The sequence below is a fragment of the Devosia indica genome (genome assembly GCF_003056405.1).
GTDB lineage: Bacteria > Pseudomonadota > Alphaproteobacteria > Rhizobiales > Devosiaceae > Devosia > Devosia indica.
In genome coordinates, this window is sequence record NZ_PYVZ01000005.1 from 110,625 (window position 1) to 166,342 (window position 55,718).

Below are 55,718 nucleotides of genomic sequence, written 5' to 3' on the forward strand. Positions count from 1 at the left end.
TCCCCATCCCTCCGGGTGACTTCTCTATATCGATAAAGCGCTCGTGTTGTTTCGTTCAAAAGCTGATGCGGCATGTAATTTATGTAGGTAAAATACAATACCGGAGCGACGATCACCGCGACGATAGCTAAGAGAAAGAGTTTGGCCAATTTCTGAAACACGTCGCTGCGCCCCAAACGTTTGCTCAAGTGGCTGGTCGAGGATTGATACTTCAACGAGATTCCTGTTGCATAGAGTTTCAGTGGGCTGACCGTCTGCTTAGTGCCCTGTGGGCACCGTCGTCGAATGACCGACTTGGGGTCGGCTCTTGCCGCCACCAAAAAGTAATCCCCGCACCCAAAAACCTTCCCCATAATACACCCATCACTCCCGCGCGGACGGACTGCAGCGAACTTTTGCGGGGGGAGCCGGTTGGGCACTGGGTCGCTCCAGGGCCTGCCTGCCAGTCGGGTCACCTTGCGACGAGCGATCAATAGGGGCCACGACGGCAGGAGAAACCCGCTTCGATCTGTCCCGACAGGGCAAATCTCTCCGGTGGAGAGATTTGAAGTGAGAAGGCCATGAGAGCTACGCTCGAATGGCGAGAGGCGGCGACGTCTCTATTTATTCTAGTTTACTGAGACGCACGCGCCTCGGAACACGTCCATTTTCAAACCCGGAGGCGGAAACGCGGTCCGGCGCTTGGTCATGCATCCTTTGTCTCGCCACCGCGTATTAACCCCATCGCGACAATATGACTGGACGGGAAGGCCGGAACAGCACAGGTCTTGCCCTTGTAACGCCCCATTGAGGGTCTTACATTCGCCCCAATACTGGCGCGCCCCGTGCGCCGGCCTCTCCGGGACAGGATTTGATGAACGGAAACTTCCGCAACTTTGCCATCTGGCTGGTCATTCTCTTCATGCTGATGGGCCTGTTCCAGGTCTTCCAGTCGTCCACGCGCACCATGTCCGTGGCCGAAAAGAGCTACAGCCAGTTTGTAACCGACATCGATGCGGGACGTGTTTCCACCGTCACCATCACCAACAACGTGGTGTCCGGCCAGCTCAATGACGGCACCCGTTTCGAAACCATCATTCCCGATGGCGCCGATGTGATCACCAAGCTGGAAAACCGCGATGTGAGCATCACCGCCCGCGAGCCGGAATCGAGCCCCTTCTGGTCCATCCTGCTCTCGAGCTGGTTGCCGTTCCTCGTCATCATCGGCGTGTGGTTCTTTTTCATCCGCCAGATGCAGGGCGGCGGTCGCGGTGGCGCCATGGGCTTTGGCAAGTCGCGCGCCAAGCTGCTCACCGAAACCCAGGGCAAGGTGACCTTCGAGGACGTCGCCGGCGTCGACGAGGCCAAGCAGGACCTTGAGGAAATCGTCGAGTTCCTGCGTGATCCCGGCAAGTTCCAGCGCCTGGGCGGCCGTATTCCGCGCGGCGTGCTGCTGGTTGGCCCGCCGGGTACCGGTAAGACACTGCTGGCCCGTTCGGTCGCCGGCGAAGCCAATGTGCCCTTCTTCACCATTTCCGGTTCCGACTTCGTGGAAATGTTCGTCGGTGTCGGCGCGTCTCGCGTCCGCGACATGTTCGAGCAGGCCAAGAAGAACGCACCCTGCATCATCTTCATCGACGAAATCGACGCCGTCGGCCGCCAGCGTGGCGCGGGCCTCGGCGGCGGCAACGACGAACGCGAGCAGACGCTGAACCAGCTTCTGGTCGAGATGGACGGTTTTGAGGCCAATGAGGGCATTATCCTGATTGCGGCCACCAACCGCCCCGACGTGCTCGATCCCGCCCTGCTCCGTCCCGGCCGTTTCGACCGCCAGGTCGTGGTGCCCAACCCCGACGTTTCGGGCCGTGAAAAGGTCCTCAAGGTTCACGTCCGCAAGGTGCCGCTGGCCCCTGATGTGGACCTCAAGGTTCTCGCCCGCGGCACGCCCGGTTTCTCCGGTGCGGACCTGATGAACCTGGTCAACGAGGCGGCCCTGATGGCGGCGCGCAAGAACAAGCGCTTCGTTACCCATCAGGAGTTCGAGGACGCCAAGGACAAGATCATGATGGGCGCCGAGCGCCGCACCATGGCCATGACCGATGACGAGAAGAAGCTGACCGCTTATCACGAGGCCGGGCATGCCATCATCGCGTTGAAAGTTGCCGGCATTGATCCGATCCACAAGGCTACCATCATCCCGCGCGGCCGCGCGCTGGGCATGGTGATGACCCTGCCCGAGAACGACAGCTATTCCTTCTCCCGCGAGAAGGCACTGGCCCGGCTGACCATGCTGTTCGGCGGCCGCGAGGCCGAGATCATCAAGTTCGGTCCGGAAAAGGTCACCTCGGGCGCCTCGGGCGATATCCAGATGGCCACCAGCCTGGCCCGCTCCATGGTGATGGAATGGGGCATGAGCGAAAAGCTGGGGCGCGTGCGCTACAAGTCGAACGACCAGGAAGTGTTCCTGGGCCATTCGGTGACGCAGTCCCAGCACATGTCGGATGACACGGCGCGCATCATCGATCAGGAAGTGCGCAAGCTGATCGAGGATGGCGAAGCCTCCGCCCGCCATATCCTGACCACCTATCACGACCAGTGGGAGGCCATTGCCCAGGCCCTGCTCGAGTTCGAGACCCTGACCGGCGACGAATTGCGCGCGCTGATGGATGGCAAGCAGCCCGAGCGTCCGGACGATAGCGGTCCGGCTGCGCCCAAGGCCAGCGGTGTGCCCTCGGCCGGCAAGACCAACAAGAAGCGCCCCGACTCCCCGCCGGAACCGGGCATGGAGCCGCAGCCCGAAAGCTGAGGCAATTCGGCATCACTATTAAGGGTCGCCGCAGGCGGCCCTTTTTTCTTGTCAAACACTCCGCTATTTCCAAGCCGAAGTGGTATTATCCACTCAACACCACTGAATCGGGGGACGAACCCATGGCCCGCAAATATTTCGGCACCGACGGCATTCGGGGCCTCGCCAATGGCACCAAACTGACCCCGGAACTGGCGCTCAAGGTGGGCATGGCCGCCGGCACGAAATTCGTCCGCGGCGACCACCGCAATCGCGTCGTCATCGGCAAGGATACAAGGCGCTCCGGCTATATGATCGAGCAGGCCCTGACCGCCGGCTTCACGGCGGTGGGCATGGACGTCTACCTGCTTGGCCCCATGCCGACCCCGGCCGTGGCCATGCTGACGCGCTCGCTGCGCGCAGATCTGGGCGTGATGATCTCGGCTTCGCACAATCCCTATGACGACAACGGCATCAAGCTGTTCCGGCCGGACGGATACAAGCTCAGCGATCAGATCGAGCTCGAGATCGAAAAGCTGATCGACAGCGATATGACGCGCTATCTCGCCAAGGGCCGCGATATCGGACGGGCCCATCGCGACGAGGAAGCCCGCACCCGCTACATCGAATATGCCAAGCGTACCCTGCCCCGGAACATCGACCTGTCGGGCCTGCGCGTCGTGCTCGACTGTGCCAATGGCGCCGCCTACAAGGTCGCCCCGATCGCGCTTTGGGAGCTGGGCGCCGAAGTCTTCACCATCGGCGCTGAACCAGACGGTTTCAACATCAACTACAAGGTCGGCTCGACCGCCCCCGAGGCGGTAGCCGCCAAGGTCAAGGAAGTCCGCGCCGACATTGGAATCGCGCTCGACGGCGATGCCGATCGGGTCATCATCGTCGACGAGAAGGGTCATGTGGTCGATGGTGACCAGTTCATGGCCGTCATCGCGGAAAGCTGGCTGGAACGGCAAATGCTCACCGGTGGCGGCATCGTGGCGACCGTGATGTCCAATCTGGGCCTGGAGCGGCACCTGACCAAGCTCGGCCTGACCCTGGAGCGCACCCAGGTCGGCGACCGCTATGTGCTCGAAGCCATGCGCTCGAAAGGCTTCAATGTCGGTGGCGAACAGTCCGGCCATATCATCCTGTCCGACTTCACCACCACGGGCGACGGCCTTGTCGCGGCGCTGCAATTGCTGGCCGTGCTCAAGCAGATGAACCGTCCGATTTCCGAAATCTGCGCCCGCTTTGAAAAAGTGCCGCAATTGTTGCGCAGCGTGACGTTCAAGGCCGGCAAGCCGCTTGAGCACAAGCAGGTCATTCAGGCCATTGCCGATGGCCAGGCCATGCTTGGGACCGGAGGGCGCCTGGTGGTTCGCGCCTCAGGCACCGAACCGGTGATCCGGGTCATGGGCGAGGCGGACGATGCCATGCTGGTGGAAACCGTTGTCGGCCAGATCGAGGCCGCCATCCGCCAGGTGGCCTGACACCCCGCCAAATATTGCCAAAGCAATAACGCGCAAGGGCGCGCGTAATACTTCGTAAACGATCAAATTTTGCCTGAGGTTAGGGTTAAATCTTTAGGTTAAGTGGGCCTTAAGAAGTTTGCCGGATATTGGTCGCAATCGACTTGGTGTCGTGGCAACCAAAGGACCTTCGTTATGCGTAACCTATCCGCCGCAGTACTGGTCGCAGGAGCGACCATGATTGCAGGGCAAGCTGTAGCTGCCGATCTGCCCTACTATCCCCCTGTCATCGAAATTCCCGATGTCGACCATGGCTATTCCGGCTCGTTCTACCTGCGCGGCAGCGCCGGGTTGAACCTGATGTGGGCGCACCGGGTCAACCACCCGACGGCAACCCCCTCGACCTACAGCATTACCGAATTCGGCTATGGCTACTCGATCGGTGCCGGTGCCGGTTTTGAGACGGGTACGGGCCTGCGCTTCGACGCAACCTATGACTATCTGAGCAATAACGGCATGACTGCCGCCATCGACGATGGCGCCGGTCCCCTGGTCGAGGGCAATCATAGCCTTTCGCTGCGTTCCAGCGTGCTCCTGGCCAATGCCTATTATGACTTCAGCTTCAACGATAGCGGCTACGGCGCCGCCGGCGGGGCCTTCGGCTATGTTGGTGCAGGTGCCGGTGTGGCTTTCAACAACGCCACCGTCACCGATCCGAATGGCGCAAACTCGCACAGCGAGAACACCAGCCTTGCCGCCGCCGGCATGGTCGGTGTGGGTTATGATTTCGGCCAGGTGGTTGCCGATGTCGGCTACCGCGCGCTCTATATCAACCGCATCCAGAACACCACGGCAACCTACCCGTTCTCGGTCGACGACAATTGGGTCCACGAAGTGCGCGGCACGGTCCGCTACCGCTTCAACTAAGCGGCTTGTGGCGGACCGCCACCTCCGCCCTGGCAATTTCGGGCCGGTGTCAGAAGACGCCGGCCTTTTCCTTGCGCCACTGGACCTTCCACGCCGGTCAATGCTCAATAGCGGGTGGAGGAATTTTGACGATGCATGTTCTGATTATTGGTGCCGCCGGCATGGTTGGCCGCAAGCTCACTTCGGCCCTGCTGGCAGCAGGCGGAGTTGGCGATGCCCCCATCGAAAAGGTCACGCTGGCCGATGTTGTGGCGCCCAACAGCCCCGATACCACCATTCCCTGCGATACTCTGGCCGCCGACCTCTCGGCGCCCGGAACAGCCGAAAAACTGGTCACCGACAGGCCAGACCTGATCTTTCACCTGGCAGCGATTGTGTCGGGGGAGGCCGAGGCCGATTTCGAAAAGGGCTATGCAATCAATCTCGATGGCACGCGGTTCCTGCTTGAGGCCATCCGCCATCAAGGCACAAAGCAACCCTATTGCCCGCGCCTTGTGTTCACCTCGTCCATCGCGGTTTTTGGCGAGCCCCTACCCGCAGCCATTCCGGATGACATGGCCCATACGCCCCTGACCAGCTATGGCACGCAAAAGGCCATTTGCGAGCTATTGCTGGCCGATTATTCGCGCCGTGGCTTTGTGGACGGCATCGGCATTCGTCTGCCCACCATCGTCGTGCGCCCCGGCAAGCCCAACAAGGCTGCCTCGGGCTTTTTCTCCGGCATTATCCGTGAACCGCTCAATGGCGTGGAAGCCGTGCTTCCGGTTGACGACACTGTCCGGCACTGGTTCGCCAGCCCCCGTGCAGCCATCGGCTTCCTGATCCATGCCGCAACGCTCGACACGGCCCCGCTCGGCCAGCGCCGCACCCTCACCATGCCGGGCCTGTCGGCAACCATTGCCGAGGAGATCGCCGCTCTTGAACGCTTTGGCGGCCCTGCCGCCAGCCGGCTGATCCGCCGTGAACCCGATGAAACCATTGCCCGCATCGTGGCTGGCTGGCCGCAGAATTTCGACGCCAGGCGCGCGTTGGAACTGGGCTTTGCCGCCGAGGCCAGCTTTGACGATATCGTCCGCGCCCATATCGAGGACGAGATGGGCGGGGTGACGGCCCGGACCTGATCGAAACGCTGTGCACCAACAAAAAAAAACGCCGCGGATGACCGCGGCGTTCTCGCATTGATGGGCCCGACGATCAGGCGCCGGTCACGCGCCAGATGACATCGCCCACATCGTCGGCCATCAACACCGACCCATCGCTGGCCAGCGCAACGCCGACCGGGCGGCCATAGGAATATTTCTCGTCGGGCGAGAGGAAATTGCCCAGGATTTCGCGCGGCATGCCGACCGGCTTGCCATTCTGGAATTCAACAAAGGCCAGTTTGTAGCCGGAAAGCTTGGACCGGTTCCATGAGCCATGCTGGCCAATGGCCATACCGGCAGGAAAGCCGGGCAGCGTGCCCTCGGGCAGCCAGCACAGACCCAGCGATGCGGTGTGACCGCCCAGCGCGTAATCGGGCTGCTTGGCGCTCGCAACCTTGGCCGCATCTTGCGGCACACGGTCGTCGACAACGCGGTTCCAATAGCAATAGGGCCAGCCATAGAAACCGCCATCGACCACCGAAGTCAGGTAATCCGGCGGGGTCTCGTCGCCCAGACCATCGCGCTCATTGACCACCGTCCAGAGATGTCCGCCCTCGGGTTCCCAGGCCATGCCGACCGGGTTGCGCAGGCCGGAACCGAAGATGCGCGACTTCCCTGTCGCCAGATCCAGCTCGTGGATGCAGGCCCGGTTTTCTTCCGCCGCCATGCCATGATCGCCGATATTGCTCAGCGAACCGACAGCGACATAGAGCTTGGAGCCGTCCTTGGAGGCAATCAGATTACGCGTCCAGTGTCCGCCCGGGATCAGGTCCATGATCTTCTTGCCGGGCGTCGTGATTTTGGTTTCACCGGCCACATAGGGATAGGCCAGGACCGCGTCGGAGGCGCCGACATAAAGCGTGTCGCCAATCAGGGCAATACCGAAGGGCTGGCGGACATTCTCGATATAGGCATGGCGCTCCTCGGCCACGCCGTCACCATCCGCATCGCGCAAGAGCGTGACACGGTTGGGGCTTTTGCCCGCCGCCCGCGCCCGTTTCATGGTCGCATGCATGGCATGGTCAAAAATGGAGCGTGGGCCTGAACCCTCTTCGCCCATGGATTCGGCCACCAGCACATCGCCATTGGGCAGCACATGCATATTGCGCGGATGCACCAGGTCACGCGCAAAGGCATTGACCTTGAGCCCGGCAGCCGGGGTCGGCATGTGGTTGCCTTCCCAGCCCTTGGCCGTCGGCATTTTCAGCGTCGGAATCTTGCCCTGTGGCTTGGGGTCCGGAATGGACGGCGTTGTCCCGAAGGCATGTGGCTTCGGGCCGTCGCCCGCATGGCGGATGGCAACGGCGGCGCCGCCGACAAGGGCTACGAAGCGGGCGAATAGGGTAGGCTCAGCCATGGATCGTCTCGATTGTAGGGGTTGAATCTGGAAGGTGCCGCCAAGCTAATGGCTTTGCCCGCCAAGAACCAGACATTGGTATGATTTATTTGACAGCTTCGACAAATTCGACGCCTCCGCCACAACAAAAGGCGGGGCCTTGCCCTAAGGCACAGGGTCTGTCGCCTCGTCTTGCGCGGTGATGGGTTCCTCGATGACCAGATCGCTGAGATGGATGGCCTCGTCGTCCGCCACGACGGAAACCGCCGCACTGGTACCAAGATCGAAGTTTTGCTTTTCCTCCTCGGGCAGGCCCTCGCGGCGCGCCAGCCGCACGGTCACGAACCCCACCAGGATGGCGAACACCAGCCCATTGGTAACAAAGATCCCGGCCGGGCCAAGAAGCTCGAAACTGAGCGAGGACACCAGGGGGCCGATGGTCGAGCCAATACCGTTGATCAGCAACAAGCCCGCAGACACTTCGACATAATCCGCCCGGTCCGCAAAGTCGAAGATATGAGCGGCTGCAATAGCATAGCAGGGCAGTAGCCCGGCCCCGAAGGCAAAGCCGATGGCCAGCCAGGGCCAGGTGGCATAGGGCAGGACAACCAGCGCCCCGCCGGCAACAATCGAGAACAGCGCCAGCCCGATCAGCACCTGGCGGCGGTCCATGGAGTCGGAGATCTTGCCGGCCGGCCATTGCAGCACCGCCCCGCCGAGCACGGCGGCACTCATGAACAGAGCTGCTTCGCGGATACTGCCGCTGGCCGCGCTGGCATAGGCGGGCCCCAGCGACCAGAACGACCCCGTCGCCATGCCGATCAGAAAGATGGAAACCGTGCCGGTCGGTGACAGTCGGAACATGCGCACCGGCCGAAACCGCACAATGGTGATGGGTGCTGGCTGGCTCGAGCGGGTCATCACGATGGGCACGGCCGCCAGCGACACCAGCACCGAGGCGATGGAAAACAGCACGAAGCTGTCGGGCTGGAACAGCGTAACCAGCATCTGCCCCAGGGTGATGACGGTGAAATTAACCGTGACATAGATCGAAATCAGCGCGCCGCGGGTTTCATTGGTCGCCTGATCGTTGAGCCAGCTTTCCACCACCAGGTAAAGTCCAGCCAGGCAGAAGCCGGTGATCATGCGCAGGACGATCCAGACCATCGAGTCCACCCCGATGGGATAGCCAAGCGCCGCCGCCGAGGCGATTGAAACCAGCGCGGCAAAGGTTCGGATATGCCCTGCCCGCATGATCAGGCGCGGCGTCAGGACGCACCCCACCACGAAGCCAAGAAAATAGCCCGAACCCAACAGGCCCACCTCAAGGGCGGAAAACCCCTCCAGCCCGCCTCGGATAGGCAGCAGCATGACCTGCAGGCCATTGCCCATGATCAGCAGCGCCACGCTGAGCAGGATGGCGCCCGCGGCCAGCATTGGAGAAAGGATCGTGCTACCGGGCATGTTTGCCTGCCTTTGTCCGCCCGCTCAATTTGCCCCTGTGTTCCGGCCGGGCGATGCACCAGCACAGGTTCTTTGCATTTTGATAATGCCTGTTTCGGGCCGATGCACCAAATCTGGCCCGAAACCAGCTTTGGCGGCAGCGTTTCATGCTTTGAAGTCAACGATTTGACATTGCACGCAAAAGCGGCGGCCCGCTTCGTCCTGCAGGAGAAACAGCTCAATGTGGCGAGAATCCATTTGACGTCGAACGGAGCCGGGCGTATTTGCGGCCTCAGGACATCTCGCCCTAACGCGAGACAATAGGCCTGGGAGGGCCGCTAGATATGGCTGATACGCCCCAAACCGCACCGGCGGTCAAACCGGCTAATCCCAATTTCTCGTCGGGTCCGTGCTCCAAGCGTCCAGGTTGGACGATTGATGCGCTTGCCGCTGCGCTCACCGGCCGCTCGCACCGCGCCAAGCCCGCCAAGGCGCGCATCCAGCAGGCCATCGACCTGACCCGCGAACTGCTCGAAGTCCCCGCCGACTATCGCATCGGCATTGTCCCCGCCTCCGATACCGGTGCGGTGGAGATGTTCCTCTGGAGTGCCCTGGGCGCCCGGGGCGTCGACATGCTCGCCTGGGAAAGCTTTGGCGCCGGCTGGGTCACCGATGTGCAAAAGCAATTGAAGCTCGAGGACGTCCGCGTGCTCGACGCGCCCTATGGTGAATTGCCGGACCTGACCCAGGTCGATTTCACCCGCGACGTGGTCTTTACCTGGAACGGCACCACGTCGGGCGTCCGCGTGCCCAATGCCGACTGGATCCCGGCGGATCGTGAAGGCCTGACCATCTGCGACGCCACGTCGGCGGCCTTCGCGCAGAACCTCGATTTTGCCAAGCTCGATGTGGTCACCTTCTCCTGGCAGAAGGCGCTCGGTGGTGAAGCGGCCCATGGCGTGCTGATCCTCTCGCCCCGCGCTGTCGAACGGCTCGAAAGCTACAAGCCCGACCGTCCGCTGCCCAAGATCTTCCGCATGACCAAGGGCGGCAAACTGATCGAGGGCATCTTCAAGGCCGAAACCATCAATACCGTGTCGATGATCTGCATCGAGGACGCAGTGGATGCCATGCAATGGGGTATCGAGATCGGCGGTTTGCAGGCCATGCAGGCCCGTGCCGATGCCAATGCCAAGGTGCTGGCCGATTGGGTGGCCCGGACCGACTGGGTGGATTTCCTCGCCAAGAACGAGAGCGAGCGCTCCAATACCTCGGTCTGCCTGGTCATCTCCGATCCGGACATCAACGCGCTCGACGCCGACGCCCAGGCCGCCTTTGCCAAGGCCATCGTGTCGCGGCTCGACAAGGAAGGTGTGGCCTATGACATCGGCGGCTATCGCGACGCCCCGACCGGCCTCCGCATCTGGACCGGCTCGACGGTCGAAGCATCCGACCTCGAAAAGCTGACCCCGTGGCTGGACTGGGCCTTCGCCCAGGAAAAGGCCGCACTCAAGGCCGCCGCCTAACACAATACCCCCACCCTTGATCCCTCCCCACAAGGGGGAGGGAAACGATGAACTCGGAGCGCCGTGCTTGCGCATCCCTCCCCTCGATTGGGAGGGCCGAGGGTGGGATGATCCCGCAACGCACGTAAAATTCCAAGGATTGCCCAAATGCCCAAGGTTCTCGTTTCTGACAAGCTGAGCCCCACCGCCGTCCAGATCTTCAAGGACAATGGCGTCGAGGTCGACTATTTGCCCGATCTGGGCAAGGACAAGGACAAGCTGTTCGAAGTCATCGGCCAGTATGATGGCCTGGCCATCCGCTCGGCCACCAAGGTGACCGAAAAGATCCTGTCGGCCGCCACCAATCTCAAGGTCATCGGCCGCGCCGGCATCGGCGTCGACAATGTCGATATTCCGGCCGCGACCAAGAAGGGCATCATCGTGATGAACACGCCCTTCGGCAATTCCATCACCACCGCCGAGCACGCCATTGCCATGATGATGGCCCTGGCCCGCCAGCTTCCCGAGGCCGACGCCTCGACCCGCGCCTCCAAGTGGGAAAAGAACCGCTTCATGGGCGTGGAAGTCACCCACAAGACGCTGGGCCTGATCGGCGCGGGCAATATCGGCTCGATCGTGGCCGACCGCGCCCAGGGCCTCAAGATGAAGGTCATTGCCTATGACCCGTTCCTGACCCCCGAGCGCGCCGTGGAACTGGGTGTGGAAAAGGTGGAGCTCAATGACCTGCTCGCCCGCGCAGACTTCATCACTCTCCACACCCCGCTGATCGACGCCACCCGCAATATTCTCAATGCCGAGACCCTCAGCAAGACCAAGAAGGGTGTGCGCATCATCAACTGTGCCCGTGGCGGCCTGATCGATGAAACAGCGCTTTATGAGGCCCTCAAGTCTGGCCAGGTCGCCGGTGCGGCCCTCGACGTGTTCCTCGAGGAGCCGGCCCAGAACAACCCGCTGTTCGAGCTGCCCAACGTGATCTGCACGCCGCACCTTGGCGCGGCCACGACCGAAGCGCAGGAAAACGTCGCCCTGCAGGTGGCCGAGCAGATTTCGGCCTATCTGATGACTGGCGAGATCACCAATGCGCTCAACTTCCCGTCCATTTCGGCCGAGGAAGCCCCGATCATCACCCCCTGGGTCAAGCTTGCCGAGGCCCTGGGGTCCTTTGCCGGCCAGCTTACCGAAACCGCCATTTCCGGCATCAAGCTCGAGTTTGAGGGCACTCCGGCAGGCCTCAACACCCGCCCCATGGTGGCCGCTGCGATCAATGGCGTCTTGAAGCCCTCGCTGGGCGACATCAACATGGTCTCGGCCCCCCAGATCGCCAAGGATCGCGGCATTGTGGTGGAAACCACCAATCGCGACCAGCAGGGCGCCTATGAAGGCTATATCCGCCTGACCGTGACCACCGAGCGCCAGACCCGTGGCGTTGCCGGCACGCTGTTCGCCAATGGCAAGCCGCGCATCATCCAGGTCAAGGACATTAACATGGAAGCGGAAGTCACCCCGCATATGCTCTATGTCACCAATGAGGACAAGCCGGGGCATATCGGGCGCCTGGGCACCATTCTGGGCACGCTCGGGATCAACATCGCCAACTTCAACCTCGGCCGCGCCGAAGTGGGTGGCGACGCCATTGCGCTGGTCTCCATCGACGGCACTCTGGACGACGCCCAGCTCGACCAGATCGCCAAGCTCGAAGGCGTCAAGCAGGCCAAAGCACTCAAGTTCTAAGCTGCGGCGGCCTCTTAAAGTACACCTATTGGGCGTCCCGCCATTCATATCGCGGGGCGTCCAACTTATCCTTGTAGTTATTACGAACGCGCCGCGCCTCGTCGAGGACCTCTACTGGCTGCTGCACCTTGGCCTCTTCACCGTCAAAGACGACTCCCCCGGTTACCCGCGCATAGCTGCCTGCCGCCGCAAGGACCGAAATGAGCTCTCGAAAATCCCCACCAAAATAGAAGGACATGGCGTACTGCCAGGGGCCCCCAACATCCCAACCTTGCTCGCTGAGTTCGCTGACAAGGGCGGCACAATCTTCGTGGTAGACTTCAAATCCTGTTCCCGCCCCATCCAGTCGAACAGGGAGGAAACCACTCAACTCCTCGAAAACCGCTGATTGGTGGAGCAGCAGATCAAAGCCGTCCTCTTCAAGTCCAGCCTGCCACTCGCGCATGGACGCGGTCCGATTGGAAAACACAATCATCATCATCGACATGAGCATCTCCTTCGAACAAAGAAGGAACACAGAGACAGGCCATTGGCAATTACGGAGATCTGCTTAGAGAGCCGCGCCGCGCCGCCCATTCGGCCAGCAGGATGCCGCTGACGATGATGGCGGCGGCGATGAAGTGGTAGGCCTGCAGGGTCTCGCCCAGAATGATCACCGAGCCCAATGTCCCGAACACCGGGATGAGGTTATGGCTCGGCGCCGCGCGATTGGCGCCGACCAGTTCGACCCCGCGCGCATAGGCCACCTGGCTGAACATCGATGGGAAGATCGCCACATAGGCAATGACCGCCCAGACCACCGGCGGTGCCGATGTGAGCGTGGCCACCTGCCCCAGCCCGCCCGGGGAAAACGCCAGCATGACGACGGAGGTGATTGCCGCGCCCGAAAAGCTGACGGCCATGAAGCTCAGAATGTGCATTTTCGGGCGGAAGCGCAGCGCCAGCGTGTAGCTGGTATAGGCCAGGCAGGCCAGCATCACGAAGCCGTCGCCCGCATTGATGTCGAGCCTCAGGATGCGCCCCAGATCGCCATGGGTGGCCGTCAACACCACCCCGGTGATGGCCAGCAACACCCCCAGGATCTGGATGAACTGCGCCCGCACCCGGAAAATGATGAAATTGGCCCCCAGGATCAGCATGGGCAGCGAGCCCTGCTCGATCGCCGAATTGACCGCCGTGGTGGTCTGCAGTCCGAGATAGAGAAAGCCGTTGAACAGCGCATAACCGACCGTGCCATAGGCCATCAGCACCGGCCATTGCCGGCGCACCACGCCCCAGTCGCCCTTGAGGTGCGGCCAGGCAAAGGGCAGGATGAAACTGGTGGCCAGGACACAACGGCTGGCCAGCAGCAGGAACGGGTCGATTTGCCCCACTGTCAGCTTGGCCGCCACCACATTGCCTCCCCAAAACAGGGGGGCCAGGACCAGGAGCAGATAGGGTTGTTCCAGAATGCGGGCGAAAAAGCCGCTACTTTGCTGTGGTTGCGGCTTTGTCATCGTCGCCCGGGTGATGTATGGACAATCGGACTTATCAGTTATTCGGCCATAATCAAACCCGACAAAGGTGGCCGGGGGGACGTCACGTCCAATCATCGTGGGGGCCGGCGCTCAAGCTGCGGTCCCGTTTGTGTGCCTGCTTTGGGGAAGACTGAAATATGGCGAATGTGGTTGTCGTCGGCTCGCAATGGGGCGACGAGGGCAAGGGCAAGATCGTGGACTGGCTTTCGGAGCGCGCCGATGTCGTGGTGCGCTTCCATGGTGGCCACAATGCCGGCCATACGCTGGTCATTGACGGGGTCAGCTACAAGCTGGCGCTGCTGCCCTCTGGCCTGGTGCAGGGCAAGCTGTCGGTCATCGGCAATGGCGTGGTGGTGGACCCGCACCACTTTGTCGAGGAAATGGCCAAGCTGCGCGCCCAGGGCGTCAACATCACCCCAGAAGTGCTGCGCGTGGCCGACAATGCCCCGTTGATTCTCTCGCTGCACCGCGAGCTCGACGGCATTCGCGAAGACGCCAATTCCGGCCTCAAGATCGGCACCACCCGCCGCGGCATCGGACCGGCCTATGAGGACAAGGTGGGCCGCCGCGCCATTCGCCTGATCGACCTTTCCGAGCCTGAAACGCTCATGCCCAAGATCGAGCGCTTGCTGACCCACCACAATGCGCTCCGGCGCGGCATGGGGCTGACGGAGATTTCGGCCGAGACCATCCACCACGAACTGACCACCATCGCTGCCGAAATCCTGCCCTTCATGGACCAGGTCTGGCGCGTGCTGGACCAAAAGCGCCGCGAGGGGGCACGTATCCTGTTCGAAGGCGCGCAGGGCGCCCTGCTCGACAATGACCACGGCACCTACCCCTTCGTCACCTCGTCCAATACCGTTGCCGGGCAGGCCGCGGCCGGATCTGGCCTGGGTCCTACGGCCATTGACTATGTGCTGGGGATCACCAAGGCCTATACCACCCGCGTGGGTGAAGGCCCCTTCCCGTGCGAACTCGATGATGAAATCGGTAAGCACCTGGCCGTGGTCGGGCGGGAAGTCGGCGTCAATACCGGGCGACCGCGCCGCTGCGGCTGGTTCGACGCGGTTCTTGTGCGCCAGACCGTCAAGACCTCGGGAATCACCGGCATTGCCCTGACCAAGCTCGACGTGCTTGACGGCCTCAAGGAGATCAAGGTCTGCGTCGGCTATGAGCTCGATGGTTCACGCATTGATTATTTGCCTGCCTCAATGGGGGCACAGGCGCGGGTTAAGCCGATCTATGAGACGCTCGAAGGTTGGTCCGAAACCACAGCGGGTGCGCGAAGCTGGGCCGAACTGCCCGCCCAGGCGGTCAAATATGTCCGCTATATCGAGGAACTGATCGGTGCCCCTGTCGCCCTGTTATCCACCAGTCCGGAACGTGCAGACACCATCCTGGTCGTTGACCCATTCCAAGACTGACAAATTTTGCTAAAAGACTGCGCTGTCAGAGTGAGTACCAAGTAGCCAATGGCGGATTACAAGGAGCTGTTGCGTCGGGCCATCTCGGCGCTGCCGGAGAATAACGGGGCCGCGCGTCGCGCGGTCTATGAAAAGGCGCGTTCGGCCCTTGTCGGGCAATTGCGCGCCATTCAGCCACCCCTTCCGGCACGCGATATCACCCAGCATCGCCTGCAGCTTGAGGATTGCATTCGCCAGGTCGAGCAGGAAGCCAGCGAGGCGGTCATCAGCCTTGGGCGCGATGGCCCTCTGGCGACGCGCCCGGCCGCACCCCAACCGCGCACGGCAGCCGCCGCGCCGGTTGAACCCGAGGTCGAGGCGGAGGACGAGCCCGAAGCTGAGCCCGAGCCGGAAGCCCAGGCCGCATTCACACCGGAAGCCGAGCCGCTGGAGCCCGAGGAGGCCGACGCGCCATCGCTCGAAGATGACGCGGCTGATCTGGATGCCGATGAACCCATTGCCGGCTCCGCGCCGGAGCCCGTTTCCAGTGTGGCCCAGGAACCGCCGTCCGCCCCGGCACCTGCGGCAGATCCCATGCCTGAACCGGCATCGGCCAAGCCCCCATCTATCGAGGATATCATCGCCCAGGCCGCTGAAACCGGCGGCGTAACCGTTTCGCGTGACCCGGACACCGGGCGCGACGACAAGGCGCCGGCGGCCGAGACGCCGCAAGGGCCCGTCGAACCGGAACGGCTTGGCAAGACCTTTTCCTTCTCCCGCCGCGACGCTGTCACCAGCGAGGCTGCAGGCAAGAGCAGCACGATCACGCCGTCCTCGCTCGCGCCGCGCATCGAACCCGTCATGGGCAGCACTGCGCTCGCCAGCCAGCCGGCCAGCGCCGAACCGGTGCTGATTGACCCGCCTCTGCCCGTTGACCCGGCGCTCTCCAGCGTGCGCGAAGTCGAGGTGGAACAGGATGATGCCCGCGCCGCCGAGGGAGCCATCGAGCGGGCCATAGAAACCCTGGATCGTGAAGCACGCGGCGAAGCAACGCCGTCCCAGCCGCATCAGGCAGAAACAAGTCTGCCTGCCGAGGAGCCAGGCCCGGATAGCGATTCCAGCTTTGCCCCGGCGGATGCGGAGCGGCGCACCGGGACCGGGCTGACCATTTTCCTGATTGTCTTCGCCTTGCTGCTGGCCGGTGTCGGCGGAGCCGGGTTCTGGGCATGGCGCGAAGGCTATGTCGATCTCGACCAGATGTTCGGGCGCACCCAGACAGCGGCTGTGCAGCCCGAAACCACCGAGCAGCCCACCGGCCTGACCATGGACAACACGCCCACCGAGCCGGCAAACACGGAAGAAAGCGCGTCGGGGCCGGGCAATACGGCAACCACTTCTGCCACCGAGCCGACGAGCGCGCTCGAGGCCGGGGACGAAGAGCGGCTCGAGCCGACGCCAGAACCGGTCACCCCGACCGGCGATGAAACCGTGCTGCCATCGCTTGGCAGCGGCGAGGTCAAGACCGAAGAGCGCCTCTCGGGCGAAGACACCACGATCGCCGCGCCGGAAGATCCGGCAGCCAGCGTTGATCCCGCCGAACTGGCAGGCAATCAGTCGCTCCTGCTCGAAGCATCAACTGGCGGACAGGCCAGCACGGTTCCCTTCTCGGGCACGGTGGAGTGGACCCAGGGCACGGACGAGATCGGCCAGCCCACGCTTGTGGCCGAAGCCAGCATCCCGGCGCGCAACATGAGCGTCTCCATCCTTATTCGCAAGAATATCGATCCCAGCCTGCCTGCCAGCCACCTGATGGAAATCAGCTTCGACATCCCCGACACCTTCATTGGCGGGTCGATCGCCACGCTGGCAGGTGTTCTGCTCAAGGATGAGGAACTGGTGCCGGGCACAGCGCTGGCCGGCGCTGCAGCGCGCATTGTGGGCAATACGTTCCTGTTCGCCCTCAGCGCCGCGCCGGACGATCTGACCGCCAATACGGGCCTGCTCGACACGCAGCGCTGGATGGATCTGGCAATTGTCTATGGCACGGGCCGCAACGCTATCCTCACCCTGGAAAAGGATGAGGAGGCGCAGGCCCTGTTCGACACCGTTCTCGCCGCCTGGAAAGAGTAGACTGCGCTAGACGCGCTCCAGCCGGCCCGCGACGATCCGGTAATGTACGCTGGCGAGCGCCGCAATGTCGTCGGCATGGTGGCTGACCAGAACGGTGTGCCATTTGTGCCGGCGCGTCAGGTCGCCAACCAGTTCCCGCGTGGTCCGGCGCGTGTCGTCGTCCAGCGCCGAAAACGGTTCATCGAGCAGAAGGACAGGCCGATTGCGCAGCAGCGTCCGCGCCAGGGCAACCCGCTGCTTTTGTCCGCCCGACAGATTTGCGACTTGCTTGGCTTCGAAGCCGGCCAGGCCGACCTCGGCCAGGGCTTCCGCGACCTGCTGTAGACCGGTTGCCTTTGGCGTGCCGCGCGGCAGGCCCAGCGCCGCATTGTCCTGGGCGCTGAGATGTTCAAACAGATTGTCCGCCTGCAGCAACAGGGATACGGGACGCGCTTCGGGTGGGAACGACAACAGGTCTTCCCCATCCAGCGTCAGCGTGCCGCTCACCGGCGCAATGAAGCCGGCCAGGAGATCGAGCAGCGTCGACTTGCCCGAACCACTGGCACCGGAAATCGCGGTAACCTCGCCCGGCCTGGCCTCCAGGCTGAAGTGATAGGATTTCTGCTGCCCGGGATGGGCAAAGACCAGGTCATCGGCGCGGAGCATGGGAAATCCTTTCGATCAGGCGCGGCAGGCCGACAAAGGCGAGGATGGTGAAGATCAACAGCAAAGCTGCGATCGCCGCCGCATCATTGGATCTGTACGACCCAAGCGCCCGATACATCATCAGCGGCAAGGTCTGGAAATCCTGGGTGCCGAACAAGGCAATCACCCCCAGATCGCCCAGCGAGAAACAGAAGGCCAGCGCCAGCATCAGCCCGATATCGCGCCCGAGCAGCGGATATTCGATGCTGACGAACTGCCTCCAGCCCGACAGGCCCAGCGAGCGGATCAGCTTGCCCCGCGTCCGTATGATCGCATCAAGCGGCGGACCGAGCGTAGCAATCGCGAAGGGCAGGGACAGCAGGCTATTGGCAATGACCACCACAATCGGTGCGGCTGTACCCACCGGCACGCCCATCGTGCGGACCAGCAGGAAGAACCCCAGCGACAGCACCACCGCGGGCACCGCCAGATAGGCAAAGGCCGGAATGCCAAGCAGGACACGCGCGCCCTGCCGATGCGCCGCGCTGCGGCCAAGGGCCAGCATGAGGGCCAGGGCGAGCGTCAACAGAGCCGAACTGGCCCCGATGATGATACTGGTCGCGGTCGCACGCCAGAAACTGGCCTGGCCCAGCACCCGCAGCAAGCCGCTCGCCAGCCCGTCATAGAGCACCGACAGCAATGGCAGCGCAAAGCCGATGGCCCCCAATACCAGCACGGCCCATTGCAGCACGCGCACCCCGGCGCTGTCGCGCCAGCGCGGCTGGGTGGAACGGCTGAGGGCCGAGGGCACCGGGGTGAAGGCCGATGCCAGAAGAATAACAAGTGAACAAACGCCAATCTGCGTCAGCGCCAGGCGCACCGCCCCAACCAGATCGAAATCGAGCCGCACGGCCGTGTAGATGGCGACTTCCAGCGTCTGGTTCGCCGGCCCGCCACCGAGCAGCAACACGATGGGAAAGCTGGTAAAGGCCAGAAGGAAGATGATGGCACCCAGCCCCGGCAGGCTGCCCCGCAGCGCGGGCCAGTCGATCAAGGCAAAGCGTTGCCAGGCCGACAGGCCCAGCGACTGCCCCATCTTGAGCCGGCTTTGCGGAATGGCGTCGAGCCGGGCCAGCAGGATGCGTCCGGCAAAGGCCCCATCGAGAATGACATGGGCCAGCAGGATGCCCGAAAGACCATAGGCCGGGCTTTCAAAGCCAATGCCGAACAGGGCCTCGCTTGCCTGGTTGATCCAGCCGTTTCGCCCCCAGATCGAGAGCAGGCCGAACGCCACCACCATGCCCGGCGTGACAATGGCGGCCGCAAACAGACCCACCACCAGATCCCGCCCGGCAAAGCGCAGCCGGTTGAGCGCCCAGGCCAGCGCCGTGCCCACCAGCAGCGACAGCACCATGGTCAGTCCCGCCTGCAGCGCCGTCATGCGCAACAGGTGCGCAATATCCACGCGCGATCCGCCCGACGCATCCGTGGCGGCATCCAGAATGGCCCAGAGCACGGCGGCGATGAGCGCCGCAATGATGAGGGTCAGTGTCGCTGCTGCGGCAACACGGAACGGGCGGCGGGGAAGGGTCAGCATCGTCCAGAGCCCAGGTCTGCCACCGGATCACCCCCACCCTTGATCCCTCCCCACAAGGGGGAGGGAGACGATGAACGCAAGCGCCACAGCCCTGCGCCTCCCTCCCCTCGACGGGGAGGGAAAGAGGATGGGGTGACGCTCGGCATACGGGGCATTCTACTGCACTGCCGCCAGCATCTCGTCGATCCAGGCCGCCGAATTGGCCGTGATCTCGGCTTCATCCAGCACCAGGGTCTTGTCGGGCTGCGTCAGCCCCTGGAAGGCCGGGTCGAGTTCGCCCCCCAGGTCCACCACCGGGAACATCCAGTTGGTGGTCGGGATATTGGCCTGTCCCTCGGCCGAGGTCAGGAAGGCCAGGAAATCACGCGCCAGATCCTGCTGGTCGGAGGACTTCAGGATCCCGGCCACCTCGATCTGCGGGAAATGTCCTTCCTCAAACAAGGCCGCCTTGATGGTGTGATCGCCCTCATCGAAGATGTGATAGGCGGGCGAGGTGGTATAGGAGAGCACCATGTCCGCCTCCCCGTCGAGGAACAGCGCGTAGCTCTCGCTCCACTCGCGGGTGATGGTCAGGATATGCGGAGCAAGCCCTTCCCAGATTTCCGGCGCCCTGTCGCCATAGGCGGCCTTGACCCAGAGCAGCAGGCCCAGGCCCGGCGTGGCCGAACGCGGATCCTGAATGGCGATCTTGATATCGTCGTCGAGTGCGATCAGCTCCTCGAACGAGGCCGGTGGCGCGTCCATGGTGTCGGTGTCCCACATGAACGCGAAATGCGAATAATCGAATGGCACGAATTGCGCATCGGTCCATTCACCGGGCAGGTCGAGATGGGTCATGTCGAGCCCGTGATCGGCAAACAGCCCGGTTTCCCGCGCTTCTCCGGCAATGGCGGTATCGAGCCCGAGGATCATGTCGGCCTCGGTGCTTTCACCTTCAAGCTGCACCTTGCGCAGCGTACCGATCGAAGAGTCGGCGGCCACCCAGTTGACGATGCATTCGCAGGTGGCTTCAAAGCCGTCCTTCAAGGGGACACCCGGCCCCCATTCCGAGGCAAAACCGTCATAGGTGTAGATGGTGAGGACAGGCTTGTCCTGTGCGTGTGCCGTGCCGGACAATCCGGCAAGAAGGACCGCAAGCGCCAGTGAGCAGGATTTGACCATATCGGTCTCCCTTCAAGTGGTGTGCGGCCATGGGTGAAGGGATGTGTCAATGGTCAAGGACGCGCGAAGGCACCCCTTGCCATCTCGAACTTCCTCCGCCAGCATGACCTGGTTCAGGTTCTATGGGTAACTCTCAGCTCCGGCAGCAACCGGAACACCCCAGCGAGACGATGCGGACCTTATTGAGAGTGAACCCAGAGTGCAATCCCCCATCCCATCAACCGAAAAAACCCTGCTCAAATTTGACCGCCCGCTTGCCATTGTCGGCGGCGGCACCGTGGATGCAGGGCTGTTGCACGACCTCGTGGCGCGCAATGTCGCCCTGATTGGTGCCGATGGCGGCGGCAATACCATTGGCGCGGCCGGCCTGGTTCCCGAGGCCATTCTGGGCGATCTCGATTCGCTCGAGGATCGCGCCGTGTGGGAAAAACGAACGCGCGTCATCCATATCCCCGAGCAGATCACCACCGATTTCCAGAAGGCACTTTATTCCACAAGCGCACCGGTCACCCTGGCCCTGGGCATGACCGGCAAACGCCTCGATCACACCCTGGCGGCCCTTGCCGCCCTGCTCGAAGTCGCACCCCATCGCCATGTGCTGCTGGTCGATGAAACCGATGTGGCCCTGGCCATTTCGGGCCCCTTTTCATTCGAAGCCGCGGCCAAGGAGCGGATTTCGGTACATCCACTTGTGCCGATTGTCTTCGAGCGGACCCAGGGCCTCTATTACCCGATGGATGATTTGTTGCTCGATCCCGCCGGCCGGCTGGGCACCTCCAACCAAGGCACCGGCGGGCGCGTCGAGATCGTGCCCAAGGACAACACGCCCTGGCTGCTGATCCTGGGCCGGGAACGCCTGTGGGATCTGGTGGAGGCCTGCCTGAGGGCGGACTAGACGGCTTCGCCCAGACGGAACTGCAGCTTGGCCAGTTCGGCGTAGCGGCCGCCCTTGGCCACCAGCTCGTCATGTGTGCCCTGGTCGATTATCCTGCCGCCATCGAGCACCAGGATCGTGTCCGCATCCCGGATGGTGGCGAGGCGATGGGCGATGACCAGCGTGGTGCGCCCTGCCATCAGATGCTCCAGCGCCACTTGCACCAATTGCTCGGATCGCGCATCCAGCGCCGATGTTGCCTCGTCCAGCAGCAGGATGGGCGCGTTTTTGAGTATGGCGCGGGCAATGGCGAGACGCTGCTTCTGCCCGCCCGAGAGCATGACGCCGCGCTCGCCCACCACCGTCTCATAGCCCTTTGGCAGGTCCGCCACGAAATCGTCCACCAGCGCCGCCTTGGCTGCCGCCGTCACCTCATCCATGCTGGCATCGGGTTTGCCGAACAGGATGTTCTCGGCAATCGTACCGGCAAAAATGATCGGCTCCTGCTCGACATAAGCGAAGCGTTGCCGCAGTTCAGCCAGCCGCACATCGCGAATATCGACCCCGTCGACGGCAATCGTTCCGCCGGTCACGTCATAGAAGCGCTGCAACAGGGACAGCATGGTCGACTTGCCCGAGCCCGAGGCACCGACCAGCGCCACTGTGCGGCCCTTGCCTACGGCAAAGCTGACATCGTCGAGGACCTTCTCGCCGGTCGCGCCGTCATAGGAAAAACTCACCCTGTCGAAGGTGACTGTGCCAAGGGCCGGATCGGGCAGCGCGACGGGGTGAACCGGATCGATGATTTCCGCCTTGGTATCGAGAATTTCCACCAGCCGTTCGGTCGAGCCGGCGACCGTCTGCAACGAGCCCAGCACTTCCGAGACATTGGTCAGCGCGCCCGACGCCATCAGGGCATAGACCAGGAACTGGGCCAATTGCCCCGCCGAGACCGAACCTTCGAACACCGCGCGGGCGCCCCACCACACCAGGCCCACCAGTGCCGCCGTGCCCAGAAAGATCACCATGCCCACAAGGAAGGCCCGGGCACTGAGCCGCCGGACCTCCGCCCGATAGCTCGCCTCGCTGCGCGCATCATAATGCGCGGCCTGTCCGGCTTCCTGGGTAAAGGATTTGACGGTGCGGTTGGCCCCCAGCATCTCGGTCGCCATGGCCGAAAGGTCGGCCAGTGCATCCTGGGTTATGCGCGACATGCCGCGCAGCCGGCGCGAATAGATCATCACCGGAGTGAGGATCAGGGGAAGCGCCACCACCACGGCCAGCGTCAGAACCGGACTGGTCAGGATCATCATGATCAGCGCGCCGGCAATGGTCACCAGGGAACGCAGGGCCAGCGACAAGTTGGACCCCACAGCGCTGCGGATCACGCTGACATCGCCATTGAGACGGCTGGTCAACTCCCCCACCCGATGAGTGTCGAAGTAGCGGGACTCCAGCGTGAGCAATTGCGCAAAGACCGCTTGCCGCAGGTCGGCGACCACGCGCTCGCCAATCAGCGAGATGAAATAATAGCGGGCGCCGCTGGCCACCGCCATGATCGCGGCAATGCCGATAATCAGCCAGCCATAGCGCCCCACCATGTCCAGGTTCTGGGTGATGAAGCCCTCGTCGATCGCCCCGCCCAGCACGGCCGGAATGGCGAGCGAGGAAATGGCAGATACCAGAAGAAACAGCACGGTCAGGCCCAGGCGCACCGGGTACCGCAGCAGAAACGGCAGCAGCCGGCGCAGTGGCTTGAGTTGACGCGGCGCCGCCTTCACCTCTGAGACGAGCTTTTCGGGGTCTGTCTCTGAGGAAATGGCCTGGTCTGTCATGGCTGAAACGCGCCGTTCTTGCTATTGGATCGGCCAGCGCCGAAGACCGCCCCCATATAAGGGCTGGTCTGACAGCCCGCAACCGCGCCGGGCAAAGCCATAGTGCCGCGCCGCATGTGTCGAACAACCGATTCTGTGGTCTTGCAGAACCCGCGCTTCTGCGCTAGGAAGCCGCCCAACACCAGTTTGATGCTCTCCGGGCGCTGCGGCGCCCGTTTGATTTGAGGCAAGGCCATGAAGACCGATATCCACCCCGACTACCACACCATCAACGTGGTCATGACCGACGGCACCACCTACCAGACCCGCTCGACCTGGGGCAAGGAAGGCGACACGCTGCAGCTCGACATCGACCCCAAGACCCATCCAGCCTGGACCGGTGGTTCGGGTCAGCTCATGGACCGTGGCGGTCGCGTTTCGCGCTTCAAGGAGCGCTTCAAGGGCCTTGGCATCTAAGCCAGTCCGAACCGTTTTTCCGCAGAGCCCGGCCATCGTGCCGGGCTTTGTGCTGTCTGGAGCCACGCCATGTTCATATTGTCACTGACCTATACGGCCCCATTGAGCGAGGTGGACGCCCATATCGAGCCGCACCTGGCCTGGGTCGCCGGGGGCTATGACAGCGGCACTTTCCTCGCGTCAGGCCGCAAGGAGCCGCGCACCGGCGGGGTCATCCTGGCACGAGGTGAGCGCAGCCAGCTCGAAGCCTTCGTCGCGACCGACCCTTTCGTTCTCGCCGACGTGGCCGACTATGAGATAACCCAGGTGCAACTGAGCCGGACGGTCCCGGGTCTGGAAGGGCTCCAGGGGTAATTTCGGAGGTGGCTGACCATGGCCTTCCTGCTGTTTTTCGGCGCCGCCGTATTTGAAATCGGCGGCTGCTACCTGATCTGGCTGGCCATGCGCAATGGCCAGCCTTGGCTCTGGGTGCCGGCATTGTTGGCATTGGGCCTGTTCGGCTATCTGCTCTCACTGGCCGGCACAGACAGTGCGGGACGCGTCTTCGCCATTTATGGCGGCATCTATATCGTGGCGTCAGTGGCCTTCATGTCGGGATTTGAAGGGATCCGTCCGGACCGCTGGGATCTGCTCGGCGTAGCCCTGGCCCTGGCGGGGGCCTCGGTCATCTTTTTCGCGCCGCGCGGCTGAACCGGTCAGTCCGGCCGTCCAAAGGCAGCCTTGAGGCGAGAGAGCTGATCGGCCACGCCATTGATCAGGCCCGGCGTCGTCTCGGGAAGATCGCCCTTTTCCAGCGCATCGAGCTGCATCACGCGATCAAACAGCCGATCACCCTTGTCGATGAAATCGCGCAGAGCCTGGGGCAATTCGTCATAACCCGGCCCGCCGCGCTCTGACGGCGTTGCGGAGAATTTGACCTTTTCCTTTTCCGAGCGCGCGTTCTCGCGGGAGATTTCCCCCTCGTTGACGGCGCGTTGCAGCAAGAGCCAGGAGGCGAGCTGCATCAGGCGGGTGGTCAGGCGCATGGATTCTGTGGCGTAGAGAAACCCGGCCTCACGCGGCAGCACCCGGCTTTCGATCCGGCCCTCGGCGTCGAGATAGGCGGCGACGTCCTCGATCAGCCCCATGCCCTCGCGATAGAGCGCATCGAACCCGCCCGACGCCACAATGCGCGGACCGATTGCTACTGCCTGCCTGGTCTCACCGCTTTCGGCCACGCAAATTCCTCCGTTGGGACATGCTACTCCCAAGCCTGTTTCGGGTCACCCATACGGTCGCAGTATTGTTAATTTTGTGGTTGAAGCGTGACGCGCCAAACCAAAGCCTGAAAAGAAAAAAGAGCCGCAGTGTGCAGCTCTCGAAGTTAACAGGGAGGCGTCAAACAGAGGGAGAAACCACTCTGAAAAATCCAGAACAAATCTGAATAATGAGACGTTACCGCCCAAAACTTAATTTGCGCTTAACAGGGAGCGATTTCTTAACCCTGCGCTTTGACCTTACCGCAACCCTGTTGGCGGGTGGTCAAGCAAGGTCCGTCCGGTCAGCGTGATGATCGGCTGGTCCCCGGCCAGCTCCACCCAGCCCTTGGCGCAGAGTGGCGCCATATCGCTGCCCTTCGCCACCGGCTCACCGCGCGCCAGCGCACTGAGCGAGGCCAGTTCCACTGCCTTGACGCCTTCCAAGATCATGTCGTCCTGTCGCACCATTCTTCCAGCTCCTCCGTGGATGGCTGCGAAATGAAGACTAGAACCCGACTTTGTCCATTGGCCAAAGGTTGGATCGACGATGCCGCGCCAACTGCAATTGACGCATGAACACCTGTAGCGGCTCGGCAAGCCAGGCCCGCTCCAAAGCTGTCCGTGCCGGCTTTAGTGCCCGCACTGTTATTGTCTGCTCTGACGCCCGGACACGTTCGGTCTCCAGAAAATAGAGCCCGCTCAGGGTCAAAAGCAGGGCAACGCCCAAAACATTCCAGTCCATTCCGCAAATCCTTTCGTGCCAGACCAACCTGCCCGACCCCGAAAGGCGACGAAACCATAACCCTTTGTTAAGACTAACAAGGGCTCGGATCATAACGGCATCAGTCCCGAAATGGTGCCATCACGAATTGCCCCGGTTCAGATTTTGAACGCAGCCTCTGCGGCCCGCCGCGAATCGCTTTTGGCCGCGATCGCCTGCTTGATCCGCGCGATCTCCCCCTCCAGCAGAGCTATCCGGTCCTGCAGTTCCTCGACGGAAAGCACATCAAGCACCATGCCAACTTCATGGCTGCTGGGCCGCTTGCGGTCTTCTTCTTCCATTGCACGGCACTCCCACCAAATATGTTGCCATGAGTTTAGCCCAGCCATCTTGCCGGGCAAGCCGGCTTGCGCCAGCATTGGGCCATGAATTTGCCAGAGCACATGACTGCTGTCTGCATTGCTGAACCCGGTGGGCCGGAGGCGCTGACGCCCTGCACCAGTCCGGTCCCCCAACCGGGCCCGACCGAGGTGTTGGTCCGGGTCGCCGCCGCCGGCATCAATGGCCCCGACCTGGCCCAAAGGCGCGGTCTCTATGCCCCGCCCCCCGGCGCATCGCCCCTGCCGGGGCTGGAAGTTGCCGGCGAGATCGTGGCGATGGGCGAAGCGGTGACGGGCTTTGCCCTGGGCGACAAGGTCATGGCGCTGACCAATGGCGGCGGTTACGCAGAATATGTCGCCGTGCCCTTTGGCCAGGTCCTGCCGGTGCCAAATAACTGGAGCCTTGCCGAAGCTGCGGCCCTCCCGGAAACCTGGTTCACCATTACCCAGACCCTGGTGATGCGGGCAGGTCTCGAACCGGGCATGCATGTGCTGGTCCATGGCGGTGCCGGCGGCATTGGCGGCGCCGCGATCCAGATCTGTTCCATTATCGGCGCCAACGCCATTGCCGTGGTCTCGGACACGGACAAGGCCAGCTATTGCGATCGCCTTGGCGCCATCGCCACGATCGACCGCACCAGGGAGAACATTGTTGATCGCGTCATGGCCCTGACCGATGGACATGGCGCCGACCGCGTGGTCGATCTGATTGGCGGCGCCCTGGCTGCGGTCAATATCGCCGCATCGGCCCGTGGTGGCCACATCGTCCAGGTCTCGACCCTGGAAGGCGCCACGGCCAATGTACCCCTGCGCACCATGATGGCCAGGGACCTGACCCTTTCCGGCTCGACATTGCGGCCGCAGACCGCCGCGACCAAGGCCGCCATCGCCGCCCATATCCGCGACAACTTTCTTTTGCCCTTGTCCGCTCCCGGCTGGATCAAGCCCGCAATCACCACCTATCCGCTGGCCGAGGCTGCGCGCGCCCACGCGGAAATGGAAAGCCGGCGCCATCGCGGCAAACTGATCCTGCTCACGCCATTCGGGGCTGCAGAACCGGCCAGTTAGCCGTTGCGATCAGGCGGCATTTTCCCTATATTGGCACGCAGTTCCCCTCAGCATTTGGCCAAGAGGCGGAGCGGCCCGGAGGAAGACCGGCCGCGCCAGCAGGAGAAGTTTAACCATGTCCCAGTCCCTTCTGATGCCCAAGGCGACCGCCGTGTGGCTCGTGGACAATACCGCCCTCTCGTTCGAACAGATTGCCGCCTTCTGCACGCTGCATCCGCTCGAGGTCCAGGGCATTGCCGATGGCGATGTTGCCAGCGGCATCATGGGCGTGAACCCGGTGCAGAACGGCCAGTTGACCCGCGAAGAGATCGAAAAGGCAGAGGCCGATCCGAACTATCGCATGAAGGTTTCCGAGCCCAAGGTTCGCGTCGCAGCCGTCAAGCGCAAGGGTCCGCGCTATACCCCCATTTCGCGTCGCAACGAGCGTCCCAACGCCATCAAATGGCTGGTGCGCAATCACCCCGAGCTCAAGGACGCGCAGATCATGCGTTTGGTTGGCACCACCAAGTCGACCATCGAATCGGTGCGCGAGAATACCCACTGGAATGCGGCCAATCTGACCGCCATGGACCCGGTGACGCTGGGCCTGTGCAGCCAGATCGACCTCGACCTCGAGGTCAAGCGCGCCTCCAAGGATGCCCCGGTCCAGGCCGAGCTCAATGAGGGCACGACCCTGCTGACCGCCGAGGAAGCGCTGGCTCGCGCCACGGCCCGCCAGTCGAGCGATGGTGAAGGCGGCTTTGAGGGCGATCACTCCGGGCATTCCGCGCCCCAGCACGAGGAAGAGCTGGACGCCGATTCAGTCTTTGCCAAGCTCAAGTCGATCAAATCCGACAACGACGAATAGAAAAGAAAGGCCAGCAGGGTGGAAGACAATATTCTGCTGGCCATCTTTGCCCTGCTCGCCGCCAGCGCCGCCTTGGTGCCGCTGGCCAAGGCGTCCGGCCTGGGCACCGTTCTGGGCTATCTGGCCGCCGGTATCCTGATCGGCCCCTATGGCCTGGGCCTGCTCACCGACACCGACACCATCCGTCACATCTCCGAATTCGGCATCGTCCTGATGCTGTTCCTGATCGGGCTCGACCTGCAGCCCCGTGAGGTCTGGCGCATGCGCAACAAGGTGCTCGGCCTTGGCCTGCCGCAAATGCTGCTGACCGCTATTGTTGTGACGCTGATCGTTCAGCTCTTCGGCTTTGCCCTCAACACGGCGATCATCGTGGGCATGGCCTTTGCCATGAGTTCCACCGCCATTGCCATGCAGACCGCTGAACAGCGCGACATTACCCGCACCGATGCCGGGCGGGCCAGCCTTGCCGTCCTGCTGGTGCAGGACGTGGCGGTCATCCCTATTCTCGCCATCGTACCGATCCTGGCCCTCACCGGCGCCAGCACCAGCCTTGAAGCGGAAGTCACCGAAGCGATTTCCGAGGTTGAAAACCCCGTCTTCTGGCAGACCTCGGCCCTGCTGCTGGCGACCTTTGCTGCCGCCATCATTGGCGGCCGCTATGTGGTGCGCCCGCTTCTCGCCTTTGTTGCGCGCACCGCCGTGCGCGAGGCGTTCACCGCGCTCGCCCTGGCCCTGGTGATTGGCGCAGCGCTCGCCACCCAGGCGCTCGGACTGTCGCCGGCGCTCGGCGCTTTTATTGGCGGCGTTCTGCTGGCCGACAGCGAATATCGCCATGAACTGGAAAGCAATCTGCAGCCCTTCAAGGGCCTGCTGCTCGGCCTGTTCTTCGTCTCGGTGGGCATGTCGATCGCCTTTGTCGAATTCCTCGAAACCCCATGGCTGATCGCCGCGCTCGTCCTGATCGTCATCGCGGTCAAATTCACCATTCTCTTTGGCCTCTGCACGCTGTTCCGGATGACCCGGGCCGACCGTCTGCTGGTGGCAATCCTGCTCAGCCAGGCGGGCGAATTCGCCTTCGTCGTGCTGCAGTTTGCCAGCAATCGCGGTGCGCTGGCCGAAGATGCCTATGCGCTCTTCACCGTTGTGGTTGCGCTTTCCATGGCCACCACGCCTCTCTTGCTGCTGGGCTTTGACAAGCTGATCGCGCCCCGCCTCGACGCCCGCAACCAGAGCAGCGAACGCAACCCCGATACCGTCGAGGAACATCGCCGTATCGTCGTGCTCGGCTATGGGCGTTTTGGCCAGATCATCACCCGCATGCTGCGCCGTCACGGCTATGACATGACGCTGATCGACGACGATGCCGCCCAGATCGAGCTGGTCCGCCGCTTCGGCATAAAGGTTTATTATGGCGATGCTTCACGCACCGACCTGCTCCACTCCGCCGGTGTCGGCCACGCCGATCTGGTCATCATCGCCGTCGGCGGCGCCGACCGCATCCTGCAGATTGCCCGCAATGTGCGCCGCCACTTCCCTGATGTGGCCATTGCCGCCCGCGCCACGGACCGGGAACATGCCCACGCCCTGATGGATCTGGGGGTTACCCTGTTCGAGCGCGAGACCTTTCATTCTGCGCTCCATCTGGGCCGCCGGGTCCTGGTTCACCTCGGCCATGATGAGGACGAAGCAGAGCAATTGGCGCGCGAGTTTCACGCCCGCGACCAGGACCTGCTCGAACGCGCCTTCGCCTTGCGCGACGACCGCGAGGCCTATTGGGGCATGACCCGCCAATCCATGACCCTGCTCGACGAAGCCATGCAGGCCGACACGCCCCAGACCACGCCGGAACAGAAAAAGCCCGGCAAGGTTGACAAATCACGGCTGCCAAGGTCGGGTTAGGCCGATTTCCCGCCGGACCAATAATTTCCCATGATCGATCCAGTTTTTGTCACGATCGCCGTGATCGCGGTGCTTGTCGTTGGCCTGTCCAAGGCCGGCCTGCTCGGCGGACTTGGCGTTGTCGGCGTGCCGCTCCTCACCCTGGTCATGGCCCCGCGCGAAGCCGCCGGTATGATGCTGCCGGTGCTGCTTTGCATGGATGCGGTCGCCATCTGGATGTATCGCAAGGAATGCGACTGGATCCTGATCAGGATCATGCTGCCCGGTGCCGCCATCGGCACATTGTTGGGCTGGGCGCTCTGGGCCGTGGTCAGCGATGCGGTTGTGCTGCTGATGGTGGGTGTGGTTACCCTGCTCTTCGTGCTCGACGCCATCTTGCCGCTGCGCAAGAAGCTGGAAGGCCTGCCACCCTCAAAGCCCTGGGGCGTGTTCTGGGGCGGTGTTGCCGGCTTTACCAGCTTCATTTCCCATACCGGTGGCCCGCCATTTCAGATCTACACCCTGCCGCGCCGCCTGCCCCCGGCCGTCTATGCCGGTACCACCGCCTTCTTCTTCGCCATCGTCAACACCGCCAAGCTGGTGCCCTATTATTTTCTGGGCCAGCTCAACGTGCAGAACCTGACCTTGTCCGCAGCCCTGGCCCCGATTGGTGTGCTGGGCGTATTCATCGGCATCTACCTGGTGCGCCGCATCGACGCCAAGCTGTTCTACCGCATTGCCTATTGGTTGGTGTTCCTGCTGGCCCTGAAACTGGTCTGGGATGGCACCTCCGGGCTAATGGCGGGCTAGGTCACGCATTCAACTCTGGTACTGTCATTCTTTTCCCCTCGGGCAGAGCTGGGTGAGGGGGTGCTGCGAGAGGCAGGACAGCCCGCTCGCAACCACACGGCCTTCACACGCCGACTCCTGCTCGCTAAGGTCCGCCCCGTAACAGTTTTCCGGAGTCGTCCATGTCCACTGCCGCTCAAAAGGGCCACAACCAGTTCGGCAACCTGCCCGTCTGGGACCTCAACGATCTCTATCCCGGCAAGGACAGCCCCGAATTCAAGGCCGCAATGGACCAGGCCAAGGCCCTCGCCACCGAATTCGAGGCCAAATACAAGGGCAAGCTGGCCGAACTGACCAAGTCCGGCCGTCTGATCGAGGCGATTAAGGACAGCGAGACGCTGGGCGATCTCACCGGCCGCATCGGCTCGTTTGCCTTCCTGCAATATGCGCAGAAATCGACCGATCCGGACCGCGCCAAGTTCATGGGCGACACCAATGAAGCGCTGACCAATCTTTCGACGCGCGTGCTGTTCTTCGAGCTTGAGCTTAACCGCATTGCCGATGCCGATCTGGACGCCGCGCTCGAAATGAATGCGGAACTGGCCCGCTACAGGACCTGGTTCGCCGATCTGCGCAAGGCCAAGCCCTATCAGCTCGACGACAAGCTCGAGGAGCTGTTCCACGACAAGTCTGTCACTGCCTATTCAGCCTGGAACCGCCTGTTTGACGAAACGCTGTCGAGCCTTGAATTCGCGGTGGACGGGGAAACGCTCAATCTCGAATCAACCCTGCATCTGCTCTCCGAAAAGGACGAGAACAAGCGCGAGGCCGCCTTCAAGGCACTGGCCACCACGTTCAAGGCCAATGGCCGGCTGTTCACCCACATCACCAATGTTTTGGCCAAGGACAAGGAGATCTCCGACCGCTGGCGCGGCTACAAGGATATTGCCGATAGCCGCCATATGGCCAATTCGGTCGAACGCGAAGTGGTCGATGCGCTGCAGGCCGCCGTCGAGGACGCCTATCCGCGTCTTTCGCACCGCTATTACAAGATGAAGGCCAAGTGGTTCGGCAAGGACAAGCTCAATGCCTGGGACCGCAATGCGCCCCTGCCCACCAGCGACGAGCGCATCTGGGATTGGGACAGTGCGGTCACCACCGTGCTCGACGCCTATGGTCGTTTTTCCCCTGAGCTGGCCGACGTCGCCAAGCCCTTCTTCGATTCAGGCTGGATCGACGCGCCCACTGGCAATGGCAAGCTCTCGGGCGCCTTTGCGCACCCGACCGTCCCCAGCGCCCACCCCTATCTGATGCTGAACTATCTCGGGCGCACCCGCGATATCATGACGCTGGCCCACGAACTGGGCCACGGCGTGCACCAGCGCCTGGCGGCGGAACAGGGCCCGATCCTGGCCAATACACCCCTGACCCTGGCCGAAACCGCCTCGGTCTTTGGCGAAATGCTGACCTTCCGCGCCCTGCTCGATAAGACCACCGATCCGAAGCAGCGCTTTGCCCTTCTCTCGGGCAAGGTCGAGGACATGCTCAACACCGTCGTGCGGCAGATCGCCTTTTATGCCTTTGAACGCAAGGTGCACACCGCCCGCCGCCAGGGCGAATTGCGCACCGAGGAGATCAACGCGCTCTGGCTCGAAGTTCAGGCCGAGTCCCTCGGTGACGGCATTATTGCCAATGAGGGCTACGAGACCTTCTGGGCCTATATCCCCCATTTCATTCACTCGCCCTTCTATGTCTACGCCTATGCCTTTGGCGACTGCCTTGTGAAGTCGCTTTACGCACAGTATGAGAAGGCCAGTGATGGCTTTGCGGAGCGCTATTTCGCGCTGCTCAAGGCCGGGGGGAGCAAGCATCATTCCGAACTTCTCGCGCCGTTCGGGCTCGATGCCAAAGATCCCCAATTCTGGTCGCTCGGCCTGTCCATGATCGAGCGGTTGATTGACGAGCTGGAAGCCACCGCACCCTGAGTGGGACTTTCGGCGTAACACGAATAGACGACTATACTTTCGAGGACCCAATGGCCAAAACGCGCCCCGAACACCACCCCGAGCCGGTACTGGAATCTGGTATGGACTACGCCGAACACGAGAAGACCTATAATGGCTTCATCACCGGCGTGAAGTGGTCGGTCTATGCCACCGCGGTGCTGATGATCATCCTCTATTTCGTGATCAATCCCTGATCGCAGCATAATCCGCAGGCACACGAAACGCGCCTGCCCCCGGGCAGGTGGGCAGGAGAGTTTCCATGAAGATTGCCGTCTTGCGCGAACGGTTCGAAGGTGAAAGCCGCGTCGCGGCGACACCCGAAACCGTCGCCAAATATATTGCACTGGGCGCAGAGATCGCCGTCGAAAAGGACGCCGGTACCGGTTCGCGCATTGCCGACGAACAGTTCAAGGAGGCTGGCGCCACCATCGGCGCTACGGCGGCAACCACCCTCAAGGGTGCCGATATCGTGCTCTGCGTGCGCCGTCCGGCGGCCGCTGATCTCAAGGGCGTCAACACCGGCGCCCTGTTGATCGGCGCGCTCGACCCTTATGGCAATGACAAGGACGTTGCAGCGCTCGCCAAGGCGGGTGTGGCGGCCATCTCCATGGAATTCATGCCGCGCATCACCCGCGCGCAGGTCATGGATATCCTCTCCTCCCAGGCCAATCTGGCTGGCTATCAGGCGGTGATCGAGGCGGCTGCGGTGTTCGACCGCGCCATGCCCATGATGATGACCGCAGCCGGCACGGTGCGTCCGGCCAAGGCCTTTGTGATGGGTGCCGGCGTGGCGGGCCTGCAGGCCATCGCCACCGCCAAGCGCCTTGGCGCCGTGGTTTCGGCCACCGACGTGCGTGCCGCAGCCGGTGAGCAGGTGGAATCGCTAGGCGGCAAATTCATCATGACCGACGCGCTCAAAGACGCGTCGGGCACCGGCGGCTATGCGCGCGAACTGACCAAGGACGAGCAGGCGGCCCAGGCCGAACTGGTCGCCGGGCACATTTCCAAGCAGGACATTGTCGTCACCACCGCGCTCATTCCCGGTCGGCCTGCTCCCAAGCTGGTCACCAAAGCAATGGTCGAGAGCATGGCGCCGGGTTCGGTGATTGTCGATCTGGCTGCCGAACGCGGCGGCAATGTCGAATTGACCCAGCCGGGCAAGGTCATCACCCATAATGGCGTGACCATTATCGGCTACACCAACCTGGCCGGTCATATCCCGACCACCGCCAGCCAGCTCTATGCGCGCAATCTGCTCGCCTTCATCGACACCCTGGTCGACAAGAAGGAGAAAAAGCTCGCCATCAACTGGGACGACGAACTGGTCAAGGCCACTGTGCTGACCCGCGAGGGCGCCGTGGTGCATCCAGCCTTCGCTGCGCCCCAGGCAGATACGGCACACGACCCCGAAGCCAAGCCGGCGCCAGCCAACAAGCCTGCCGCGAAAAAGGCTCCGGCCAAGGCCGACCTTGCCCATGATCAGGAGGCCAAACCGGCACCGGTCAAAAAACCTGCGACGCGCAAGCCGGCAGCAAGCAAATCCACGGCAAGCAAATCCGCTGCGGCGCCCAAACCCGATGTCGCCCACGACCCGGAAGCCAAGCCGGCCCCGCGCAGGACAGCGGCCCGCAAACCCGCCGCCAAAGCTGCTGCTGCCGAAGCGCACCCGCAGACGGATACGGCGGCCAAGGCACCCGCAGCCAAAAAACCGGCTGCCAGAAAGCCGGCAGCCAAGAAGCCCGCCGCCAAGAAACCTGCCGCCCCCGAGGGAGGAGACAAGTAAATGGAAGCTACAGCAGAAACTGTCGCCAACGCTGCGGCCGTGGCCCATGGGGCCATCGGCGGCGCCATCGACCCCTTCACCTTCCGCCTCGCCATCTTCGTGCTGGCAATCTTTGTGGGCTATTTCGTGGTCTGGAGCGTCACTCCGGCCCTGCATACCCCGCTGATGAGCGTGACCAACGCCATCTCCTCGGTAATCGTGGTGGGCGCCCTGCTCGCCGTCGGCGTGCAACTTGCCAGTGATGCCAGTTGGGTCAGCAAACTCTTCGGCTTTATCGCCCTGGTGTTCGCAAGCGTGAACATCTTTGGCGGGTTCCTGGTGACCCAGCGCATGCTGGCCATGTACAAGAAGAAGGGCTGATCGAAATGATCGACGCAAATATCGCCGCCCTTCTCTATCTGGTTTCGGGCGTTCTGTTCATCCTGGCCCTCCGGGGCCTGTCCCACCCATCCTCATCGCGCCAGGGCAATCTGTTTGGCATGATCGGCATGGGCATTGCCGTGGTCACCACGCTGATGGTGGCGGCCCCCGGCGATTTCATGAGCTGGCTGCTGATTATCGGCGGCCTCGCCCTCGGCGGTGGCATCGGCGCCTATATCGCCCGCTCGGTCAAGATGACCGACATGCCCCAGCTCGTGGCCGCTTTCCACTCGCTGGTCGGCCTTGCTGCCGTCTTCGTGGCCGCCGCCGCACTCTATGCCCCCGAGGCCTTCGGCATCGGTGAAGTCGGGGCTGTTCATGCCCAGGCGCTGGTTGAAATGTCGATCGGCACCGCCATCGGCGCGTTCACCTTTACCGGCTCGGTCATCGCCTTCGCCAAGCTCAACGGCAATATGAGCGGCAAGCCGATTATCCTGCCCATGCGCCATCTCATCCATATTGCGATTGGGCTGGCCATCGTCCTGCTGGTCTGGGCCTTTACCGTCACCGGCAATCCCTGGCTGTTCTGGCTGATCACCATTCTTGCCCTGGTTCTGGGCGGTCTGATGATCATCCCCATTGGCGGCGCCGACATGCCCGTCGTGGTGTCCATGCTCAATTCCTACTCGGGCTGGGCCGCCGCCGGCATCGGTTTCACCTTGGGCAACACCGCGCTCATCATCACCGGCGCCCTGGTGGGCTCCTCGGGTGCGATCCTGAGCTACATCATGTGCCGGGCGATGAATCGCTCGTTCATCTCGGTCATCCTGGGTGGCTTTGGCGGTGACACTTCTGGCGGCGCTGCTGCCGGCGAGGATGATCGTCCGGTCAAGCAGGGCGCCGCCGACGACGCAGCTTTCCTGATGAAAAACGCCGGCAAGGTCATCATTGTGCCAGGCTATGGCATGGCCGTCGCCCAGGCCCAGCACGCCCTGCGCGAAATGGCCGACCTGCTCAAGGCCGAGGGTGTCGAGGTCAAATATGCCATCCATCCGGTGGCCGGCCGTATGCCCGGGCACATGAACGTGCTCCTCGCTGAAGCCAATGTGCCCTATGACGAAGTCTTTGAACTCGAAGACATCAACTCCGAGTTCGCCCAGTCAGACGTGGCTTTCGTCATCGGCGCCAATGACGTGACCAACCCTTCGGCCAAGACCGACAAGACCTCACCGATCTACGGCATGCCGGTTCTCAACGTCGAGGACGCTGGCACGGTGCTGTTCATCAAGCGTGGCATGGCGGCCGGCTATGCGGGCGTGCAGAACGAATTGTTCTTCCGCGACAACACCATGATGCTGTTCGGCGACGCCAAGAAAGTCACCGAAGATATTGTCAAGGCATTTGGCCACTAGAGCCTTGGATCTGCAACACAAAATCGAAGAAGCGCGGCCATGAGCGCCGCGCTTCTTGCCTTTGCGCTGGCGAGCCTGCTGATCGAACTCACCCCCGGCCCCAACATGGCCTATCTTGCCATTCTGGCTGCCAATCGGGGCCGCCTCGCGGGCCTGGCGGCAGTCGCTGGCGTTGCACTGGGCCTTTCCGGCCTTGGCCTGTTGGCCGTTTTCGGCCTCGGCACGCTGGTGCTCGAGACGCCCTGGCTTTATCAGAGCCTGCGCTGGACCGGCGTGGCCTATCTGCTCTATCTCGCCTGGGAAGCCTGGCGCGATTCCCGCAAGCCCATTGAGGCCCTTGATCCAAACGAGGGCACCAGGCGCTTTTTCCTGCGCGGACTGATCACCAATCTGCTCAACCCCAAAGCCGCCCTGTTCTACGTCACGGTCATGCCCGGCTTTCTCTCGACCGCCACCACGCGCGAGGCCATGCTCTTCGGCGCGGTCTATGTGGTCGTGGCGACGCTGGTACATACCGGCGTGGTTCTGCTGGCCGGCACAGTCCAGCCCTTGTTGACGGCTCCCGCGCGGCGTCGGGTCATGGGGGCGGCCTTTGCCATATTGTTGATCGGCGTGGCCGGCTGGGTCGCTTATTCGACAGCTCTATAGGGCAGCCGGTTTTCTCATGGCCTGGCTTGGCATAGTCTCGCCTTTTCAAGGGGGAGTACGATGGCCAGAACAACGCGCAGACGCACCGCAGCGCCCGAGCCGGAGCCAATCAGGCGCCAGGCAATCGTCATCGTTCACGGTCAGGGTGAGCAGCGCCCAATGGGCACCATTCGTGACTTCGTCCACGCCCTCTGGCAGGACAATCCGCAGCTTGATACGCCAAACGAGGCCTATCCGCGCCCCCGCCCGATCTGGATCGTGCCCGATGACAAAAGCGGCCTCTATGAGCTGCAGCGCATCACCACCCCCGAGCATAACGGCCGGCGCACCGATTTCTTTGAGCTTTATTATGCCGATCTGCTCAACGCCACACCGGTGCGCAACCTCTGGCGCTGGATCCGGCGGCTGCTCTGGATCGATCCGGCCCATGTGCCCAGCCACATGCGCTGGCCCTGGGTCGTGTTCTGGATGCTCACCGTGCTGGCTGTCATCAGCGCCCTCGCCGCCATCCTGGCATTGCCCCAGGTCCTGGACACCCCATGGTACGACCATTTTGTCTCGCCCGATGCCTGGCGCGGCCATGTCATCAGCATCACGGCCCTGGCCCTGATCCTGCTCCCGAAATTTTTCAGCCCGCTCGCCTTCATCAAGCGGCTACCACGGCAATTGCTGGTGCTCGTCATTGCCATCGGCATTCTCGACAGCTTCGGGTGGAACGGCCATGTCGCCAATCTGATGCTGCTGGGCACGCTGGCCTATCTGGCCGCGACGCTGCTACTGCCCTATTTCGGAGACGCGGCCAGCTATCTCTCGGCCCAGACCGAAACCGTGCAGAGCCGACAGGGTGTTCGCAATCGCGGCCTCGCCCTGCTCAAGGCCCTGCATGAAGATCCCGAATATGACCGCATCGTCGTGGTTGCGCACTCTTTGGGCTCGGTGCTGGCCTATGATCTGCTGCACATCCTCTGGCGCGAGGTGGGGCCTACCAAGGACAACCCACCGGGCCCTGACGCCCTGGCCGCCTTCGCCGCACTGGACGCGTTTGTGTCCGACGCCCCCTCGCAGGCCTGGAACAGCGCGCAGATTGCCCAATACCAGACCTTGCAATGGAAGGCTTACCAGGCCCTGCGCCTGCAGAAGGGACAGCCCGGCTCCGAGACACAGTCAGGATGGAAGATTTCCGACCTCGTCACCCTTGGTTCGCCTCTCTCCAGCGCCGAATTTCTTGTCACCGACGGCAGCGCCGATTTTGCCCGCATGAAGACAGAGCGCGTCCTGCCCACTTCGCCGCCACAGGCCTATGACGAAACGCGCGGCACCATATATCCTGACCCGCAAAAGGGGCCGGTCGCCCACCACGCCGCCGTGTTCTCGGTGGTGCGCTGGACCAACCTTTTTGATCGCGTCGACTCCCCGCTGTTTCTTCTGGGTGACGCAATTTCCGGCCCCCTGGCCGGTGCCGATCGATTCGGCCCCGGCATCAGCGACCGCAAGGTCGAAATCACCTGGGGGCGGCTGGGTTGGCGGCTGTTCACCCACAATTTCTACTGGACGGACACCGCTGCGGAGGGCGAGCCACCGGCCGATCACATCACCGTTTTTCGCAACGCGGTGGGACTGGAACGGTCCACACCCGATCAATAATGCGGCGGTGGTCGCTCGGTCGCCGGATCAGCGATGTAGCTACCCGAACGCATTTGTTCTTCCAGCATCGCCAGCTTCCTGGTCAATAGATCAATGCTCTGCCACTGCGCCGTCAGCGCCGCATTGAGCTCCTCGATGGTCTGGTCCTGATAGGCAACGCGCGTTTCCAGCGCCTCAATCCGCTCATTGTGTTCAACGCCGCTCATTGGCCTTCTCCGTGCTCGGAATCCCCGCAATACGGGGCTTTCCGCGCATCTTCAAGGGGCGAGACGGCACCGGCAGATTGACGTATACGGAACCCTTCACGCCTGCCAGCCATTGATAGAGCACGATCCGCCAATGGGGAGCCGCGCAAATGGCCACCACTGCAATGCTCGATCAGGCCGCTCACGGCCACCAGGACACCAACACTGCACCGCAGGCCGCTGCGCGGCTGGTGGTGTGTACCAGCCTGCCTCTGGGCATGTTTGGTCTGGCCCATCTTGGAGCCAGCGCGATTGGCCTGTTTCCCGTCTTTTTTGCGCCCTTCGGCCTGCCCAACTGGGGCGGCGCGGTCATGCACCTGGTCCAGCTCGCGCTACTGGGCAGCGCCTTTTGGGCGCTCACCGAACGGCTGACCCGTGGCACGGCGCGCCAGTGGCTGATCGGTCTGACGGCATTTTACGTCTTGCTGCCTTTCTTCACGCCCCTGCTCGACTCCCTGCAACTGGGACTGGTCTGCACGGCCCTGTTTCTGGGCACCATGGCCACAATGCGGCGCATCGGACCTGCCGCCCCCCTGGCCGGCTGGCTGATGGCGCCGATGCTGGCCGCTACCGGTATCAGCGCGGCCCTGGGCCTGACCATTGCGGCTGCCTATAGCCCGCCCTTTGCCCTCATGCAGTCGGGCCACACTCAGCCACCAGCCGGATAGTTACCTCAAAGTTCCCTCTTGCCAGCTTCCGCCCGGACCGCCATCTGGGCGGAAGGTGTTTGTTTGCCCGGAGGCTGTCCATGTCCAAGCTGCTCAAGATCGACGTCTTCACCGATGTGGTCTGCCCCTGGTGTCTGGTTGGCTCGGCGCGGCTTGATCAGGCGCTTGCCGGTCTCCCCGACGAGGTCGAGGTCGAGATCGAGAACCACCCCTTTTATCTCGATCCCACCGTGCCGCCCGAAGGCGTCGATGTTGGCGAAATGCTGCGTGAAAAATACGGCCGCGACCCAGCCGAAATGTGGGCCCGTGTCGAGAGCGAAGCGGCAAAGGCCGGTATCACGCTCGATCTCAGCAAACAGCCGCGCATGTTCAACACTGCCAAGGCCCATACGTTGACCCGGCTTTCCAAGCCCAATGGCAATCAGCACGAGCTGGCCAACACCATTGCCGAGGCCTATTTCCTTGAGCATCGCCAGATTAATGACGACAATACGCTGGTCGATATTGCCGTCGAGCATGGCTGGGACCGTGGCGACGCACTCGATGCCATCAATGATGAGCACGAACTCGAGGTGACTGCACAACTGGCCAAAAGCGCGGCCGAGCAGGGAATCCGCGGCGTGCCCTTTTTCGTCTTTGGCGGCAAATATGCTCTCTCCGGCGCCCAGCCCGACGAGGTTTTTGTCCAGGCTCTCGACAAGATCCTTTCCGAACTCTGACAAGCCCTTGCGGCCTGCTATAGTGTTCACAAATCGCCTTGTTCGGGACTAAACGCTTGAAACTGCTTCGCCGCCTGCTGCTTGCCCTGCTCATCCTCATCGTGGCGGGTTACGCCAGCGTTGTGGGCTACATGTATGTCAACCAGCGCGCCCTGCAATATGACGCCCAGGGTGAGGTCTTCGCTCTGGGCAACACCGCCCTCACCGGCGCGCGGGACGTGCTTTTTGCCAGTGACGGCGAGGCCGTCAGCGGCTGGTATGCCCCGCCCCGTCCCGGCATGCCGGTCATCCTCTATTACAAGGGCAATTCCAAGAGCTTTACCGAAGAGAACGAGCGCTATGAGCGCTTCACCGCTGGTGGCTATGGTTTCCTCGCCTTCGACTATCGCGGCTTTCCTGCCTCGCCCGGCGAAATCTCGGAGGCCAATATCCTGACCGACGCACTGGCCGCCTATGACTGGCTGAACGCCGAGACCGACGCCCCTATCCTGATCTGGGGCCGCTCGCTGGGGTCAGGACCGGCCACCTACGTCGCCAGCCAACGCGAGGCGGCCGCCCTGCTGCTCGAAACGCCCTTCCTCTCGGCCGTCAATGTCGCAGCCGAGCGCTATCCGATCCTACCGGTCGCGCTGGTCATGCAGGACCAGTTCCGCAACGATCTCTGGATCGAGGAGGTCACTGAGCCGGTCCTGGTGGCCCATGGCACGGCCGATCGCACGATCGACGTTACCAATGGCGAGCGCCTTTATGCGCGCGCCCCCAATCCCGAAGAACTCTGGATCGTTGATGGTGCCGATCACTCCGACCTCTGGGACGCCGGTATCTGGGACCGTGCCAAACCATTCTTCGACCGCGCGTTGAACCGGTGAAGCCCCCGCGCCCGCTGGGCATGTCCGCGAGGCGGACCGCCATTATCGGCGGGCTGATGGTGACAACCGGCCCGCTCAGCCTGACGCTGTATGGCCCCGCCTTGCCCTCAATCGTAGCGGATCTGGGCACCACGGACGCAGGCGGCAAGCTGACCATGACGGTCTATTTTGCCGCCTTTGCCATTTCGCAATTGCTGTGCGGTCCGCTATCGGACCGTTTCGGCCGCCGCTGGGTCGGGGTGGTATTCTTTGCCGTTTATGTTCTCGGCTCGCTGGTCTGCGCGCTGGCACCGACCCTGGAAATGCTGCTGCTCGGACGGCTGCTGCAGGGGCTGGGCGTTTCGGCCGGTGTGGCTCTATCACGGGCGATGGTGCGCGACCAGTTCGTCGGCATGGATGCCATACGGATCCTCACCATGGTCAATCTGATCCTGACCGTCGCGCCCGCCATGGCGCCGACCCTGGGCAGCGTCATCCTCGTGCTGGGATCTTGGCACCTGATGTTTGTCATCATGGCGGGATTTGGTCTGGCCGTGATTGCCTTGCTGGGCCTTGGCGCCCGCGAAACCCTGCCTGCTAAAGCGCGTGTCCCCCTGCATCCGGGACAGGTGCTGGCCAATTATGGCCGCCTGCTCGCAGCGCCCGCCTTTCTCATGCCCGCATTGGTGCTGGCCCTGTCCTTTGGTGGCTTTTATGGTTTCGCTGCGCTCCTGCCCTTCATCCTCATTGATCAGATCGGGCTGACGCCATTCCAGTTCGCCATGGCCTTGCTGATCCAGACCGCCTCCTTCATCACTGGCAATATTATCGCTGGCCGGCTGGCGCGGCGCCTCGATGGCCCGGCACTCATCCTGACGGGGTTGGGCTTCCTCGCCCTGGGCGGCGCGGGGTTTGCCATTGCCCCGCGGCTATATCCCGACGCGGTGCTGGCCACGATGGTTCCAGTGAGCCTCTGGATGCTGGCCCTTGCCGCCGTCGGCCCCAGCGCGACGGCCAGCGCCATGGCACGATATGGGCATATCGCGGGCGCTGCAGGCGCGCTGACCGGCTTCTTCCAGATGGGCGGTGGCTTCGTTGCCTCCGTCCTGGCCATTGCGCTCTTCCCCGACGCGCGAACGGCAATGGTCAATGTGCTGCCGGCCCTGGCCATACTGACGGTTATTGTCGCACTCTGGCACCGACGGCTTTATCCCGGACAATAAAAAACGCCGCCCCGGCAGGGGACGGCGTTCTATTCGACAATGCTTTGAGCGCCTAGCTGCGGCCGGTAGCCACAATGCCGCCTTCGCGCTGCGCACGCTTGCGGGCCAGCTTGCGCGCACGGCGCACAGCTTCAGCCTTCTGGCGAGCCTTCTTCTCGGAAGGCTTTTCGTAATAGTTGCGCAGCTTCATCTCGCGGAAGACACCTTCACGCTGCAGCTTCTTCTTCAGTGCGCGCAGCGCCTGGTCAACATTGTTATCGCGAACGACTACTTGCAAAGGTCAACCGCCCTTTCAAAGCTATGCAAACTGTTTGGATAAAAACGGCATGGCCATAATAACCACCCCGCCGACCAGCCTAGCCGGTCACCGTGGCGGGCTCTATAGCCCAACAATAGCAAGCTGTCCACACTCGTCGCGCGGAAAAATGCAGGCATCTTGTGGGTTCAGTTGCCAGAGACTACCCCTGAGGCATCGATTGTATAGGAGGCCAACATGTATCAACCCCTCGTCATGGTGCCCGGCTTGCGATGCGATGGCTTTCTCTATCAGCCGGTCATCACGCGCCTGGGGGATGATATCGCCCCGGCCATTGCCGATGTATCGCTCGACGATTCCATTGCCGGCATGGCTCGCCGCATTCTGGCAGCCGCTCCGCCACGCTTCGCCCTGGCCGGGCTGTCAATGGGGGGCTATGTCGTTCTCGAAATCGTGCGCCAAGCGCCGGAACGCGTGACCCATCTGGCCCTGCTCGACACCAATGCCCGCCCTGACAGCGACGAACGCAAACAGGCGCGCCTGGCGGAAATGGACCTGGTGCGGCAAGGCAAGTCGGCCCTCGTTTCGCGTATGGCCCTCCCCGGCCTGCTGGCACCGGCGCACCTTGATGGTCCGGTGGCCGATCAGGTCCATGACATGGCTATGCGCGTTGGAACCGACACCTATCTGCGCCAGCAGACAGCCATCATGGCGCGCATCGATTCCCGGCCTTTTCTCAAGGACATCGCAGTGCCCACACTGGTCGGCGTTGGTGCAGAGGACAAACTCATCCCCCTGCCGCTCTCCGAGGAGATGGCCGAATGTATTCCCGGTGCCGAGCTGGTGGTCTTCCCCGATGCCGGCCACGTTCCGACGCTGGAAAATCCCGGCGCTGTGGCCGACGCGATGAACGCGTGGCTGAAACGATAACGTCTTAGCCGCGCACGATCCTGTTGATGTGCCCCATCTTGCGGCCGGGCCGGGCTTCGGCCTTGCCGTAAAGATGTGGCTGGGTATCGCCATCAATGCTAGCCGGCACCTGATCGACCTCGTCGCCGATCAAATTCTGCATCACCACATCGGCCATGCGCTGCGGATCGCCCAGCGGCCAGCCAGCGATGGCACGGATATGCTGTTCGAACTGGTCGGTCAGGCACACAGCCTCTGTCCAGTGCCCCGAATTGTGCACGCGCGGGGCAATTTCGTTAACCAGCAACGATGGTCGCTCACCGCCAACCACAAAGAATTCCACTCCCAGCACACCCACATAGTCGAGCGCCACGACAATCACCTTCGCCAGCATGGCCGCATGCTTGGCGACACCTGGCGCGATGTCACCCGGCACGGTCGAGGTGAACAGAATATGGTCCCGATGCACGTTCTCGGCGGCATCGAAGGCTCGCACAGAGCCATCGAGACCGCGTGCCACCACCACCGAGATTTCCTTCTCGAAGGGCACAAAGCCCTCCAGCACCAGCGGGTGTGGTTTGAGTTCTGCAAAGGCCGTCTCGGCCTCCTCGGGCGTGCGCAACACGCGCTGCCCCTTGCCGTCATAGCCCAGCCGCGTGGTCTTGAGCACCGCCGGCAGGCCCAGTTCGCCAATGGCGGTGTTCAAGTGCTCAAGACTGTTCACGGCCCGATAGGGCGCCACCGGAATATTCTTGGACGACAGAAAGCTCTTTTCGGCCAGCCTGTCCTGCGAGATGGCCAGCGCATTGGCGCCAGGCCGCAACGGTTTCAGCCCCGCCAGCACTTCGGCGGTGGCTGCGGGCACATTTTCGAACTCATATGTCACGACGTCGACCTGGGACGCGAAGGCCTTGAGCGCTTCGACATCGTCATAACCGGCCACGGTCTTGAGCGGCGTCACATCAAAGGCCGGGCTCTGCGCGTCGGGGCAATAAATGTGGCTCTTCAGCCCCAGACGAGCCGCGGCCAGGGCCAACATGCGCCCGAGTTGCCCTCCGCCCAGAATGCCAATGGTGGAGCCGGGAGCCAGAATGGTCGGATTGTCAGTCAAGGCACTACTCAAGATCGGACGGAAACAGCGGTACGGCCTGGGTCTGGCGGGCGCGGTGGGCATCAAGCCGGTCAGCAAGATCATCATCACTGAGGGCCAGAACAGCCGCCGCCAGCAAAGCCGCATTGATTGCGCCCGGCTCGCCGATGGCCAGCGTGCCCACCGGCACACCGCCCGGCATCTGCACGATGGAATAGAGGCTATCCATGCCCGAAAGCGCCTTGGACCGCACCGGCACGCCGAACACCGGCAAGCTGGTCATTGCCGCAATCATGCCCGGCAGATGCGCCGCACCACCGGCGCCGGCAATGATCACCTTGACGCCTTCATCCCGCGCATTGGTGGCGAAATCCACCATACGCTCGGGTGTGCGATGCGCCGAAACGATGCGCGCCTCATATTCGACTTCGAGATTTTCGAGGGTTTCGGCGGCCAACCGCATGGTGGGCCAGTCCGATTGGCTGCCCATCACGATGGCAACCGGTGGCTTGAGCATGGCGATTCCCCCGTGCCGCTCCGCAAAGCGCGGAACTAGCCTAATTCCTGCCACAACTCAAGGCATCTGGACACTCAGGCGATGATATCGGGCAAGAGAATATTTTCGAGTTGGACGATCCGGTCCTTGAGCGAAAGTTTCCGTTTTTTGAGCCGCTGCAACAGCATCCGATCTGCCATTTGCGACTGCACCAGAGTGTGGATCGCCGCATCGAGATCGGCGTGTTCCTGGCGTTTTGTGGCCAGTTCGATCCCCAGTTGGGTTTCCTGTTCCTTGGTCAGCGACAGCATGGTGTACCGGACATTTCAGACGCCAATTCTCAGCCTTGGTTAACCGATCACGACAAGTTTTGCATCTCAATTCCGGGGCCATCGCAAACGGCGTCGACAAAGCATGAAATATTTGTGACGATACCTGTGTCCAACACGCTGAAAGGAGTTGTTATGACGACTGAAGGCCACATCGCAGCGCTTGAACGCCGCCATCAGGAATTGGATCGGATGATCCAGACCGAAACGCAGAACCGGCTTGCCGACGACCTCATGGTCGCCGCACTCAAGCGCAAGAAACTCGAAGTGAAGGACGAACTCTACAAGCTCCAGGGCGCCACGCGGCAATAAGGCAGCTTCAACCAATCATCATACGCTCTGGAGGGTCACGGCTTTGTGCCGCGACCCTTTTTCTTTGGAAGCCTGCTTAGCCAAATCTCTAGGATTAACATCCTCTTAAGAAGCAATGGGCATCGTCATTCCCAAAACGGCACAACTCGATTCGTGCCGGCAGAACTTCTGATCTGGGGTAAATATGACGCGTGTTCTGGTCGTGGACGATGATCCGGTGCAATTGCGATTGACCTCGGAAGTCGCCAACCGCGCCGGCTTCAAGCCGATTACCGCAACCGGCGGCGAACAGGCGCTCTCCATTCTGCGTGAGGATCCACAGCTCGGGGCCATGATCCTCGACCTGGTCATGCCCGATCTCGACGGCATGGGCGTGATGGAAGCCATGCGCAAGGAAGGGCTCACAACGCCGGTCATCATCCAGACCGCCAATGCCTCACTTGAAACCGTGATTTCGGCCATGCGCCAGGGCGCGGCCGACTACTTCGTCAAGCCGGTAGCGCCCGAAAGACTGATCATTTCGCTGCGCAACGCGCTGAAACTGGATGCCCTCGAAGCCGCCATTCGCGCCGAGCATGCGCGCAAGGCCGGCACTTTCAGCCACAAGGACATGATTGCCGCCGCGCCCGCCATGGGCCGCGTCATCACGCTTTGCGCCAAGGCCGCCAAGAGCAATATCCCGGTGCTCATTGAAGGCGAGAGCGGAGTAGGCAAGGAACTGGTAGCCCGCATCATTCAGGGCACCGGCGACCGGGCTGGAAAACCCTTCATCACCGTCAATTGCGGCACCATTCCACCCAATCTGGTGGAATCGGTGCTGTTCGGCCACAAGAAGGGAGCCTTTACCGGCGCCCATGCCGACCAGCCCGGAAAATTCGCAGAGGCGCATGGCGGCACCCTGTTCCTCGACGAGGTAGGCGAACTGCCGCTCGACACCCAGGTCAAATTGCTTCGTGCGCTGCAGGATGGCGAGATCGAGCCGGTCGGGGCCAGCAAGCCCGAAAAGGTCAATGTGCGGCTGATCTCGGCCACCAATCGCCGTCTGCTCAACCTCGCCAAATCCGGCGAATTCCGCGAAGATCTGTATTACCGGCTCAATGTTTTCCCCATCTATGTGCCGCCCCTGCGCGAGCGGCTCGAGGACCTGCCGGCCCTGACCAATCACTTCATCGCCCGCTTCTCGGCCGAGGCCGGCAAGCGCGTGCTGGGCGTCTCCCCTGCAGTCACCGAATTGCTGGGCACGTATGATTGGCCGGGCAATGTGCGCCAGCTCGAAAACGCCATCTATCGCGCCATCGTGCTCAGCGATGGTGCCTTTCTCGAAACCCAGGACTTCCCGCAAGTGCTGGCCCAGGCCGCTGGGCGTGAGGAAGCCATGCGCGCAGTCACCAGAGTGGTGGAACTGACCGAACCGGTTCATATCGATGCGGCAACCGCCCGCCCCCCTGTGGAACACGCGCCCCCCGCCGTGCGTGATCGGTTTCTCTCGGACAGCGGTGACCTGCAGCCGCTCTCGGACATCGAGCGCGAAGCCATTGCCTTTGCCATCGAACATCACGGCGGCCGCATGTCGCGCGTGGCCCGGGCACTCGGCATCGGCCGCTCGACCCTTTACCGCAAGCTGCACGAATACGGCATGGCGGAGGGGCTGATCAACGACGCCGCCTGACGCCGATCGCAAATTGACTGGAAAGCTGCCCCGTTAACCGTGTTGCTTACCGGGCCGTTAAGACATTGGCGCGAAATGTCGCCAATGTCTTAACCAGCGAGGCTTTCATGCGACACTCAGCCATTGCCCTTCTTGCCCTTATGGTGGCGTCAACTGCAGTGCAGGCCGCCGACGTCAACTGGAACAGCAATGCCACCTCGCCCATCTATGGGTCGACCAGCGCCACCCAATGGACCGGCTTTTACGCAGGCGTGAGTGGCGGCTACGCCTGGGGGTCGACCACCAACAGCCCCGCTTTGGCCGGAGGCCAGGCCAGCAATAACAGCGCCGGCTGGAGCCTGGGCGGCCAGGCCGGCTACAATATGGACATGGGCGGCTTCGTGCTCGGCGGCGAAGCCGATCTGCAATGGGCCAGCATCGGGTACAACGAAGCCATTGCCGGCGGCACTTTCGAAGCCAAGACAGATTTCTTCGGCACCGTGCGCGGTCGCGCCGGCGTCACCGTAGGTCAGGTCATGCCCTATGCCACGGGCGGTCTGGCGTTCGGCCGTGGCGTGGCGCAGGAAAGCACCGGCGTCATCACTTCGCAATCGGCCAACCATTTCGGCTGGACCGCTGGCCTTGGCCTTGAGGCGCAAGCCACCGCCAATATCTCCATCAAGGCTGAATATCTCTATGTCGATCTGGGCGAGCAGTCCTATGCAGGGCTCCCCACCGGCAATCGCGACATCGCACAGCGCTTCTCGCTGGTCCGCGCCGGCGTCAACTACAAGTTCTGATAACTCGCTTCAGCCTGGTAGAGACGGCTCATGCGTCCGCCCAAGGCGTCGTTGTGGTTGCTCCTGACACTGCTTCATGGGCAAGCCCTGCCCCTGAAGCCATATGAGCCGACAGGCGCACGGAGCTAGCCATCTTCCCGCAGGAGATCAGCGGGCCTTGCGGACATGGCGGACCAGGTCGTGGCAGCGCCCGTCGCGGTGGTGACAAGAATAATACCAGCAGCCAGCAGGCCCAATTGCATCGGTTGCAGGGCAAAACCGATTTCGAGCAGGAAGGTCGAGGCAGACCAGGCCCCGACAACGGCGATGAGGCCCGCCAGGATCGCCGCGATGGCGCCCAGGAGAGCATACTCAATGAGAAACGCCTGGATCACGAAAGCACGTCGGGCCCCCAGCACTTTCATGACAACCGCATCGGCCTCGCGTTGCTGACGGCCGACGCTGAGTGCGCCCGCCAGGACGAGCACGCCGGCAATAACGGCCGTACCACTGACAAGCGCGATGGCGCTGATCAGCCCGTCAAACACGGACTGGACGCGCGCAAGAGCATCCCCCACGGGCACGAAGGTCAGTTGCGGCAAGGCCGCAATCAGGCCCGCCTCAATGGCCGGCGCGGCGCCAGGTGACGTCTTGATGGTGCCGAAATAGGATTGCGGCGCGCTTTCGATCAGGCCTGGCGAGACGATGATACGGAAATTGAACTCCGGGCTGCGCCAATCGATGGCGCGGAAGCTGGCAATGGTCAGGGTCAGCGGCCTGCCGGCGATCGAGAGGGTAATCGTATCACCCAGTTCAAGATCCAGCGCGTCCCGCATTTCGGCACTCAGAGAGACCTGCGGGTCGCCCGCATAATCTTCCGCCCACCAGTTGCCCTCATCGATCACGGTCCCGGGTGGGACCGTTGCAGACCAGGTCAGGGCCGTATCGCCGCGGAACATGTCGGCAATGTCGCGAGTTACCTCGTCACTTGAGGGCGCAGGATTTCCGTTCAGTTCGGTGACAACGCCCCGCAACATAGGAATTGTCGTCAACGCCTCGATCTGCGGCGTCCCGGCGACGAAGGCCTCGAGTGCGGTGAGTTCGTCTCGATCCATGTCCAGCAGCACGAAGTCGGGCGCCTCAGCGCGAACCTCGGTGGCAATCTGGTCATTGATGTTGGACTGGGTGGTGACGATCAGCAGGAGCAGCGAAAGGCCCATCCCCATTGAGACCAATACGGTCGTGGTCGGCGCGCCGGGGCGGATGATCGCCGAGATCGCCTGACGCAATAGGCGCTGGCGTGGCGCCGGCACCCGGATCAGGAAGCGCCGCAGCAAGGCGGCCGCGAGGCGCAACAAGGCGAAAGCAATGAGCGTTCCGGCAAAGTAGATGGCCACCAGCACAAAATCGTCGGCAATCAACAGGGTCAGGCCGAACAGGATGGCGAAGCCGGCCAGCAGCGGCGCCATGAAGCCGAGTCGAAGCATGGCCCGCCAAGCCAGTCCCTCCATGGCGCTACTTGAGCCGGCACGGAACAGCAGCGCAGGCCGGACGGCGCGCGCCTGCAGCAAGGGCACCCACGAGAAAATCAGCGCCGTGACAAGACCAATGGCCGCGGCGACCAGCATGGACCGCACATCCAGCACCGGCGGCAGATCGATGCCAATCAGTCCCGAGAGCAAAGGCAGCAGCGCCAAAGTCGCCCCGGCGACAATCACCAGACCTATGCCAACGGCGATGAGCGAGAGCAGTGCGATCTGAACCAGAAAATGAAACAGCACGCGTCCGCTCTTGGCACCCAGCGAGCGCATTGTCGCTATGGCCCCCTGGCGTTCACCGACATAGGCTGCCACCGCATTGGCTGCGCCCAGACCGCCGACCACCATGGAGGAAAGTGCCACCAGCAACATGTAATTGCCGAAAACGCCGATGAACCGCGCAATGGTCGCGGTCGCCTGACGAGGCGAGCGGATCTGCCAGTCCCCGTCCGGAAACACGTTTTCCAGCGCAGTCTGCGCCGTCCCGAAATCGCCTTCGGCCAGCAACACCTTGTAGCGGAACTGGCTGAGCACCCCCTCCTCGCGCAGCCCGGCCGGTGCCAGCGCCGCGCTTGAAACCAGTGCGGGGGCGCCGAGCTGGAAGCCCGCTGTCGCCTGATCCGGCAGGGCGTCGATGATGCCGCGCAGTTCGACATCAAGGGCGCCGATGCCGACAATCTCGCCGACCTTCACGTCAAGGCGCAGCGCCGCCTGTTGGGAAAGCAGCACCCCGAAAGTCCCGTTCCGCTCAGCGAGCAAGCCGGCAATACTGCCCTCTTGGGCGCCGGCAGCAAGGACAACGCTTCCCACCAGCGGATAAGCGTCGCTAACCGCCCGCAGCGAGAGGAACGCACTCTTGCCATTGGCCGTGGCCTGGGAATTAAGCTCGACTTCCCGGCTGACCTGCCCCAACTCCTCAAGCGCCATCACCACCGCATCATCGACATCGCTGCGCTGGGATCGCAATTCCAGATCGCCCCCCAGGATCAGCCTGGCGTCACGTTCTATGGCAGCCTCTACGCTGCTGCGCACGGCGCTGACAGTCCCGATGGCAGCGACACCCAGTGCAAGACAAGCTATCAGAATGACGAACCGCCGCGCGCTGCCGCGCAGGTCGACCAAGGCAACGCGAAGCCAACCCTGCAGGCGCCTCATGATAGTGTCGCTTCCAGTTCTTGCAGTTCTCCCCGGTTCATGCGCATGCGGCGGTCAGCCCGCATGGCCAGATTATTGTCGTGAGTAATCAGCAGCACCGCCATATTGTTGCGCCGCGCCAGAGTGAACAGCAGGTCGATGGCCGACGCAGCCGTTTCCTGATCGAGATTGCCGGTCGGCTCATCAGCCAGAAGAAGCCTGGGTTGCGTGACAATGGCACGGGCCAGCCCCACCCTTTGCTGCTCGCCCCCTGAAAGGGCGCTGGGCAAATGAGTTTCGCGCTGCGCCAGCCCCACCTCGGCAAGAGCCGTCTTTGACCGTGCCATGATCTCCTCCACTGGCAGATCGTCAAAGGCGATCTCAAGCGCCAGGGCGACATTCTCAAGCGCCGTCATTGAGGGGATGAGATGGAAGTTCTGGAACAGGATGCCGATGTTCTGCCGACGCATATCGGCCAATTGATCCTCGTCCAGACCTGCAAGATTGGCACCACCGATGGCGACAACCCCATCGCTGGCCTTTTCGAGGCCGCCCAACACCATCAGCAGGCTGGTCTTGCCGCTGCCAGACGGCCCAACGACGGAGACGACCTCACCCGGATTTATCGCAAACGTGATGGACTTGAGGATATGAAGCGCGCTGCCGCCCGAATTAAGGTGCAGGTTCATGTCCCGCGTGCGGGCGATGGTATCGTTCATGAGAGCGGGGCCAGGACTTGGTCGGAATGAATACGGCGGTGAACTTGATAGGGACAAGATGGTGGCGGCGCCCGATCCGCGCAATGGCCTTGATCGGCACGATTGCGGCATTGGCACAACCGGCACTGGCCGAGGAGCCCACGATCCTTCTGTATGGCGACTCTCTTCTGGCCGGGCTGGGCTTGTCGGCCGATGAAGGCTTTATGGGTCAGTTGCAGGCGGCAATGGAAGACCAGGGGCTCGAGGCCAACGTGGTCAATGCCAGCGTCTCTGGTGACACCACGGCCGATGGATTGGCCAGGCTGGACTGGACCTTGGGCGATCCACCCGACGCAGTCATCCTGGGGCTCGGTGCCAACGATATGTTGCAGGGCCTCCCGCCTGCCGAAGTCCGCTCGAACCTTGACGCGATCATTACGCGGCTCGAAGCGCTCGGGATGCCCGTGCTGCTTCTTGGCATGATGGCCAATCGCGGGCTGGGGGGCGACTATGTCAAAGCGTTCGACGCCATCTACCCCGACCTTGCCCGGGAACACGGCGCTTTGCTCTACCCGTTCTTGCTTGAAGGCGTGGCGCTGGACCCGGCGCTCAACCAGCCCGACTTGCGCCACCCCAACGCTGAGGGTGTCGCAGTGATCGTGGCCGGGGTCATGCCGCTGGTAGAGGAGCTGGTTCAACGGTTGGACCCCTGATGCTTCACGGCAGAATTTTCTGAACCAGACCGACCCAGGCTTTTGGCAGGCGCCCGAACAGCTTGGGTTTGAAATAGGTACTGGCAGCGCGCTTGGATATTTCCGCCAAGGTCGGGTAGGGCGCAATCATGGTCGCCACCGCCGAGAGCTTCACCTTGCCCGAAATCACGAGTCCCCAGAGGCTGATCATTTCGCCTGCATGGGGCGCTACGATAGTAACGCCGAGAACCTTACCCTTGCTTGTCATGATCAGCTTGATGAAGCCTTCCGTACGGCGCTCCGCCTGTGCCCGGTCATTTTCGTCCATGTGTTCGACGACAACGACCACCTCCCCATGCGCCTTTCGCGCCTCGGCCTCCGTCAATCCGACATGGGCCACTTCCGGATCGAGATAGGTGACCCAGGGCAAAGCCGAGTAATCCACCTTGGCCGGCAGGCCGAACATGGCGTTGCGAATGAAGATCCCGGCGTGGTAGCCGGCGATGTGGGTGAATTGCGGCCCACCGGCCACATCGCCGAGCGCGAAGATGCGGGGATTCGACGTCCGCAGACGGCCGTCCACCTCGATCCCCTTCGGACCGAATTTTACCCCAGCCAACTCCAGACCCAAATCCTCGACATTCGCCTTGCGGCCGGCAGCGACCAGCACATGGCTTGCGGTAATTTCGTAGCGATCCGTGGCCGTTTCGATGGTCGCACTGACGCCCTTCTCGCCCTTCCTAGGATCGATCAGCTTGGCATGTTCATGAAGCACGATACCGTCATCGCGCAGAACGCCACGGATTAGCGCAGCAGCCTCCGGTTCGTCGCGTGGCAGGATGCCGGCCACATCGACGAGCGTGACGTCCGACCCCAGGCGCCTGAATGCCTGTGCCATCTCCAGCCCGATGGGCCCGCCACCCATGACCAGCAAGTGATCAGGGCGCTCGGTGAGGTCGAAGATAGTCTCGTTGGTGAGCGGCTCAAGTTCGCGCAATCCCGGCACCGGTGGGACAACCGCCCTCGAGCCGGTGGCAATCACGAAACGGCGCGCCGTAATGCGGTGGCCGCTAGCGACCAGTTCGGTCGGACTTGTGAAGCGAGCGGTCTCCTTGATGACCTTGATGCCCAGCCCTTCGAAACGCTCGACACTGTCATGTGGCGCAATGGCGCCGATCACCCGATGGATATGATGATGTATGGCCTCAAAATCGATCCTGGGCGCAATTGCCTCGCCGACGCCAAACGCCATCGCCGAGGTGAACATATGTGCGGCATGCGCCGCTGCAATCAGCGACTTGGAAGGAACGCAACCGGTATGGAGGCAGTCCCCGCCCATGGCGCCCCGCTCGATGAGCACAACCTTAGCGCCGAGCTGCGCCGCGCCCGCCGCCGCACTCAGGCCGGCTGAGCCGCCACCGATCACGCAGACATCGCAGGAGAGACTTTCGTGGGGCAAGTTCGCATGCATGACTTGGCTCATCTGGCGCTGGGTTCCATCTTGGTTTGTCGGGTCGGTCAGGCGCTGCGGCCTGCCAACTTCCTGCGAATGAATCCAGAGAGCGGCGCAATGGCTGCAAGAAGGGCCAGTCCCAGCAGTCCGAATGTCATTCCAGGCGTGACGAGCTCGCCCACGCCAACGGGTCGATCGAGCGCAGCCGCTTCAGCAAGTATGGTTTCCAGACCCTGGCCAATGCAGGCATAGACCAGCGCGCCGGGCAGGATGCCGAGGAGCGTTGCTGCGACATAGGTGGTGAGCGGAACCTTGAACAGGGCAGGCACGATATTGACGACGGCAAAGGGCAATACGGGGGCGAGCCGCAGCGCCAGAAGATAGCTGAAGGCATTGGCCTCGAAACCCTGCGCCACCTTGCCGGCAAATCCGTCCACGCGCGAGCGTAGCCCCTCTCCGAAGGCGGTCTGCGCGGCCCAGAACAGCATTGTCGCGCCGATGGTGGCACCCGTGGCGGCCAGCAGACCGCCTATCCAGATGCCATAGAGAAAGCCACCCGCCAGCGTGAGCAGCCAGGTTGCGGGGAAGGCCACCGCCACCGCAACGGCATAGGCGAGCACATAGGTCAGAATGGCCAGCCAGCCATGGTCTGCGGCAAACGCCTTGAGCGTCGTGCGGATCGCTGCCAGATACTCAAGGGTCAGATATCGATGCCAGCCTAGCAGGAGGCCGGTGACCAGCACCACCAGGATCAGCGCCAGGGGCACGAAACGCAGCAGCGCCTTGCCCGCCTGAGTTGATGGTTCAGGGTGCCGCATTTCAGCGTCTCCGGAACGGCAGCAACAGCGACCATCCGAGCCGCGTCGGCGCGCTGTCACGATAGTCCGCCAGCCCGATATCCATGTCCTGGTGTCCCTTTGCGGGCTGATCCGTATATGTCGCAAATATCCGGTCCCAGATGGCCAGATTGAAGCCATAATTGCTGTCAGTCTCGCGGCGATCTGTAGAGTGGTGGACGCGGTGCATGTCCGGTGTCACCACCAGCAGACGCACAATGCGATCTATCCGGGCAGGCAGGCTGATATTGGCGTGGTTGAACATGGCCGCGCCGTTGAGCACCACTTCGAAAATCAGCACCGACCAGGCAGGCGCACCAAGCGCCACAACGATGGCCGCCTTCCACAGCATCGACAGCACGATTTCCAGCGGGTGGAAACGCAATGCCGTGGTGACGTCGAAGCCGGTATCGGCATGATGCATACGATGAATGCGCCACAGGATCGGGATTTTGTGGCTCAACAGATGCTCAAGCCAGACCGCGAAATCCAGCACGATGATAGAAATCAATGCCGCCAGCCAGAGCGGCAAATCGAACTGGTTGAAAACCCCGATCTCCAGGCTTTCCGCCCACAGGGCAGTACCCACCGCGGCCGCGGGAAAGAGAACGCGCAGCGTCACGGACGAGATCACCAGCATGCCCACATTGGTCAGCCAGCGCCGCGTCTTGAGCGCGGCAAGCATTTCGGGGCGTTCGAGCCGTGGATGGGTCAGTTCGATGACGACGAGTATTCCAAAGATCAGTACGAAGGAACCAAACCGAATGACCGGTTCGGGCAGAAAGAGTGCGTCATTCATTATGCGCTCTGCCTTTGCATTTGAAGCTTGGTCTTCTGACCTGTCTGACCATTACGCATGCTCGTCCGTGATGGGCGGCGCTGCGCGCAGTTTTGTGAACAGGCCGCGGCGCATGAGGCCGGTCATCCGCGATGGCGCCGCAAGGCCGAAAAGCCCCAGCAGTGCTTGTGCCGCAGTTCCGTACACATAACGGCGCGCTGATGGGGAGACAATGTTTCAAGAACCGGCACGACAAGGCCCATAATCGCTCTCCTGCCACCATCCGTTCCGGGTTGATTTCCGATCATTGCCAGGGTGGGGGGAGCCAGGACCGAACGCGTGACCTGCAGTCTTTTTT

The 55,718-nt window shown here is 62.5% G+C and carries 54 protein-coding genes and 1 riboswitch (1 of these 55 only partly in view); of the genes, 32 read left to right on the forward strand and 22 right to left on the reverse strand.

Going from position 1 to position 55,718, the window contains the following annotated elements:
* Positions 1–215: the 5' portion of a hypothetical protein gene (locus DDE76_RS07000; protein WP_157955696.1), read on the reverse strand. 259 nt of this gene lie to the left of the window's left edge; 215 of the gene's 474 nt are visible here — the first part of the coding sequence; the start codon lies at positions 213–215; its stop codon lies beyond the left edge, outside the window.
* A gap of 638 nt (positions 216–853) precedes the next feature.
* Here DDE76_RS07000 and ftsH point away from each other — a divergent pair.
* From ftsH to denD, 4 genes are all read left to right on the forward strand, one after another.
* Positions 854–2,785: an ATP-dependent zinc metalloprotease FtsH gene (gene ftsH, locus DDE76_RS07005; protein WP_104893201.1), complete on the forward strand. Its 1,932-nt coding sequence runs from the start codon at positions 854–856 to the stop codon at positions 2,783–2,785.
* A 122-nt stretch (positions 2,786–2,907) separates the two neighbouring features.
* The gene (glmM, locus tag DDE76_RS07010; protein ID WP_104893200.1) at positions 2,908–4,251 is read left to right on the forward strand and encodes a phosphoglucosamine mutase; all 1,344 of its coding nucleotides are present in this window, start codon (positions 2,908–2,910) and stop codon (positions 4,249–4,251) included.
* A 174-nt stretch (positions 4,252–4,425) separates the two neighbouring features.
* Positions 4,426–5,157, forward strand: coding sequence for a hypothetical protein (locus DDE76_RS07015; RefSeq protein ID WP_157955697.1), 732 nt, complete (start codon positions 4,426–4,428; stop codon positions 5,155–5,157).
* Positions 5,158–5,288: 131 nt separating this feature from the next.
* The gene (gene denD, locus DDE76_RS07020) at positions 5,289–6,278 is read left to right on the forward strand and encodes a D-erythronate dehydrogenase (RefSeq protein ID WP_104893198.1); all 990 of its coding nucleotides are present in this window, start codon (positions 5,289–5,291) and stop codon (positions 6,276–6,278) included.
* A 73-nt stretch (positions 6,279–6,351) separates the two neighbouring features.
* Here denD and DDE76_RS07025 read toward each other — a convergent pair whose 3' ends face one another.
* The gene (locus DDE76_RS07025; RefSeq protein WP_104893197.1) at positions 6,352–7,656 is read right to left on the reverse strand and encodes a PQQ-dependent sugar dehydrogenase; all 1,305 of its coding nucleotides are present in this window, start codon (positions 7,654–7,656) and stop codon (positions 6,352–6,354) included.
* A 144-nt stretch (positions 7,657–7,800) separates the two neighbouring features.
* Positions 7,801–9,099, reverse strand: a complete 1,299-nt coding sequence (locus DDE76_RS07030) for an MFS transporter (protein WP_104893196.1) — start codon at positions 9,097–9,099, stop codon at positions 7,801–7,803.
* Between the two features lie 323 nt (positions 9,100–9,422).
* Here DDE76_RS07030 and DDE76_RS07035 point away from each other — a divergent pair, with 323 nt between their 5' ends.
* Positions 9,423–10,604, forward strand: coding sequence for a phosphoserine transaminase (locus DDE76_RS07035; RefSeq protein ID WP_104893195.1), 1,182 nt, complete (start codon positions 9,423–9,425; stop codon positions 10,602–10,604).
* A gap of 147 nt (positions 10,605–10,751) precedes the next feature.
* Complete coding sequence (gene serA, locus DDE76_RS07040) at positions 10,752–12,335, forward strand: phosphoglycerate dehydrogenase (protein WP_104893194.1); 1,584 nt, start codon at positions 10,752–10,754, stop codon at positions 12,333–12,335.
* Positions 12,336–12,360: 25 nt separating this feature from the next.
* On the opposite strand, the gene DDE76_RS07045 is transcribed toward serA, so the two are convergent.
* Positions 12,361–12,822, reverse strand: a complete 462-nt coding sequence (locus DDE76_RS07045) for a hypothetical protein (RefSeq protein WP_157955698.1) — start codon at positions 12,820–12,822, stop codon at positions 12,361–12,363.
* Between the two features lie 49 nt (positions 12,823–12,871).
* The gene (locus DDE76_RS07050) at positions 12,872–13,831 is read right to left on the reverse strand and encodes a DMT family transporter (protein WP_158672397.1); all 960 of its coding nucleotides are present in this window, start codon (positions 13,829–13,831) and stop codon (positions 12,872–12,874) included.
* A 158-nt stretch (positions 13,832–13,989) separates the two neighbouring features.
* Between DDE76_RS07050 and DDE76_RS07055 the strand changes: the two genes are divergently transcribed.
* On the forward strand, positions 13,990–15,279 hold the full coding sequence (locus DDE76_RS07055; RefSeq protein ID WP_104893191.1) for an adenylosuccinate synthase: 1,290 nt from the start codon (positions 13,990–13,992) through the stop codon (positions 15,277–15,279).
* A gap of 48 nt (positions 15,280–15,327) precedes the next feature.
* Positions 15,328–17,388, forward strand: coding sequence for a hypothetical protein (locus DDE76_RS07060; protein WP_104893190.1), 2,061 nt, complete (start codon positions 15,328–15,330; stop codon positions 17,386–17,388).
* 6 nt (positions 17,389–17,394) lie between these two features.
* On the opposite strand, the gene DDE76_RS07065 is transcribed toward DDE76_RS07060, so the two are convergent.
* The 3 genes from DDE76_RS07065 to thiB all read right to left on the reverse strand — a co-directional run bounded on the left by DDE76_RS07065 (position 17,395) and on the right by thiB (position 20,770).
* Complete coding sequence (locus DDE76_RS07065) at positions 17,395–18,033, reverse strand: ATP-binding cassette domain-containing protein (RefSeq protein WP_104893189.1); 639 nt, start codon at positions 18,031–18,033, stop codon at positions 17,395–17,397.
* Entirely contained in the window at positions 18,017–19,609 is a 1,593-nt protein-coding gene (locus DDE76_RS07070; protein WP_104893188.1) for an ABC transporter permease family protein, read from the reverse strand. Before DDE76_RS07070 ends, DDE76_RS07065 begins: the two co-directional genes overlap by 17 nt.
* A 156-nt stretch (positions 19,610–19,765) precedes the next feature.
* Complete coding sequence (gene thiB / locus DDE76_RS07075) at positions 19,766–20,770, reverse strand: thiamine ABC transporter substrate binding subunit (RefSeq protein ID WP_104893187.1); 1,005 nt, start codon at positions 20,768–20,770, stop codon at positions 19,766–19,768.
* A gap of 73 nt (positions 20,771–20,843) precedes the next feature.
* Positions 20,844–20,942, reverse strand: a riboswitch (TPP riboswitch).
* 27 nt (positions 20,943–20,969) lie between these two features.
* On the opposite strand from thiB, the gene DDE76_RS07080 reads away from it, so the two are divergent.
* Complete coding sequence (locus DDE76_RS07080; protein WP_157955699.1) at positions 20,970–21,665, forward strand: thiamine diphosphokinase; 696 nt, start codon at positions 20,970–20,972, stop codon at positions 21,663–21,665.
* Here the strand turns inward: DDE76_RS07080 and DDE76_RS07085 are convergent.
* Positions 21,662–23,479: an ABC transporter ATP-binding protein gene (locus DDE76_RS07085; RefSeq protein WP_104893186.1), complete on the reverse strand. Its 1,818-nt coding sequence runs from the start codon at positions 23,477–23,479 to the stop codon at positions 21,662–21,664. The genes DDE76_RS07080 and DDE76_RS07085 overlap by 4 nt on opposite strands.
* Positions 23,480–23,713: 234 nt before the next feature.
* Here DDE76_RS07085 and rpmE point away from each other — a divergent pair, with 234 nt between their 5' ends.
* The 3 genes from rpmE (at position 23,714) to DDE76_RS07105 (ending at position 24,625) form a co-directional block, all read left to right on the forward strand.
* On the forward strand, positions 23,714–23,935 hold the full coding sequence (gene rpmE / locus DDE76_RS07095) for a 50S ribosomal protein L31 (protein ID WP_104893184.1): 222 nt from the start codon (positions 23,714–23,716) through the stop codon (positions 23,933–23,935).
* Between the two features lie 69 nt (positions 23,936–24,004).
* Positions 24,005–24,289: a YciI family protein gene (locus tag DDE76_RS07100; RefSeq protein ID WP_104893183.1), complete on the forward strand. Its 285-nt coding sequence runs from the start codon at positions 24,005–24,007 to the stop codon at positions 24,287–24,289.
* 18 nt (positions 24,290–24,307) lie between these two features.
* Positions 24,308–24,625 carry a YnfA family protein gene (locus tag DDE76_RS07105; protein WP_104893182.1) on the forward strand — a complete coding sequence of 106 codons (318 nt, stop codon included), beginning with the start codon at positions 24,308–24,310 and terminating at the stop codon, positions 24,623–24,625.
* A 5-nt stretch (positions 24,626–24,630) separates the two neighbouring features.
* Here the strand turns inward: DDE76_RS07105 and rcdA are convergent, their stop codons facing one another.
* The 3 genes from rcdA to DDE76_RS07125 form a co-directional block, all read right to left on the reverse strand.
* A complete protein-coding gene (gene rcdA / locus DDE76_RS07110; protein ID WP_245891827.1) occupies positions 24,631–25,152 on the reverse strand; it encodes a protease adaptor protein RcdA in 522 nt (173 codons plus the stop codon).
* 279 nt (positions 25,153–25,431) lie between these two features.
* Positions 25,432–25,641: a hypothetical protein gene (locus DDE76_RS07115; protein WP_104893181.1), complete on the reverse strand. Its 210-nt coding sequence runs from the start codon at positions 25,639–25,641 to the stop codon at positions 25,432–25,434.
* Between the two features lie 411 nt (positions 25,642–26,052).
* A complete protein-coding gene (locus tag DDE76_RS07125) occupies positions 26,053–26,235 on the reverse strand; it encodes a DUF1192 domain-containing protein (RefSeq protein WP_104893179.1) in 183 nt (60 codons plus the stop codon).
* Between the two features lie 84 nt (positions 26,236–26,319).
* Here DDE76_RS07125 and DDE76_RS07130 point away from each other — a divergent pair, with 84 nt between their 5' ends.
* From DDE76_RS07130 to DDE76_RS07180, 11 genes are all read left to right on the forward strand, one after another.
* Entirely contained in the window at positions 26,320–27,342 is a 1,023-nt protein-coding gene (locus DDE76_RS07130; RefSeq protein ID WP_104893178.1) for an NAD(P)H-quinone oxidoreductase, read from the forward strand.
* 115 nt (positions 27,343–27,457) lie between these two features.
* Positions 27,458–28,189, forward strand: a complete 732-nt coding sequence (locus DDE76_RS07135; protein ID WP_104893177.1) for a DUF1013 domain-containing protein — start codon at positions 27,458–27,460, stop codon at positions 28,187–28,189.
* An 18-nt stretch (positions 28,190–28,207) separates the two neighbouring features.
* A complete protein-coding gene (locus DDE76_RS07140; RefSeq protein WP_104893176.1) occupies positions 28,208–30,088 on the forward strand; it encodes a monovalent cation:proton antiporter-2 (CPA2) family protein in 1,881 nt (626 codons plus the stop codon).
* 30 nt (positions 30,089–30,118) lie between these two features.
* On the forward strand, positions 30,119–30,877 hold the full coding sequence (locus DDE76_RS07145; protein WP_104893175.1) for a sulfite exporter TauE/SafE family protein: 759 nt from the start codon (positions 30,119–30,121) through the stop codon (positions 30,875–30,877).
* Between the two features lie 161 nt (positions 30,878–31,038).
* On the forward strand, positions 31,039–32,841 hold the full coding sequence (locus DDE76_RS07150) for a M3 family oligoendopeptidase (RefSeq protein ID WP_104893174.1): 1,803 nt from the start codon (positions 31,039–31,041) through the stop codon (positions 32,839–32,841).
* Between the two features lie 50 nt (positions 32,842–32,891).
* Positions 32,892–33,056, forward strand: a complete 165-nt coding sequence (locus DDE76_RS07155; protein ID WP_104893173.1) for an aa3-type cytochrome c oxidase subunit IV — start codon at positions 32,892–32,894, stop codon at positions 33,054–33,056.
* A gap of 65 nt (positions 33,057–33,121) precedes the next feature.
* Entirely contained in the window at positions 33,122–34,645 is a 1,524-nt protein-coding gene (locus DDE76_RS07160) for a Re/Si-specific NAD(P)(+) transhydrogenase subunit alpha (RefSeq protein ID WP_104893172.1), read from the forward strand.
* Positions 34,646–35,005, forward strand: coding sequence for a proton-translocating transhydrogenase family protein (locus DDE76_RS07165; RefSeq protein WP_104893171.1), 360 nt, complete (start codon positions 34,646–34,648; stop codon positions 35,003–35,005).
* An 8-nt stretch (positions 35,006–35,013) separates the two neighbouring features.
* Positions 35,014–36,417, forward strand: coding sequence for an NAD(P)(+) transhydrogenase (Re/Si-specific) subunit beta (locus tag DDE76_RS07170; RefSeq protein WP_104894898.1), 1,404 nt, complete (start codon positions 35,014–35,016; stop codon positions 36,415–36,417).
* A gap of 39 nt (positions 36,418–36,456) precedes the next feature.
* Entirely contained in the window at positions 36,457–37,065 is a 609-nt protein-coding gene (locus DDE76_RS07175) for a LysE family translocator (protein ID WP_104893170.1), read from the forward strand.
* Positions 37,066–37,125: 60 nt separating this feature from the next.
* The gene (locus DDE76_RS07180; RefSeq protein ID WP_157955700.1) at positions 37,126–38,709 is read left to right on the forward strand and encodes a hypothetical protein; all 1,584 of its coding nucleotides are present in this window, start codon (positions 37,126–37,128) and stop codon (positions 38,707–38,709) included.
* Here DDE76_RS07180 and DDE76_RS07185 read toward each other — a convergent pair.
* Positions 38,703–38,915 carry a SlyX family protein gene (locus tag DDE76_RS07185; RefSeq protein WP_104893168.1) on the reverse strand — a complete coding sequence of 71 codons (213 nt, stop codon included), beginning with the start codon at positions 38,913–38,915 and terminating at the stop codon, positions 38,703–38,705. The genes DDE76_RS07180 and DDE76_RS07185 overlap by 7 nt on opposite strands.
* A gap of 149 nt (positions 38,916–39,064) precedes the next feature.
* On the opposite strand from DDE76_RS07185, the gene DDE76_RS07190 reads away from it, so the two are divergent.
* The 4 genes from DDE76_RS07190 (at position 39,065) to DDE76_RS07205 (ending at position 42,412) form a co-directional block, all read left to right on the forward strand.
* Positions 39,065–39,622: a hypothetical protein gene (locus tag DDE76_RS07190; RefSeq protein ID WP_104893167.1), complete on the forward strand. Its 558-nt coding sequence runs from the start codon at positions 39,065–39,067 to the stop codon at positions 39,620–39,622.
* A gap of 80 nt (positions 39,623–39,702) precedes the next feature.
* Entirely contained in the window at positions 39,703–40,341 is a 639-nt protein-coding gene (locus DDE76_RS07195) for a DsbA family oxidoreductase (protein WP_104893166.1), read from the forward strand.
* A 56-nt stretch (positions 40,342–40,397) separates the two neighbouring features.
* Positions 40,398–41,210, forward strand: coding sequence for an alpha/beta hydrolase (locus DDE76_RS07200; RefSeq protein ID WP_104893165.1), 813 nt, complete (start codon positions 40,398–40,400; stop codon positions 41,208–41,210).
* Between the two features lie 20 nt (positions 41,211–41,230).
* A complete protein-coding gene (locus DDE76_RS07205) occupies positions 41,231–42,412 on the forward strand; it encodes a multidrug effflux MFS transporter (protein ID WP_157955701.1) in 1,182 nt (393 codons plus the stop codon).
* Between the two features lie 52 nt (positions 42,413–42,464).
* Here DDE76_RS07205 and rpsU read toward each other — a convergent pair whose 3' ends face one another.
* Positions 42,465–42,689 carry a 30S ribosomal protein S21 gene (rpsU, locus tag DDE76_RS07210; protein ID WP_104893163.1) on the reverse strand — a complete coding sequence of 75 codons (225 nt, stop codon included), beginning with the start codon at positions 42,687–42,689 and terminating at the stop codon, positions 42,465–42,467.
* Positions 42,690–42,905: 216 nt separating this feature from the next.
* Between rpsU and DDE76_RS07215 the strand changes: the two genes are divergently transcribed.
* Positions 42,906–43,598, forward strand: a complete 693-nt coding sequence (locus DDE76_RS07215; protein WP_104893162.1) for an alpha/beta fold hydrolase — start codon at positions 42,906–42,908, stop codon at positions 43,596–43,598.
* Between the two features lie 4 nt (positions 43,599–43,602).
* On the opposite strand, the gene DDE76_RS07220 is transcribed toward DDE76_RS07215, so the two are convergent.
* The 3 genes from DDE76_RS07220 to DDE76_RS07230 all read right to left on the reverse strand — a co-directional run bounded on the left by DDE76_RS07220 (position 43,603) and on the right by DDE76_RS07230 (position 45,465).
* The gene (locus DDE76_RS07220) at positions 43,603–44,688 is read right to left on the reverse strand and encodes a 5-(carboxyamino)imidazole ribonucleotide synthase (protein WP_245891828.1); all 1,086 of its coding nucleotides are present in this window, start codon (positions 44,686–44,688) and stop codon (positions 43,603–43,605) included.
* Positions 44,689–44,692: 4 nt separating this feature from the next.
* Entirely contained in the window at positions 44,693–45,184 is a 492-nt protein-coding gene (gene purE / locus DDE76_RS07225; protein ID WP_104893161.1) for a 5-(carboxyamino)imidazole ribonucleotide mutase, read from the reverse strand.
* 74 nt (positions 45,185–45,258) lie between these two features.
* Positions 45,259–45,465 carry a YdcH family protein gene (locus tag DDE76_RS07230; RefSeq protein ID WP_198650866.1) on the reverse strand — a complete coding sequence of 69 codons (207 nt, stop codon included), beginning with the start codon at positions 45,463–45,465 and terminating at the stop codon, positions 45,259–45,261.
* A gap of 162 nt (positions 45,466–45,627) precedes the next feature.
* Here DDE76_RS07230 and DDE76_RS07235 point away from each other — a divergent pair, with 162 nt between their 5' ends.
* From DDE76_RS07235 to DDE76_RS07245, 3 genes are all read left to right on the forward strand, one after another.
* Positions 45,628–45,804 carry a YdcH family protein gene (locus tag DDE76_RS07235; protein ID WP_104893159.1) on the forward strand — a complete coding sequence of 59 codons (177 nt, stop codon included), beginning with the start codon at positions 45,628–45,630 and terminating at the stop codon, positions 45,802–45,804.
* Positions 45,805–45,988: 184 nt separating this feature from the next.
* Positions 45,989–47,473 (forward strand): sigma-54-dependent transcriptional regulator, encoded by a 1,485-nt coding sequence (locus tag DDE76_RS07240; protein ID WP_104893158.1) that lies wholly within the window; start codon positions 45,989–45,991, stop codon positions 47,471–47,473.
* Between the two features lie 107 nt (positions 47,474–47,580).
* Positions 47,581–48,252, forward strand: coding sequence for an outer membrane protein (locus DDE76_RS07245; RefSeq protein ID WP_104893157.1), 672 nt, complete (start codon positions 47,581–47,583; stop codon positions 48,250–48,252).
* 125 nt (positions 48,253–48,377) lie between these two features.
* On the opposite strand, the gene DDE76_RS07250 is transcribed toward DDE76_RS07245, so the two are convergent.
* Together DDE76_RS07250 and DDE76_RS07255 are read right to left on the reverse strand one after the other, a co-directional pair.
* Positions 48,378–50,924: an ABC transporter permease gene (locus tag DDE76_RS07250; protein ID WP_104893156.1), complete on the reverse strand. Its 2,547-nt coding sequence runs from the start codon at positions 50,922–50,924 to the stop codon at positions 48,378–48,380.
* Positions 50,921–51,622, reverse strand: coding sequence for an ABC transporter ATP-binding protein (locus DDE76_RS07255; protein ID WP_104893155.1), 702 nt, complete (start codon positions 51,620–51,622; stop codon positions 50,921–50,923). The genes DDE76_RS07250 and DDE76_RS07255 overlap by 4 nt, the downstream gene beginning before the upstream one ends.
* Before the next feature lie 83 nt (positions 51,623–51,705).
* On the opposite strand from DDE76_RS07255, the gene DDE76_RS07260 reads away from it, so the two are divergent.
* On the forward strand, positions 51,706–52,314 hold the full coding sequence (locus DDE76_RS07260) for an arylesterase (RefSeq protein WP_245891829.1): 609 nt from the start codon (positions 51,706–51,708) through the stop codon (positions 52,312–52,314).
* 4 nt (positions 52,315–52,318) lie between these two features.
* Here the strand turns inward: DDE76_RS07260 and DDE76_RS07265 are convergent, their stop codons facing one another.
* The 3 genes from DDE76_RS07265 to DDE76_RS07275 are packed head-to-tail and all read right to left on the reverse strand — an operon-like array spanning position 52,319 to position 55,381.
* Positions 52,319–53,764 (reverse strand): dihydrolipoyl dehydrogenase family protein, encoded by a 1,446-nt coding sequence (locus tag DDE76_RS07265; protein WP_104894895.1) that lies wholly within the window; start codon positions 53,762–53,764, stop codon positions 52,319–52,321.
* A 47-nt stretch (positions 53,765–53,811) separates the two neighbouring features.
* Positions 53,812–54,564: a TVP38/TMEM64 family protein gene (locus tag DDE76_RS07270; protein ID WP_104893154.1), complete on the reverse strand. Its 753-nt coding sequence runs from the start codon at positions 54,562–54,564 to the stop codon at positions 53,812–53,814.
* 1 nt (position 54,565) lies between these two features.
* The gene (locus tag DDE76_RS07275; protein WP_104893153.1) at positions 54,566–55,381 is read right to left on the reverse strand and encodes a sterol desaturase family protein; all 816 of its coding nucleotides are present in this window, start codon (positions 55,379–55,381) and stop codon (positions 54,566–54,568) included.
* Positions 55,382–55,718: the final 337 nt, after the last annotated feature.

What these genes read in the sequence shown, in the direction of transcription:
- ftsH (WP_104893201.1), top strand. Translation starts at nt 854, where the DNA reads ATGAACGGAAACTTCCGCAACTTTGCCATCTGGCTGGTCATTCTCTTC.
- glmM (WP_104893200.1), top strand. Translation starts at nt 2,908, where the DNA reads ATGGCCCGCAAATATTTCGGCACCGACGGCATTCGGGGCCTCGCCAAT.
- DDE76_RS07015 (WP_157955697.1), top strand. Translation starts at nt 4,426, where the DNA reads ATGCGTAACCTATCCGCCGCAGTACTGGTCGCAGGAGCGACCATGATT.
- denD (WP_104893198.1), top strand. Translation starts at nt 5,289, where the DNA reads ATGCATGTTCTGATTATTGGTGCCGCCGGCATGGTTGGCCGCAAGCTC.
- DDE76_RS07025 (WP_104893197.1), bottom strand. Translation starts at nt 7,656, where the DNA reads ATGGCTGAGCCTACCCTATTCGCCCGCTTCGTAGCCCTTGTCGGCGGC.
- DDE76_RS07030 (WP_104893196.1), bottom strand. Translation starts at nt 9,099, where the DNA reads ATGCCCGGTAGCACGATCCTTTCTCCAATGCTGGCCGCGGGCGCCATC.
- DDE76_RS07035 (WP_104893195.1), top strand. Translation starts at nt 9,423, where the DNA reads ATGGCTGATACGCCCCAAACCGCACCGGCGGTCAAACCGGCTAATCCC.
- serA (WP_104893194.1), top strand. Translation starts at nt 10,752, where the DNA reads ATGCCCAAGGTTCTCGTTTCTGACAAGCTGAGCCCCACCGCCGTCCAG.
- DDE76_RS07045 (WP_157955698.1), bottom strand. Translation starts at nt 12,822, where the DNA reads ATGTCGATGATGATGATTGTGTTTTCCAATCGGACCGCGTCCATGCGC.
- DDE76_RS07050 (WP_158672397.1), bottom strand. Translation starts at nt 13,831, where the DNA reads ATGACAAAGCCGCAACCACAGCAAAGTAGCGGCTTTTTCGCCCGCATT.
- DDE76_RS07055 (WP_104893191.1), top strand. Translation starts at nt 13,990, where the DNA reads ATGGCGAATGTGGTTGTCGTCGGCTCGCAATGGGGCGACGAGGGCAAG.
- DDE76_RS07060 (WP_104893190.1), top strand. Translation starts at nt 15,328, where the DNA reads ATGGCGGATTACAAGGAGCTGTTGCGTCGGGCCATCTCGGCGCTGCCG.
- DDE76_RS07065 (WP_104893189.1), bottom strand. Translation starts at nt 18,033, where the DNA reads ATGCTCCGCGCCGATGACCTGGTCTTTGCCCATCCCGGGCAGCAGAAA.
- DDE76_RS07070 (WP_104893188.1), bottom strand. Translation starts at nt 19,609, where the DNA reads ATGCTGACCCTTCCCCGCCGCCCGTTCCGTGTTGCCGCAGCAGCGACA.
- thiB (WP_104893187.1), bottom strand. Translation starts at nt 20,770, where the DNA reads ATGGTCAAATCCTGCTCACTGGCGCTTGCGGTCCTTCTTGCCGGATTG.
- DDE76_RS07085 (WP_104893186.1), bottom strand. Translation starts at nt 23,479, where the DNA reads ATGACAGACCAGGCCATTTCCTCAGAGACAGACCCCGAAAAGCTCGTC.
- rpmE (WP_104893184.1), top strand. Translation starts at nt 23,714, where the DNA reads ATGAAGACCGATATCCACCCCGACTACCACACCATCAACGTGGTCATG.
- DDE76_RS07100 (WP_104893183.1), top strand. Translation starts at nt 24,005, where the DNA reads ATGTTCATATTGTCACTGACCTATACGGCCCCATTGAGCGAGGTGGAC.
- DDE76_RS07105 (WP_104893182.1), top strand. Translation starts at nt 24,308, where the DNA reads ATGGCCTTCCTGCTGTTTTTCGGCGCCGCCGTATTTGAAATCGGCGGC.
- DDE76_RS07115 (WP_104893181.1), bottom strand. Translation starts at nt 25,641, where the DNA reads ATGGTGCGACAGGACGACATGATCTTGGAAGGCGTCAAGGCAGTGGAA.
- DDE76_RS07125 (WP_104893179.1), bottom strand. Translation starts at nt 26,235, where the DNA reads ATGGAAGAAGAAGACCGCAAGCGGCCCAGCAGCCATGAAGTTGGCATG.
- DDE76_RS07130 (WP_104893178.1), top strand. Translation starts at nt 26,320, where the DNA reads ATGAATTTGCCAGAGCACATGACTGCTGTCTGCATTGCTGAACCCGGT.
- DDE76_RS07135 (WP_104893177.1), top strand. Translation starts at nt 27,458, where the DNA reads ATGTCCCAGTCCCTTCTGATGCCCAAGGCGACCGCCGTGTGGCTCGTG.
- DDE76_RS07145 (WP_104893175.1), top strand. Translation starts at nt 30,119, where the DNA reads ATGATCGATCCAGTTTTTGTCACGATCGCCGTGATCGCGGTGCTTGTC.
- DDE76_RS07150 (WP_104893174.1), top strand. Translation starts at nt 31,039, where the DNA reads ATGTCCACTGCCGCTCAAAAGGGCCACAACCAGTTCGGCAACCTGCCC.
- DDE76_RS07155 (WP_104893173.1), top strand. Translation starts at nt 32,892, where the DNA reads ATGGCCAAAACGCGCCCCGAACACCACCCCGAGCCGGTACTGGAATCT.
- DDE76_RS07160 (WP_104893172.1), top strand. Translation starts at nt 33,122, where the DNA reads ATGAAGATTGCCGTCTTGCGCGAACGGTTCGAAGGTGAAAGCCGCGTC.
- DDE76_RS07165 (WP_104893171.1), top strand. Translation starts at nt 34,646, where the DNA reads ATGGAAGCTACAGCAGAAACTGTCGCCAACGCTGCGGCCGTGGCCCAT.
- DDE76_RS07175 (WP_104893170.1), top strand. Translation starts at nt 36,457, where the DNA reads ATGAGCGCCGCGCTTCTTGCCTTTGCGCTGGCGAGCCTGCTGATCGAA.
- DDE76_RS07180 (WP_157955700.1), top strand. Translation starts at nt 37,126, where the DNA reads ATGGCCAGAACAACGCGCAGACGCACCGCAGCGCCCGAGCCGGAGCCA.
- DDE76_RS07185 (WP_104893168.1), bottom strand. Translation starts at nt 38,915, where the DNA reads ATGAGCGGCGTTGAACACAATGAGCGGATTGAGGCGCTGGAAACGCGC.
- DDE76_RS07190 (WP_104893167.1), top strand. Translation starts at nt 39,065, where the DNA reads ATGGCCACCACTGCAATGCTCGATCAGGCCGCTCACGGCCACCAGGAC.
- DDE76_RS07195 (WP_104893166.1), top strand. Translation starts at nt 39,703, where the DNA reads ATGTCCAAGCTGCTCAAGATCGACGTCTTCACCGATGTGGTCTGCCCC.
- DDE76_RS07205 (WP_157955701.1), top strand. Translation starts at nt 41,231, where the DNA reads ATGTCCGCGAGGCGGACCGCCATTATCGGCGGGCTGATGGTGACAACC.
- DDE76_RS07215 (WP_104893162.1), top strand. Translation starts at nt 42,906, where the DNA reads ATGTATCAACCCCTCGTCATGGTGCCCGGCTTGCGATGCGATGGCTTT.
- purE (WP_104893161.1), bottom strand. Translation starts at nt 45,184, where the DNA reads ATGCTCAAGCCACCGGTTGCCATCGTGATGGGCAGCCAATCGGACTGG.
- DDE76_RS07235 (WP_104893159.1), top strand. Translation starts at nt 45,628, where the DNA reads ATGACGACTGAAGGCCACATCGCAGCGCTTGAACGCCGCCATCAGGAA.
- DDE76_RS07240 (WP_104893158.1), top strand. Translation starts at nt 45,989, where the DNA reads ATGACGCGTGTTCTGGTCGTGGACGATGATCCGGTGCAATTGCGATTG.
- DDE76_RS07245 (WP_104893157.1), top strand. Translation starts at nt 47,581, where the DNA reads ATGCGACACTCAGCCATTGCCCTTCTTGCCCTTATGGTGGCGTCAACT.
- DDE76_RS07250 (WP_104893156.1), bottom strand. Translation starts at nt 50,924, where the DNA reads ATGAGGCGCCTGCAGGGTTGGCTTCGCGTTGCCTTGGTCGACCTGCGC.
- DDE76_RS07255 (WP_104893155.1), bottom strand. Translation starts at nt 51,622, where the DNA reads ATGAACGATACCATCGCCCGCACGCGGGACATGAACCTGCACCTTAAT.
- DDE76_RS07260 (WP_245891829.1), top strand. Translation starts at nt 51,706, where the DNA reads ATGGCCTTGATCGGCACGATTGCGGCATTGGCACAACCGGCACTGGCC.
- DDE76_RS07265 (WP_104894895.1), bottom strand. Translation starts at nt 53,764, where the DNA reads ATGCATGCGAACTTGCCCCACGAAAGTCTCTCCTGCGATGTCTGCGTG.
- DDE76_RS07270 (WP_104893154.1), bottom strand. Translation starts at nt 54,564, where the DNA reads ATGCGGCACCCTGAACCATCAACTCAGGCGGGCAAGGCGCTGCTGCGT.
- DDE76_RS07275 (WP_104893153.1), bottom strand. Translation starts at nt 55,381, where the DNA reads ATGAATGACGCACTCTTTCTGCCCGAACCGGTCATTCGGTTTGGTTCC.